62 protein-coding genes and 1 pseudogene (1 of these 63 running past the window's edge) are annotated in these 57,671 nt (G+C 26.4%); 39 read left to right on the forward strand and 24 right to left on the reverse strand.

Annotated features, from left to right (window positions below):
• Window positions 1-18 precede the first annotated feature (18 nt).
• The gene (locus KO488_RS03170) at window positions 19-873 is read right to left on the reverse strand and encodes an AraC family transcriptional regulator (RefSeq protein WP_216057344.1); all 855 of its coding nucleotides are present in this window, start codon (window positions 871-873) and stop codon (window positions 19-21) included.
• A 104-nt stretch (window positions 874-977) separates the two neighbouring features.
• Between KO488_RS03170 and KO488_RS03175 the strand changes: the two genes are divergently transcribed.
• On the forward strand, window positions 978-2,072 hold the full coding sequence (locus KO488_RS03175; protein WP_216057345.1) for a PLP-dependent aminotransferase family protein: 1,095 nt from the start codon (window positions 978-980) through the stop codon (window positions 2,070-2,072).
• Window positions 2,073-2,075: 3 nt separating this feature from the next.
• Here KO488_RS03175 and KO488_RS03180 read toward each other — a convergent pair whose 3' ends face one another.
• The 3 genes from KO488_RS03180 to KO488_RS03190 are packed head-to-tail and all read right to left on the reverse strand — an operon-like array spanning window position 2,076 to window position 3,969.
• Entirely contained in the window at window positions 2,076-2,378 is a 303-nt protein-coding gene (locus tag KO488_RS03180; RefSeq protein ID WP_216057346.1) for a metal-sulfur cluster assembly factor, read from the reverse strand.
• Window positions 2,378-3,613, reverse strand: a complete 1,236-nt coding sequence (locus KO488_RS03185; RefSeq protein ID WP_216057347.1) for a hypothetical protein — start codon at window positions 3,611-3,613, stop codon at window positions 2,378-2,380. Before KO488_RS03185 ends, KO488_RS03180 begins: the two co-directional genes overlap by 1 nt.
• 11 nt (window positions 3,614-3,624) lie before the next feature.
• Window positions 3,625-3,969, reverse strand: a complete 345-nt coding sequence (locus KO488_RS03190) for a hypothetical protein (protein ID WP_216057348.1) — start codon at window positions 3,967-3,969, stop codon at window positions 3,625-3,627.
• Window positions 3,970-4,174: 205 nt separating this feature from the next.
• Between KO488_RS03190 and KO488_RS03195 the strand changes: the two genes are divergently transcribed.
• The 6 genes from KO488_RS03195 to KO488_RS03220 all read left to right on the forward strand — a co-directional run bounded on the left by KO488_RS03195 (window position 4,175) and on the right by KO488_RS03220 (window position 8,368).
• Window positions 4,175-5,467 carry an NCS2 family permease gene (locus tag KO488_RS03195; RefSeq protein WP_216057349.1) on the forward strand — a complete coding sequence of 431 codons (1,293 nt, stop codon included), beginning with the start codon at window positions 4,175-4,177 and terminating at the stop codon, window positions 5,465-5,467.
• Between the two features lie 9 nt (window positions 5,468-5,476).
• A complete protein-coding gene (locus KO488_RS03200) occupies window positions 5,477-5,923 on the forward strand; it encodes a phosphoribosyltransferase (RefSeq protein WP_216057350.1) in 447 nt (148 codons plus the stop codon).
• A 128-nt stretch (window positions 5,924-6,051) separates the two neighbouring features.
• Window positions 6,052-6,345: a hypothetical protein gene (locus KO488_RS03205; protein WP_216057351.1), complete on the forward strand. Its 294-nt coding sequence runs from the start codon at window positions 6,052-6,054 to the stop codon at window positions 6,343-6,345.
• A gap of 67 nt (window positions 6,346-6,412) precedes the next feature.
• Window positions 6,413-6,799, forward strand: coding sequence for a DUF423 domain-containing protein (locus KO488_RS03210; RefSeq protein ID WP_216057352.1), 387 nt, complete (start codon window positions 6,413-6,415; stop codon window positions 6,797-6,799).
• A gap of 4 nt (window positions 6,800-6,803) precedes the next feature.
• On the forward strand, window positions 6,804-7,607 hold the full coding sequence (locus tag KO488_RS03215; protein ID WP_216057353.1) for an ion transporter: 804 nt from the start codon (window positions 6,804-6,806) through the stop codon (window positions 7,605-7,607).
• Complete coding sequence (locus tag KO488_RS03220) at window positions 7,604-8,368, forward strand: hypothetical protein (protein WP_216057354.1); 765 nt, start codon at window positions 7,604-7,606, stop codon at window positions 8,366-8,368. The genes KO488_RS03215 and KO488_RS03220 overlap by 4 nt, the downstream gene beginning before the upstream one ends.
• A 5-nt stretch (window positions 8,369-8,373) precedes the next feature.
• On the opposite strand, the gene upp is transcribed toward KO488_RS03220, so the two are convergent.
• Window positions 8,374-8,994 (reverse strand): uracil phosphoribosyltransferase, encoded by a 621-nt coding sequence (upp, locus tag KO488_RS03225; protein ID WP_216057355.1) that lies wholly within the window; start codon window positions 8,992-8,994, stop codon window positions 8,374-8,376.
• Between the two features lie 156 nt (window positions 8,995-9,150).
• On the opposite strand from upp, the gene KO488_RS03230 reads away from it, so the two are divergent.
• From KO488_RS03230 to KO488_RS03275, 10 genes are all read left to right on the forward strand, one after another.
• Window positions 9,151-10,389 carry a uracil-xanthine permease family protein gene (locus KO488_RS03230; protein WP_216057356.1) on the forward strand — a complete coding sequence of 413 codons (1,239 nt, stop codon included), beginning with the start codon at window positions 9,151-9,153 and terminating at the stop codon, window positions 10,387-10,389.
• A 98-nt stretch (window positions 10,390-10,487) separates the two neighbouring features.
• Window positions 10,488-13,139: an ATP-binding protein gene (locus KO488_RS03235; RefSeq protein ID WP_216057357.1), complete on the forward strand. Its 2,652-nt coding sequence runs from the start codon at window positions 10,488-10,490 to the stop codon at window positions 13,137-13,139.
• A 124-nt stretch (window positions 13,140-13,263) separates the two neighbouring features.
• On the forward strand, window positions 13,264-14,661 hold the full coding sequence (gene fumC / locus KO488_RS03240) for a class II fumarate hydratase (RefSeq protein ID WP_216057358.1): 1,398 nt from the start codon (window positions 13,264-13,266) through the stop codon (window positions 14,659-14,661).
• Window positions 14,662-14,689: 28 nt separating this feature from the next.
• Complete coding sequence (locus KO488_RS03245) at window positions 14,690-14,932, forward strand: hypothetical protein (RefSeq protein ID WP_216057359.1); 243 nt, start codon at window positions 14,690-14,692, stop codon at window positions 14,930-14,932.
• A gap of 238 nt (window positions 14,933-15,170) precedes the next feature.
• Window positions 15,171-17,342, forward strand: coding sequence for a TonB-dependent receptor domain-containing protein (locus tag KO488_RS03250; RefSeq protein ID WP_216057360.1), 2,172 nt, complete (start codon window positions 15,171-15,173; stop codon window positions 17,340-17,342).
• Window positions 17,343-17,490: 148 nt separating this feature from the next.
• Window positions 17,491-17,994: a YajQ family cyclic di-GMP-binding protein gene (locus KO488_RS03255; protein ID WP_216057361.1), complete on the forward strand. Its 504-nt coding sequence runs from the start codon at window positions 17,491-17,493 to the stop codon at window positions 17,992-17,994.
• Between the two features lie 121 nt (window positions 17,995-18,115).
• Complete coding sequence (locus KO488_RS03260) at window positions 18,116-18,775, forward strand: response regulator transcription factor (RefSeq protein WP_216057362.1); 660 nt, start codon at window positions 18,116-18,118, stop codon at window positions 18,773-18,775.
• Complete coding sequence (locus KO488_RS03265; RefSeq protein WP_216057363.1) at window positions 18,768-19,967, forward strand: sensor histidine kinase; 1,200 nt, start codon at window positions 18,768-18,770, stop codon at window positions 19,965-19,967. The genes KO488_RS03260 and KO488_RS03265 overlap by 8 nt, the downstream gene beginning before the upstream one ends.
• A 1-nt stretch (window position 19,968) precedes the next feature.
• Window positions 19,969-20,547 carry an NUDIX domain-containing protein gene (locus KO488_RS03270; protein WP_216057364.1) on the forward strand — a complete coding sequence of 193 codons (579 nt, stop codon included), beginning with the start codon at window positions 19,969-19,971 and terminating at the stop codon, window positions 20,545-20,547.
• On the forward strand, window positions 20,547-20,987 hold the full coding sequence (locus tag KO488_RS03275; protein WP_216057365.1) for a c-type cytochrome: 441 nt from the start codon (window positions 20,547-20,549) through the stop codon (window positions 20,985-20,987). Before KO488_RS03270 ends, KO488_RS03275 begins: the two co-directional genes overlap by 1 nt.
• 8 nt (window positions 20,988-20,995) lie before the next feature.
• On the opposite strand, the gene KO488_RS03280 is transcribed toward KO488_RS03275, so the two are convergent.
• A complete protein-coding gene (locus KO488_RS03280) occupies window positions 20,996-22,030 on the reverse strand; it encodes a phospholipase A (RefSeq protein WP_216057366.1) in 1,035 nt (344 codons plus the stop codon).
• Between the two features lie 113 nt (window positions 22,031-22,143).
• Here KO488_RS03280 and rpe point away from each other — a divergent pair, with 113 nt between their 5' ends.
• The 4 genes from rpe to KO488_RS03300 are packed head-to-tail and all read left to right on the forward strand — an operon-like array spanning window position 22,144 to window position 24,759.
• Window positions 22,144-22,785 carry a ribulose-phosphate 3-epimerase gene (gene rpe, locus KO488_RS03285; RefSeq protein WP_216057367.1) on the forward strand — a complete coding sequence of 214 codons (642 nt, stop codon included), beginning with the start codon at window positions 22,144-22,146 and terminating at the stop codon, window positions 22,783-22,785.
• A gap of 2 nt (window positions 22,786-22,787) precedes the next feature.
• On the forward strand, window positions 22,788-23,378 hold the full coding sequence (locus KO488_RS03290) for a phosphoribosylanthranilate isomerase (protein ID WP_216057368.1): 591 nt from the start codon (window positions 22,788-22,790) through the stop codon (window positions 23,376-23,378).
• Window positions 23,368-24,216 (forward strand): 3'-5' exonuclease, encoded by an 849-nt coding sequence (locus KO488_RS03295; RefSeq protein WP_216057369.1) that lies wholly within the window; start codon window positions 23,368-23,370, stop codon window positions 24,214-24,216. The genes KO488_RS03290 and KO488_RS03295 overlap by 11 nt, the downstream gene beginning before the upstream one ends.
• A complete protein-coding gene (locus KO488_RS03300; RefSeq protein ID WP_216057370.1) occupies window positions 24,217-24,759 on the forward strand; it encodes an HD domain-containing protein in 543 nt (180 codons plus the stop codon). It abuts the gene before it with no gap.
• Window positions 24,760-24,826: 67 nt separating this feature from the next.
• Here the strand turns inward: KO488_RS03300 and KO488_RS03305 are convergent, their stop codons facing one another.
• From KO488_RS03305 to KO488_RS03320, 4 genes are read right to left on the reverse strand one after another with little or no spacing between them, the layout of a single operon-like run.
• Complete coding sequence (locus KO488_RS03305; RefSeq protein ID WP_216057371.1) at window positions 24,827-25,396, reverse strand: 2-oxoacid:acceptor oxidoreductase family protein; 570 nt, start codon at window positions 25,394-25,396, stop codon at window positions 24,827-24,829.
• Window positions 25,397-25,407: 11 nt separating this feature from the next.
• Complete coding sequence (locus tag KO488_RS03310; protein ID WP_216057372.1) at window positions 25,408-26,241, reverse strand: 2-oxoglutarate ferredoxin oxidoreductase subunit beta; 834 nt, start codon at window positions 26,239-26,241, stop codon at window positions 25,408-25,410.
• Window positions 26,242-26,243: 2 nt separating this feature from the next.
• The gene (locus tag KO488_RS03315) at window positions 26,244-27,374 is read right to left on the reverse strand and encodes a 2-oxoglutarate synthase subunit alpha (RefSeq protein WP_216057373.1); all 1,131 of its coding nucleotides are present in this window, start codon (window positions 27,372-27,374) and stop codon (window positions 26,244-26,246) included.
• A 9-nt stretch (window positions 27,375-27,383) separates the two neighbouring features.
• Entirely contained in the window at window positions 27,384-27,701 is a 318-nt protein-coding gene (locus tag KO488_RS03320; protein WP_216057374.1) for a 4Fe-4S dicluster domain-containing protein, read from the reverse strand.
• 297 nt (window positions 27,702-27,998) lie between these two features.
• On the opposite strand from KO488_RS03320, the gene KO488_RS03325 reads away from it, so the two are divergent.
• The 7 genes from KO488_RS03325 (at window position 27,999) to KO488_RS03355 (ending at window position 35,117) form a co-directional block, all read left to right on the forward strand.
• A complete protein-coding gene (locus KO488_RS03325) occupies window positions 27,999-28,712 on the forward strand; it encodes a tRNA1(Val) (adenine(37)-N6)-methyltransferase (protein WP_216057375.1) in 714 nt (237 codons plus the stop codon).
• The gene (locus tag KO488_RS03330; RefSeq protein WP_216057376.1) at window positions 28,705-29,088 is read left to right on the forward strand and encodes a YkgJ family cysteine cluster protein; all 384 of its coding nucleotides are present in this window, start codon (window positions 28,705-28,707) and stop codon (window positions 29,086-29,088) included. Before KO488_RS03325 ends, KO488_RS03330 begins: the two co-directional genes overlap by 8 nt.
• On the forward strand, window positions 29,064-30,386 hold the full coding sequence (locus tag KO488_RS03335) for a hypothetical protein (RefSeq protein WP_216057377.1): 1,323 nt from the start codon (window positions 29,064-29,066) through the stop codon (window positions 30,384-30,386). Before KO488_RS03330 ends, KO488_RS03335 begins: the two co-directional genes overlap by 25 nt.
• The gene (gene trpC, locus KO488_RS03340; protein ID WP_216057378.1) at window positions 30,383-31,174 is read left to right on the forward strand and encodes an indole-3-glycerol phosphate synthase TrpC; all 792 of its coding nucleotides are present in this window, start codon (window positions 30,383-30,385) and stop codon (window positions 31,172-31,174) included. Before KO488_RS03335 ends, trpC begins: the two co-directional genes overlap by 4 nt.
• A gap of 120 nt (window positions 31,175-31,294) precedes the next feature.
• A complete protein-coding gene (locus KO488_RS03345) occupies window positions 31,295-32,491 on the forward strand; it encodes a tyrosine-type recombinase/integrase (RefSeq protein WP_216057379.1) in 1,197 nt (398 codons plus the stop codon).
• 120 nt (window positions 32,492-32,611) lie between these two features.
• Entirely contained in the window at window positions 32,612-34,363 is a 1,752-nt protein-coding gene (locus tag KO488_RS03350; RefSeq protein ID WP_216057380.1) for a restriction endonuclease, read from the forward strand.
• Between the two features lie 136 nt (window positions 34,364-34,499).
• On the forward strand, window positions 34,500-35,117 hold the full coding sequence (locus KO488_RS03355) for a recombinase family protein (protein WP_216057381.1): 618 nt from the start codon (window positions 34,500-34,502) through the stop codon (window positions 35,115-35,117).
• Window positions 35,118-35,184: 67 nt separating this feature from the next.
• Here the strand turns inward: KO488_RS03355 and KO488_RS03360 are convergent, their stop codons facing one another.
• Window positions 35,185-35,448, reverse strand: coding sequence for a helix-turn-helix domain-containing protein (locus tag KO488_RS03360; RefSeq protein WP_216057382.1), 264 nt, complete (start codon window positions 35,446-35,448; stop codon window positions 35,185-35,187).
• Window positions 35,449-35,578: 130 nt separating this feature from the next.
• On the opposite strand from KO488_RS03360, the gene KO488_RS03365 reads away from it, so the two are divergent.
• From KO488_RS03365 to KO488_RS03410, 10 genes and pseudogenes are all read left to right on the forward strand, one after another.
• On the forward strand, window positions 35,579-36,220 hold the full coding sequence (locus KO488_RS03365; RefSeq protein ID WP_216057383.1) for a zinc-ribbon domain-containing protein: 642 nt from the start codon (window positions 35,579-35,581) through the stop codon (window positions 36,218-36,220).
• 2 nt (window positions 36,221-36,222) lie between these two features.
• Entirely contained in the window at window positions 36,223-36,459 is a 237-nt protein-coding gene (locus KO488_RS03370) for a hypothetical protein (protein ID WP_216057384.1), read from the forward strand.
• Between the two features lie 26 nt (window positions 36,460-36,485).
• The gene (locus KO488_RS03375) at window positions 36,486-37,352 is read left to right on the forward strand and encodes a hypothetical protein (RefSeq protein ID WP_216057385.1); all 867 of its coding nucleotides are present in this window, start codon (window positions 36,486-36,488) and stop codon (window positions 37,350-37,352) included.
• A gap of 95 nt (window positions 37,353-37,447) precedes the next feature.
• Window positions 37,448-38,152, forward strand: coding sequence for a zinc ribbon domain-containing protein (locus tag KO488_RS03380; protein ID WP_216057386.1), 705 nt, complete (start codon window positions 37,448-37,450; stop codon window positions 38,150-38,152).
• Between the two features lie 649 nt (window positions 38,153-38,801).
• Window positions 38,802-39,017 carry a hypothetical protein gene (locus KO488_RS03385; RefSeq protein ID WP_216057387.1) on the forward strand — a complete coding sequence of 72 codons (216 nt, stop codon included), beginning with the start codon at window positions 38,802-38,804 and terminating at the stop codon, window positions 39,015-39,017.
• Between the two features lie 34 nt (window positions 39,018-39,051).
• The gene (locus tag KO488_RS03390) at window positions 39,052-39,570 is read left to right on the forward strand and encodes a hypothetical protein (protein ID WP_216057388.1); all 519 of its coding nucleotides are present in this window, start codon (window positions 39,052-39,054) and stop codon (window positions 39,568-39,570) included.
• Window positions 39,571-39,782: 212 nt separating this feature from the next.
• Window positions 39,783-41,450 carry a hypothetical protein gene (locus KO488_RS03395; RefSeq protein WP_216057389.1) on the forward strand — a complete coding sequence of 556 codons (1,668 nt, stop codon included), beginning with the start codon at window positions 39,783-39,785 and terminating at the stop codon, window positions 41,448-41,450.
• A gap of 121 nt (window positions 41,451-41,571) precedes the next feature.
• A pseudogene (locus KO488_RS03400) lies at window positions 41,572-41,745 on the forward strand (indole-3-glycerol-phosphate synthase TrpC); the annotation flags it as partial.
• A 112-nt stretch (window positions 41,746-41,857) separates the two neighbouring features.
• Window positions 41,858-43,087, forward strand: coding sequence for a DUF711 family protein (locus KO488_RS03405; RefSeq protein ID WP_228318994.1), 1,230 nt, complete (start codon window positions 41,858-41,860; stop codon window positions 43,085-43,087).
• A 21-nt stretch (window positions 43,088-43,108) separates the two neighbouring features.
• A complete protein-coding gene (locus tag KO488_RS03410) occupies window positions 43,109-43,321 on the forward strand; it encodes a tautomerase family protein (RefSeq protein ID WP_216057391.1) in 213 nt (70 codons plus the stop codon).
• Between the two features lie 24 nt (window positions 43,322-43,345).
• Here the strand turns inward: KO488_RS03410 and KO488_RS03415 are convergent, their stop codons facing one another.
• The 12 genes from KO488_RS03415 to KO488_RS03470 all read right to left on the reverse strand — a co-directional run bounded on the left by KO488_RS03415 (window position 43,346) and on the right by KO488_RS03470 (window position 56,138).
• The gene (locus tag KO488_RS03415; protein WP_216057392.1) at window positions 43,346-44,026 is read right to left on the reverse strand and encodes a YggS family pyridoxal phosphate-dependent enzyme; all 681 of its coding nucleotides are present in this window, start codon (window positions 44,024-44,026) and stop codon (window positions 43,346-43,348) included.
• A 20-nt stretch (window positions 44,027-44,046) separates the two neighbouring features.
• The gene (rseP, locus tag KO488_RS03420) at window positions 44,047-45,102 is read right to left on the reverse strand and encodes an RIP metalloprotease RseP (protein WP_216057393.1); all 1,056 of its coding nucleotides are present in this window, start codon (window positions 45,100-45,102) and stop codon (window positions 44,047-44,049) included.
• A gap of 9 nt (window positions 45,103-45,111) precedes the next feature.
• Window positions 45,112-45,657, reverse strand: a complete 546-nt coding sequence (pgsA, locus tag KO488_RS03425) for a CDP-diacylglycerol--glycerol-3-phosphate 3-phosphatidyltransferase (RefSeq protein WP_216057394.1) — start codon at window positions 45,655-45,657, stop codon at window positions 45,112-45,114.
• On the reverse strand, window positions 45,657-46,436 hold the full coding sequence (locus KO488_RS03430; RefSeq protein WP_216057395.1) for an enoyl-ACP reductase: 780 nt from the start codon (window positions 46,434-46,436) through the stop codon (window positions 45,657-45,659). The genes pgsA and KO488_RS03430 overlap by 1 nt, the downstream gene beginning before the upstream one ends.
• Window positions 46,436-47,323, reverse strand: coding sequence for a 4-hydroxy-tetrahydrodipicolinate synthase (gene dapA, locus KO488_RS03435; RefSeq protein WP_216057396.1), 888 nt, complete (start codon window positions 47,321-47,323; stop codon window positions 46,436-46,438). Before dapA ends, KO488_RS03430 begins: the two co-directional genes overlap by 1 nt.
• Window positions 47,324-47,425: 102 nt before the next feature.
• A complete protein-coding gene (locus KO488_RS03440) occupies window positions 47,426-48,688 on the reverse strand; it encodes a M16 family metallopeptidase (RefSeq protein ID WP_216057449.1) in 1,263 nt (420 codons plus the stop codon).
• Window positions 48,689-48,782: 94 nt separating this feature from the next.
• Window positions 48,783-49,841, reverse strand: coding sequence for a quinone-dependent dihydroorotate dehydrogenase (locus tag KO488_RS03445; protein ID WP_216057397.1), 1,059 nt, complete (start codon window positions 49,839-49,841; stop codon window positions 48,783-48,785).
• 120 nt (window positions 49,842-49,961) lie between these two features.
• Window positions 49,962-51,671, reverse strand: coding sequence for an ABC transporter ATP-binding protein (locus KO488_RS03450; RefSeq protein ID WP_216057398.1), 1,710 nt, complete (start codon window positions 51,669-51,671; stop codon window positions 49,962-49,964).
• A 74-nt stretch (window positions 51,672-51,745) separates the two neighbouring features.
• Entirely contained in the window at window positions 51,746-53,047 is a 1,302-nt protein-coding gene (gene murJ / locus KO488_RS03455; RefSeq protein WP_216057399.1) for a murein biosynthesis integral membrane protein MurJ, read from the reverse strand.
• Window positions 53,047-54,645 (reverse strand): endonuclease/exonuclease/phosphatase family protein, encoded by a 1,599-nt coding sequence (locus KO488_RS03460; protein WP_228318996.1) that lies wholly within the window; start codon window positions 54,643-54,645, stop codon window positions 53,047-53,049. The genes murJ and KO488_RS03460 overlap by 1 nt, the downstream gene beginning before the upstream one ends.
• Window positions 54,646-54,750: 105 nt before the next feature.
• Window positions 54,751-55,410, reverse strand: coding sequence for a ferritin family protein (locus KO488_RS03465; protein ID WP_216057400.1), 660 nt, complete (start codon window positions 55,408-55,410; stop codon window positions 54,751-54,753).
• Between the two features lie 62 nt (window positions 55,411-55,472).
• Window positions 55,473-56,138 carry a ferritin family protein gene (locus tag KO488_RS03470; protein WP_216057401.1) on the reverse strand — a complete coding sequence of 222 codons (666 nt, stop codon included), beginning with the start codon at window positions 56,136-56,138 and terminating at the stop codon, window positions 55,473-55,475.
• A gap of 217 nt (window positions 56,139-56,355) precedes the next feature.
• Here KO488_RS03470 and KO488_RS03475 point away from each other — a divergent pair, with 217 nt between their 5' ends.
• Window positions 56,356-56,760, forward strand: coding sequence for a Fur family transcriptional regulator (locus KO488_RS03475; protein ID WP_216057402.1), 405 nt, complete (start codon window positions 56,356-56,358; stop codon window positions 56,758-56,760).
• A gap of 20 nt (window positions 56,761-56,780) precedes the next feature.
• Here the strand turns inward: KO488_RS03475 and KO488_RS03480 are convergent, their stop codons facing one another.
• Window positions 56,781-57,671 carry the 3' portion of a calcium/sodium antiporter gene (locus KO488_RS03480; RefSeq protein ID WP_216057403.1) on the reverse strand. Its footprint extends 30 nt past the window's final position, so only the last 891 of its 921 coding nucleotides appear in the window; its start codon lies off the right edge, out of view; the stop codon is at window positions 56,781-56,783.

A 57,671-nucleotide genomic window follows, 5' to 3' on the forward strand; every position in this document is an offset into this window, starting at 1 on the left:
TTTACTTCTTTTTATTCTCTATATCACTCTTATTGGTACATTTACTTCTATTTCAAAATTACCTTTTTCTATTAAATGATTCTTTATATATTTTATATATGTAGGTAGTATTGTTATTTCATATCCCTTATCTTTGATCCATTCATGATGAATATATCTTATTAGGTTAATTATATCTCCATATTCTCCACTATATTTAAAGACTGCACATAATGATTTTGGTATGATTAGTGTTGAAATTATATTCTTTAGTTTCATATTTTTTGGTATTGTTATTGCTGCTACGTAATTACAATGTTCTAAAGGTGTAATACTTGGGTTGTCATGATGCAAGCCTATCTCTTCATAATCTTGTATATTATTCTGAAAAGCTAAGGCTCTTAATCTTTCCCATGTATATTTTATATCTTTACTATAGCCTTTATGTCTTATATATGCGCAGTTTATTTCTTCTTTTACTTTTATAGTAGCTTCTATATTTAAGTCTTTAAAATATTTATTATCTATTATATTTTTTGAATACTCATTAAATGCTCCATTCTTCCATTGTGTAGGAGTGAAGTTAAATCTTTTTTTAAAGGCTTTTATAAATGATGAATGTGATGAATAACCACAAGAATTTGATATCTCTGTAATGGTTGAGTGTTCATTACTTATTAATAAATTTGCAGCTTTTTGTAATCTTATAGATGTGAGTATATTTGAAAAATTTTCTTTTGTTTCATCTTTAAATATTCTATGAAAATGAAATTTTGAGATATTATTTAAATTTGCTAACTCTTCTAAAGTAATATTTGTTTCGATGTACTTATATATATAATGCAAGCTTTTGTTTATAATATCGGCTCTTTGTTGTAGAGTTTCTTTTTTCATAATATATTATATCTAATAATTAGCAATATAAGACAAATAAAATGCAATATAAGATAAAGATATAAATAATATATTTTAATATAATTGTTAAAAAAGGGATTATGATGAAAAGGTCATATATAAGAGAAATATTAGATGCAACTGATGAGGATACAATCTCTTTTGCAGGAGGCCTTCCTGATAAAGAGTTATTTCCCTTAAATGAATTGTCAAAAGCTAGTAAAAAGGTATTTAAAAATGCTGATTGTTTACAATATTCAAAATCTCAAGGGATAGAAAGTCTAAGAGAAAAAATTGCATCAATTTATACTAATAAATTAGGGTTTAAGACTTCAAAAGAAGAAATATTAATTACTACAGGTAGTCAACAGGCTTTTGATATAATTTTAAAAAGTTTAAATTCTAATCAAATAATTGTTGAAAGTCCATCTTATATTGGTGCCTTAGGTGCATTTAAAATGTTAAATAAAGAAATAATAGATTTTAAAAAACTTAAAGAATTAGATAAACTAGTAAATAGTTCTAATATTTTATATGCTATTAGTGACTATCAAAATCCTTCTACTAATGTGTATAATAATAAAAAAAGAAAAAGTATTGCAAATATTTTAAGTGAAAATAATTCTACTTTAATAGAAGATGGTGCATATTGTTTTTTAAATTTTAAAAATAAAGTAAAAACTCCTATTTCAAAATTATATGCTAATTCTTATCATTTAGGTTCTTTTTCTAAAATTGTTGCTCCTGGACTTAGATTAGGTTGGATTAGAGCAAAAGCAGAAAATATTAATAAATTATTAGCTGCTAAAGAATCTTTAGATTTACATACTTCAACTTTTAACCAAATGTTATTAGATGAATATTTAGAAGAGAATGATTTATTTGAGCATATATCTAAAATTAATGATGCTTATAATAAAAAAATGAAATATATGGCTAAATGTTTTAAAAAATATATTCCTTCTTTTAAATTTAAAAAGCCAAAAGGTGGAATGTTTATTTATGGTTCTTTTGATGTTGATTCTATGTTATTAGCAAAAGAGGCATTAAAAGATAATATTGCATTTGTTCCTGCTGAAGTTTTTTATATAAATAAAAAATCTACTGAGGCTAGATTTAATTTTACAAATGAGAGTTATAAAAATATTGAATTAGGTATTAAAAAACTTGCATGTATTTTAGCTAAAACTCAAAAATGAGTTTTAGCCTGCTAAAGCTTTTTTAACATTATCATTTGCCATAGTAACATTCCATACTGGTTCCCATACTACTATAGCTTCTGCTTTTTGTACCTTTGGTAATTCTCTTAAAACTGCTTCTTCAACCCAATTTACAATCATTTGATGTAAAGGACAAGCTTTTGTTGAAAGAGTCATTGTTACTAGAACTACCATATCTTCATTACAAGTAGCATCATAAATTAATCCCATTTCTACAAGATTAAAACCTACTTCTGGATCGAGAACTGTTGAAACTGCTTTGAATATTTCTTCTTTTGTATACATTATTTAAACCTTATCATAAATAGTAAATTTTTTAACAAAAAAATTGAAGCAATAAAAATGAATGTTGCTCCAGCTTTAAAAATTTCATCTGACATAAATAGTAATCCCATTGCTGATACTACTACACCTATTGCTCCAAATGTAAATTGAAAATTTGCAGCTTTAACTGGAACCATATCTGCTAGCATTGGAACTTTTTGTTTTCCTACTAGGGGTGAAAATTTCTCAAACCAGACTAAGAAAGGAACAATCTTATATAAATGGCCTATTATTACATAAGCAATAAACCCACTAAAAAAAAGCCATGCAGATGTAAATAATAAAGGTTCATAATTTGTAAATATATAAAAGTATGTTAATGCTATTGATACTAAAAATGATATAAAAGAAAAAAACAAAGATATAACATATATGTCATTTTCTTTTCTTGCTCTTGTTTTATATATTAAATAAATTTGATAAAAGTATATAATTAAAGATACAATACTTAATAAATAAGCTATTTTGTCTATGATTTGAATACTAAATAATGCAGATATTATTACTAAACTTACTGATGTTGTCATAATTATAACTGCATTATTTAGAGGCTTTTGTGAAAAGTTATGTGATAATCCAAACATTGGCAATAAAACTAATGATAATGCCATTATAGTAATTACAATATAACCTAAAACCACAGAAAAGACATGTGCTTTTAATAATTCCTCAATATTTGCATTTAACTCTCCTGCATATGTTAATGCCATTACAATACCAATTATTACACCTATTAAAAGAAATAAGTTAGATACTAAAATACTTTTTACTACATTTGAAAAATTACTTACCTTTTTCATTGTTAAAAATATTTCTGCAAGAAATATAAACATTGATAAGAGTACTAGTATCCCACCATATGGTAATAACGAAGTGGATATTGTAAATCCAATTGCCATTAAAATTGTTCCAACTAAAAGTAATGGATATATTACATAATAAAACTCTACACTAAAATGTCCAACCTCTAAGGTTACAGGTATTAATTGTGCCATTGCTCCAAATATAATCATCATGACAAAACCCAATAAAAACATATGTGTCCATGAAAGTAAATTAGGACTATGAATACTTAGTTCACTAGGATTTATACTAAATAAATAAATAGTTGATATTAAATAAAATATTACTCCAATAATAAAATATGGAGCAATTAGTTTAAACGGTGGTGCAAAATCTTGTGTGATATTTATCATTTAGAGTTCTTTTAACCCGCACAAGTATTCTGTGAAAAGTCTGTTTGTGGTTTTGTATTATTTTTATACGTAAAAATAACACTATGTTTTCCATCTTCTATTTCTTGAATTTCATAATTATAATTTTGTTGAATTTTTGGGAATAATCCCATTGGAGGTTTATGGTTAATCATTATAAGTTTTGAATTTTCATCTAATAGTTGCAATCCAGCCATTGCATTTACCATAGGTTCAGGTGGTCCAACTTCTGATGTATCAAAATAATAGTTTGTTGTTCCATCTTGTATAAACGTGTAAAAATCAACAGTAGAACCTTCTATCTCAATTTTTTTAGCATCTTTTGGTAATAGTTGCATTTGTAACTCCTAAATTTTTGTATTTTTAATAGTAATATTTTTTGAGAAGATATACATTGACTACTATCAATAAAAATAAATAAATCTTATTTAATTATCAAGCTTATAGAATGTTTCAAAATAGATAAAAAATAAGCTTTGTTTATATTAATATTTACTTAAATTTATGTATACTCAGTGCTTGATTTTAAAATAAGGATAAATTGTGAACTTTTTTAAACTAAAAGAGCATAATACTACTGTTAAAACTGAGCTTTCTGCTGGTTTTACAACATTTTTAACAATGATGTATATTGTTCCTGTAAATGGTTTCATCTTAGCAGATGCAGGACTTCCCATGGATGCAGTTGTAACCGCAACAGCAATAATAACTATTTTAGCAACTCTTTTTTCAGGTCTTTGGTCTAATACTCCAATTGCAATGAGCGTTGGTATGGGACTGAATGCATATTTCTCTTATGGATTAGTATTAGGAATGAAAATACCTTGGGAAACAGCATTAGGTATCGTATTTTTATCAGGTATTTTATTTGTAATATTATCCTTAACAAATTTTAGAGTATGGATTATGACTTCTATTCCTATGAGTTTAAGGCGTGCTATTAGTGCCGGTATTGGTTCATTTATTGCTTTTATTGGTTTGAAACAAATGGGTATGATTACTGGAAGTGATGCTACCTTAGTTACATTAGGAGATTTTTCTAACTCGAATGTATTACTTGGAGTACTAGGTTTAATTTTAGCATTTTCTTTTTATGCATATAGAATTAAAGGTGCATTTATTCTATCAATTGCTATTACTTCAGTCATTGCATGGATTTTTGGATTAGGAGAATTACCAAAAGAAATTCTTTCAACACCTGCATCTATTAGTCCTATCTTTATGGAGCTTGATATTTTAAGTGCAATTAGTTTATCTTTATTACCAGTAATTATTACATTTTTAATTACTGATATGTTTGATACATTAGGTACATTAACAGGAGTAGGAACTCGTGCTAAATTATTCCAAGAGAATAATAAAGACGATAAATCATTACAAAAAACTTTAGAAGCAGATGCAATTGCTACAACTGCTGGTGCTTTGATTGGTGTTTCTACAACAACTGCATTTATTGAGAGTGCTTCAGGAGTTGAAGAGGGTGGACGTACAGGTTTAACTGCTGTATTTACTGCAATGTTCTTTGTAACTACATTATTTATGTTGCCATTATTTAAATCTATTCCTGCAAATGCAATTTATCCTGTACTTGTAGTTGTTGGTGTTCTAATGTTTACAGAACTTGGAAAAATTAATTTTGAAGATTCAGATTTAGCAACTAGTGCAGGGGCATTTTTAATTGTAATTTTAATGCCTTTAACTTTCTCTATTACAAATGGAATTGCTGCTGGGTTTTTAGTATATACTATTATTAAACTAGCAAAAAGAGAATTTAAAGATTTAAATTTAGGTATTTTAGTAATAACATTTATTAGTGCATTAGCATTTATTTTATAAGGAATAATTTTGGAAAAACTATATTATAGTTATGATTTATTTAAAGAAGATACTCAAAAGCTTGTAAATAGCTGTAGAGATTATGAGCCAGATGTTTTATTAGCAGTGGCTAGAGGTGGTTTAACATTAGCTCATTTAATGGCACAAGCAATGGATATGAGAAATTTATATACTTTAAATTCTGTTCATTATGAAGGTGAATTAAAATTAGATACTTTTAATGTATTTAATATTCCAGATGTTTCTCATGCAAAAAGAGTTTTAATTATCGATGATATAGTTGATTCTGGTGAAACAATGGAAGAAATTTTAAAGATACTAAAAGAAAAGTTTCCTAATGTTGAATTCAAACTAGCAACTTTATTTTATAAAAAAACTGCAGTATTACAACCTGATTATACTGTAAGAGAAGCTACACAATGGATTGATTTCTTCTGGGAAATTGACGTAAAATAAAAATATTTTAGAACTCATTTTGGGTTCTAAAAGTATATAAAATATTACTTTTATATATATAACCTCTACTTTTACCTTACTTTTACAAACTACTTTGTATAATTAACAAAAATTATTTGGACTATTAAATGACATTTATAGATTTTAAAAAATTACTTTTAGATGCGGAGCTTACTATTCCTAAGTTTACTGCGTTAATTAAAGTTAGTGAAAAGAATATTCAAGCGTATAAGAAAAAGAAGGAAGTTCCAAATACAATTGCTTCAATAGCAGCATGTTTTGCTCATATGAATAAACTTGGTATGGATTATAAAGCTTTAATTGATGATTTAGAATTGGTTAAAAAAGAGAAAAAAGGTGCTGGCTTTTCTAAAGATAAAAGTTTAAAAACTAAAGAAAAAGAAAAAACTAAAACAAGCTAATTTAAATAAAATATTTTGTTAACTTTTTTTTGATATACTTCGCAAAAAATTAAAATTTGGAAGTATTATGACACTTATTAAAAATAGTAAAAAATTCTTAGCAATTGCTTCATTTATGATGGCTCTTGCTATTGCTTTTGGTGCCTTTGGTGCACATGGATTAAAATCAATTTTAGATGATTCGATGATGAAAGTATATAATACTGGAGTTGAATATCACTTTTACAATACTCTTGGTCTTTTTATTGTTGCATTTTTGATTAACTTCTATCCAAACTCTAAAAAGATTCTTAGAAGTGCATGGCTTATTTTTATTGGAATGTGTATTTTTTCTTTTTCATTATACGCCTTAGCTATTTTATCTCTTCCTATTTTAGGTGCTATTACTCCTATTGGAGGAAGTTTGTTAATTATTGCATGGTTAATGACAACATATGCAATTTTAAAGGATTAAGTATATGACAGCAATGGCAAAGATTGAAGAAATAAGAGATTCTAGATGGTTTTCTAATTTAACCACATTTATTATTATTGGATATGCTTGTATTCTTGGATTTAAAACTCTAGATGAAGTTGAGACAAATTACAGTCTGTTTTTAAAATTTGCAGATTATTTTGTAACAATTTATTTTGTATTTGAATTAGCTATTAAAATGGTTGCAGAAAAGAGCATTAAAAACTTTTTCAAATCAGGCTGGAATATCTTTGATTTTATCATTGTTGTAATTACTCTTTTACCTTTAGAATCTTCAAGTTTTGCAGCAATTGCAAGGCTTATGAGAGTATTTAGAATTTTAAGATTATTTACTTCACGGCCTGAGTTAAAAGCAATAATTGATATGCTAATTAAAGCAATTCCTTCAATAATTGATATTGTAATTTTAATGTTTATAATTTTCTATATATATGCAATTATAGGAAGTTTTTTCTTTGTTGATTTACCCTCTGGTTTATGGAAAGATTTCTTAATCTCAATGCTTACATTATTTAGAGTTCTTACATTTGAAGACTGGACAGATGTAATGTATGAGGCAATGGAAGTTTACCCTTGGGCATGGGTTTATTTTGTTTCTTTTGTAATTATTGCTGCTTTTGTCTTTTTTAATCTTTTTATTGCAGTTATTATTGGAGAGATGCAAAAACTTCAAGAAGCCGAGATGAAAGATGAAATTCATGAGGATAGTTTAAAACTTGATACTTTACTTCAAGAGATAAAATTTTTAAGAGAAGAAGTAAAAGAGTTAAAGGATAAAGATAAATGAAAACTTTTAGTATATTAGGAACAGGCTGGTTAGGTTATACCTTAGCTTGTGAATTAAAAGATAAATATAAAGTAAAAGTTTCAATAAGAGATAAAAGTAAAAATGACAGATATAAAGAAGAAGGTTTATTCCCATTTTTTTTAAATGAAGAAAATCTTGATTCTTTAGATGATTTATTAGAGACTAATTATCTTTTTATAAATTTTCCTCCTTCTAAATTTAAAGATTATACAGGTTTTTTAAATATAATTTATTCACATAAAAAAATAAAAAATATTGAAAAAATTATATTTATTTCTTCAACTTCAATTTATCCTGATTTAGATTTAGTATTTAAAGAAGAGTTTGTTTTAAAAGATTCAAAATCGCCTAAAGTTTATGATGCAGAAATTCTTATAGAAAATAAAACAGATTTAATTTTTAGATGTTCTGGACTTATGGGATATAACAGAATCGCAGGTAAACGTTCAAGTTCTAAAGTAGTAAATGATAAAGATATAAAAGTAAATTATATACATAGAGATGATGTCATAGATGCAACACTTTTTGCAATAGAAAATGACTTAAATGGAACTTTTAATTTAAGTGTTGAGGAACATCCTACAAAAGAAGAAATATATTTGTTTAATTCAAAAAAACATGGTTTCGAAAAATCAATATTTAAAGATGAAAAAGGTTTAAAAAATAGAATAATAGATGGAAGTAAAATAGAAGAATCAGGATTTAAGTATAAATACTCAAACCCTTTTGATTTTATATAAGTTGTTTAGTTAGTATTAAAAGCTCTGTCTCCAGCATCACCTAAACCTGGTCTAATATAATTATTCTCATCTAATCTTTCATCAATTTGAGCAATATAAATATCAACATCCAGATGTGCTTCTTGTACTTTATTTACTCCATAAGGAGAACCTAAAACATTTAAACAAATAATTCTTTTTGGATTTTTTGTTTTTAAGTATTCTATTCCATCAATTAAAGAACCACCAGTTGCTACCATTGGATCTAATAATAAAACAGTTCTACCTTCTAAATTAGGAATATTTTCATAAAATAATTTACTTAATGAAGTCTCTTCATCTCTTTTCATAGCTAAGAATCCACTTTTTGCATAAGGTAATGTTTTTAAAATACCTGTAAGCATTGGTTCTCCTGCTCTTAAAATTGGAACAAGTACTAATTTTTGTACTTCGATCATTTCTACATCCAATGGCCCTTGCCATGTATTAATATTTTGACTTACTGTTTCAAAATCTGCTAAGGCTTCTGATGCAATTATTCTTGATATTTCTTCAATTGTTAGCCTAAATTCATTTGATGTTGTTCTAACATCTCTTAATCTGTTTACAAGATGTTTAACAACAACATTTGTGCTTTCTTTATACATAGTGATTCCTAATTATTGGTTTATAAGTCTAAAAATTATTTTAAGTTCTAAACCTTATATATTACTAAAAAATTGCTTATAAATTGTATATTAATTAAATCTTAATTAACTGATATTTAGATATCATTAAAAAATTTTTAAATTACAAGAGGTAATATGAAACCCACAGATTACAATTTTAGAGGAAAAGACTCTATTTTAGGACTACAATTTTTATTTGTAGCTTTTGGTGCACTTGTGCTTGTTCCAATTTTGACAGGATTAGATCCTAGTGTTGCATTATTTACAGCAGGTCTTGGAACTTTAGTTTTTCAATTTGTAAATAGAGGTGCGATTCCTCCAATCTTTTTAGCTTCTTCATTCGCTTTTATTGCTCCTATTTCTTATGGTGTTCAAACTTGGGGAATTGCTGCAACAATGTCTGGACTTGTAGCTGCTGGGTTATTATATGTAGTATTAAGTATGTTAATTAGACTAAAAGGTGATGGCTTTATTCATAAGTTATTACCAGCAGTTGTAGTTGGTCCTGTTATTATGTCAATTGGTTTAATTCTTTCACCAGTTGCTGTTAATTTGGCAATGGGTAAAACAGGTGATGGTTCAATTGTTTTAGTACCTTTTGAATCTGCAATTGTAATTTCAATGATTGCTTTATTTGTTACTGTATTTTTCTCATTATTAGGAAAAGGAATGTTTAAATTAATTCCTATTTTAGCTGGAATTTTAATTGGATATATTGTTGCTTTAATGTATGGAATTGTTGACTTTACTGCCGTTTCAAAAGCTACTTGGTTTGCAATGCCGAACTTTACAGCACCTGAGTTTAATTGGCAAGCAATTATCTTTATTTTACCAATTGCAATTGCTCCTGCAATTGAGCATATTGGTGATATGTTAGCAATTTCTAATGTTACAAAAGAAGATTACTTAAAGAAGCCAGGTTTAAAAAATACTTTATTAGGTGATGGTCTTGCTACTTCTGTTGCTGCACTATTTGGTGGTCCTCCTAATACTACTTATTCAGAAGTTACAGGTGCTGTTACTATTACAAAAGCATATAATCCTGCAATTATGACATGGGCAGCAATTTTTGCTATTGCATTAGCTTTTGTTGGAAAAATTGGTGGAGTTTTATCTACAATTCCTACACCTGTTATGGGCGGAATTATGTTGTTATTATTTGGAATTATTGCTACTTTAGGTATTTCTACACTTATTAAAGCGAAAACTGATTTTACTTGTCCTAGAAATATGATAATTGTTTCTATGATTTTAGTATTTTCAATAGGTGGTATGACATTTAATTTTGGTGGTGTACCATTTTCAGGAATTGGACTTGGTGCAATTGTTGGAATTTTATTAAATTTAGTGTTACCTCAAGCAACAAATAAATAGTTTTATAATTAGCTAGAAGAAAATTCTAGCTAATTTCTTTTTCTTCTTTACAAACTTTCTTTGCTATAATATTTATAAATATATAAAGCGATTTAAAAATGAATAAACTAACAATAAAAGTTAAATTAATTTTATTATTTACAATTATTAAAATAGTACCTTTGATAATCATTATGTATATTTCATACAAAGGTATAAAAAACTTAAATGAATATATGAATGATAGTACCACTTATTTATACAACCAAAGTAAAGAAATTATTTTAAATACGGCAAATAAATCAATAGATGATAGTATTAAGAATTTGAATAAAAAATCTCAACTTTCACTTGAACGATTAAGTATTGAAACTGCAAATAAAATATCAGAGTTTTTAAAACAAAGAGATGAAGATATTTTATTCTTATCACAAATACAACTTAATGATAAAATATTAGAAGAATTTTTTTATAACAAAAAAAAAGAGATTGTAGTCCATGATGATTATATCTATGATGAAAATAATAAAAAATGGATTTCTTCAAAACTTGATAAGAAGAATACAAATAAATACAAACCCAAAATACATGAAGATAATAAAAGAGAATTTAGCTACATAACTCCTTTAGATATTAAAACAAAATCTGTTCCTATTTATAAAGAGATATCTTTTTTTAATCTTGAGGGAAAAGAAGAAAATAAAGTTTCACTCATAAATGAAGAAAAATTAGATATATCAATAAAAAGTAATACATATATTAACTCTGAATCATATTTTGATGAAATAAAGCTTTTAAAAAAAGGTGAAATTTATGTATCAGATGTAATTGGTGAATATGTAGGAAGTAAAATAATTGGTACCTTTACACAAGAAAAAGCAAAAAAAATGAATATTCCTTTTATTGCTGAAAATTCTGCTTATGCTGGATTAGAAAATCCAAATGGAAAAAGATTTGAAGGTATAGTTAGATTTATTACTCCCGTTTTTAAAAATAAAATTAAAATTGGGTTTTTATCATTGGCACTAAACCATAGACATATAATGGAATTTACTGATAATTTAGATCCTATTGGAGTTTATCCTAAGTTAAAAATCTCTGACCCATCCAAAGGTGATTATGCTTTTATATGGGATTATAAAGGAAGAAATATTTCACATCCTAGAGATTATTTTATTGTAGGATTTGATAAAAAAACAGGAAAAAGAGTTCCTGTTTGGGTTAGTGAAGATACAAATAAAGAGTTTTTATCATCTGGTAAAAAAAGTTTAAATGAGTTTTTAAAAACTTATCCAACTTTTAAAGATCAAACATTAAAACAAAAAGCTAATTTATCTCAACTTGCTAAAGGTGAGATACCTTTAGATTGTAGATATTTAAATTTTGCACCACAATGTAATGGCTGGATGGAGTTAACAGAAGATGGAGGACATGGTTCTTTTATAATATATTGGAGTGGAGTTTTAAAACTTGTTACAGCAGCACCTATAAAATACAATACAGGGAAATATAAAAATTCAAAAAGAGGTTTTGGTTTTGTTACAATTGGTGCAACAATGGACCAATTCCATGCTGCTGCAAATAAAACAAAAAATAATATTGAAGATATATTAAAAGAGCAAAGTGATATTGTAAAAGATATTGTTGATGATAATAGATTTGAAATTAATTCTTATATTAATAGTATGCTTAAGGATTTAACTTTTGTTAGTTTACTTATGATTATTATTGTAATAATAATTGCATTATGGATGTCTTCATATATATCATCTAAAATTGAAAAACTTCTTCTTGGTACAAAGATGTTTGCTAATAATAAACTTGAATATAGAATTAAAGTTGATGCAGATGATGAAATTGGAAACCTAGAAAAATCTTTCAATGATATGGCCTCAAAGATTGACATCTTGGTAAAAGAAAAAAACGAATTAAATGAACATTTAGAAGAAAGTGTAAATAAAAAAACAAAAGAATTAATTGAAATTAACGAAGATTTAGAAGATAGAATAAAGAAAGTTGTTTTAAAGAATAGACAAAAGGATGCTCAATTAATTCAAAATAATAAAATGGCATCTATTGGTGAGATGATTTCAATGATTATTCATCAATGGAAGCAACCTTTAAATGCGATTAGTATGATTAACTCTTCGCAAGAATTAAGAGTATTATTAGGAACTAATAGTGATGAAGAGCTAAAAAAAGATAATGAATCAATAAAAAAACAAGTTGAGTTAATGTCTTCAACAATGGAAGACTTTAGAAATTTCTTTAAAAATAAAAATAAAAGTGAATATAAAGTATCGTCAATGATTAGAAAGTCTTTAACCTTAATTCAAAAGATTTATAACTATCAGGGAATATTTATAAATTATAAAGTAGAAGAAGGATTTGAAGAGGCAAAAACTTCAGGATATGAAAATGAAACTATTCAGGTTATGATTAATCTTTTAAATAATTCAAGAGATGCAATACTTATAAATAAAAGTGAAATAAAAACTATTGATGTAAATTGTAGCATTGAAAATGAGGATTTAGTTATAAGTATTCAAGATTATGCTGGTGGAATTGATGAAGAGATAAAAAATAATATTTTTGATGCATATTTTACTACAAAAGGCAATGAAGAGGGAACTGGATTAGGATTATATATGGTTAAAACAATTCTTGAAAAAGTAGATGCTACAATTACCTTGGAAAATAAAGATATGAAAGTTGATAATATTTTATATAAAGGTGTAAACTTTATAATCAAATTACCTATTCTCCACTGATCTTAATCTAATATTTTTACTTTAGATATAAAATTATTTATATTACATAATATTAATAAAAATTAAATTACTATTAAGATTAAATATATAATAATGATAATCTATATCAATAAAGAGGAAGAAAATGAATTATAGAATTGAAAAAGATACAATGGGCGAAATAAAAGTTTCTAATAATAAATATTGGCAAGCACAAACTCAAAGAAGCTTAGAAAATTTTCCAATTGGTGAAGAAAAGATGTCAAAGGAAATAATAGAAGGCTTTGCGTATTTAAAAAAAGCTTGTGCAATAGTAAATAATAAGTTAAATAAACTCTCTAGTGAAAAAACAGATGCTATTTGTTTAGCTTGTGATGAGGTGATAAAAGGGAGTTTAGATGATAACTTTCCTTTAGCTGTATGGCAAACAGGCTCAGGAACTCAAACAAATATGAATGTAAATGAAGTAATTGCATCAAGAGCTATAGAATTTTTAGGTAAAGATTTTAGAAAAGATAAATTAATTCATCCAAATGATGATGTAAATAAAGCTCAAAGCTCAAATGACACTTATCCTACAGCTATGAGAATAGCATTTGTTCTAGATATTCAAAGAAGATTAATTCCAGCGATAAATACTTTAAAAACTACTTTTGAGAAAAAAGAAAAAGAGTTTGAAAAAATAGTAAAAATAGGAAGAACTCATCTTCAAGATGCAACACCTTTAACATTAGGACAAGAAATATCAGCTTATGTTGAAATGTTAAATAAAGCTTTGATACAAATAAATGATGTTATGAAATATATTGTTGAATTAGCAATTGGAGGAACAGCTGTAGGGACTGGATTGAATTCACATCCAGATTTTTCACCTATGGTTTGTGATGTTTTAAATAAACTTACTAAAACACAATACGAGTTCAAATCTCATCCGAATAAATTTCATGCTTTAACTGCTCATGATGGAGAAGTTGTTTTGAGTGGAGTATTAAATGCACTTGCTTCAAATCTTATGAAAATTGCAAATGATATTAGATGGCTTTCAAGTGGTCCTAGATGTGGAATTGCTGAAATTAACATTCCCGAAAATGAACCTGGAAGTTCAATCATGCCTGGAAAAGTAAATCCTACTCAAAGCGAAGCTATGACTATGGTAGCTGTTCAAGTTATGGGAAATCATACAACAATAAGTATTGCAGCATCACAAGGAAATTTTGAACTAAATGTATTTAAACCTGTAATTGCTTTAAATATTTTACAATCAATTAGACTCTTAAGTGATACGATGCTTGCTTTTAATAATAATTGTGCGATTGGAATTGAAGCAAACTTAGTAAATATAAATAAATATCTAAATGATTCTTTGATGCTAGTTACTGCACTAAATCCATATATTGGGTATGAAAAAGCAGCACTTATTGCAAAAACTGCACATAAGAATGGAACAACACTAAAAGAAGAGACTATAAACCTAGGTATTTTGACAAAAGAAGAATTTGAATCTTATGTTAAACCAGAAGATATGATAGCAGCAAAAGCATAATTAATTTTAAAATAAGGATTTAGTTTATATGAAAGAGTTTGAAAAATACTTTTTGATTGGAAACTTTGAAGAAGGTTGGGGTATGGAATCTGCTGATTGTGAAGAACAACTATTTGAATATTGCCTTGAAGTTTTATTTATTCCAGATAATAAGATTGAGGAGTTAAATATGATTGGTAATGAACTTGAGGTGATTTTAAAAGATTTAGAAATAGAAGATGTGAATGATGATTGGTATGTAAATCTTCTTAAAAGCTCAAAATATAATTAAAAATATGAAGAAGAATCTAGTGATATGATTCTTCATATTTTCTCTAGATAGTAATGATAACAATTATCAGTTTTATCAAGATTTAAGATTTCCTTGGTTAATATCCCATTTACGTTTTGTTAATAATTAGTTAAATATAAATTATAAAAACGAATAAATTGATAAAAAATAAAATAGCCAGCCAAAATGTAGTGTTCTCCTAAATTAATAGTCAGCTAAATATTTTACAAGGAATAAAATGAAATTAAAAATTGCAAGTTCAGTAGCAATATTACTACTGGCTCAAAATTCATTAACTGCGAATGAGACTACTTCTTTAGAAGATATTACAGTGAGCACTGCTTCTGGATATGAACAAAAACTAGCAGACGCGCCTGCTAGTATTTCTGTTGTATCAAAAGCTGATTTACAAAAAAAACCATATACAAATTTACTTGATGCTGTAAGAGATATTGAAGGTGTTGATATTGGTGAAACTAGAGATAAGTCAGGGCAAGGTGGTATTAGTATAAGAGGAATGGGTTCTGATTATACACTTATTATGGTTGATGGGAAAAAGCAAAATAATAATGGTGATATTTACCCAAATAGTTTTGGTGGATTTCAAAGTGCAAACTTACCACCACTTGAAATGATTGAAAGAATTGAAATAATCAGAGGCCCAATGTCTACACTTTATGGTGCAGATGCTATGGGTGGAGTTGTAAATATTATTACAAAAAAAATATCTAAAAAATGGACAGGTTCCTTTACTCATAGTAAAACATTACAAAGTCAAAGTGAATTTGGAAATGATTCTACAAGTGATATTTCTTTAATGGGACCACTTATCGAAGATAAATTAGGCTTAAGTTTAAGAGGAAGTTATTACGATAAAGAGGAGTCAAATCCTGTAGATGAAGATAGTGGTTTTGGTGGTGCTGGGCAAACTATGGATAACCAAAACTGGTCTTTTGGTACAGGATTGACATTTACTCCTAATGATAATCATACTATTAGAGTTGACTATGATATTTCAAAACAAAAATATGATAATAGCGAAGGTCAAGTAGGAACAATTGATTCATATGATACTATTTTTGATTCTCAAAGAGTTGGATATGCCCAAACTCAAAGAATGGAAAGAGAACAGTTCTCTATTGCTTATGAAGCAGATTGGGATTTAGGAAAAAGTACTATAGGGGCTCATCATATTACTTCTAACAATTTTGGAAGAAGTTTACCTTTAAATGCATCTCAAAGAAAATTTATTGCAGATAATACAAATGGAAATGGTGAAAACTGGGCAAGTGTAGATGAAGCACTATTAAATTCAGAATTTGCTGCTTTAATGCCAAGATCTACAAGAACATTAAAATCTCAAAATACTACGTATGATGCAAAATTTGAAATGCCAATAGAAGATCATTTTGTAGTTGTTGGTGCTCAATATGTTCAAGGTGAGGTTGAAGATGGTGTATTTGGAATGACAGCTGATAGTACAACAGAATCTGGAATAACAAGTGATTATAATCAATGGGCATTATTTGCAGAAGATACTTGGATGATTACTGATAAATTTACCTTTACTACTGGTCTTAGATACGATAATCATGATTCGTTTGGAGGTAATATTAGTCCAAGAGCTTATGCAATCTATGATTTAAATGATAGTTGGACATTTAAAGGTGGAATTTCAACAGGTTATAAAACACCTAAAACAACTGATTTATATGATGGAGTTACAGGTTTTGGTGGGCAAGGTACTAGACCATGGTTTGGAAATCCTGATTTAAAACCAGAAAAGAGTTTAAGTAAAGAAATTGCTGCATATTATTCTCATGAAGATGGACATAATTTTAATATAACATTATTTCAAAATGATTTTAAAGATAAAATTGAAAGAAGTACTACAAATGTAGATGTTCCTGCTGAATGGGATGGATTTGGTGTAATAGCTGGTCAAAATCAAAATATTGGTGATGCAACAATTGAAGGTATTGAAATTGCAGGTAAATATAATATTACTAATGCACTTGCAATTAAAGCAAACTATACTTATACAGATTCAAAACGAGATGATACTGGTGAGCCTTTAGGTTCTAGTGCAGAGCATTTATATAATGTAACTCTTGCATGGGAAGTTAATCCTAAGTTAAATACATTTATTAAAATGTCTGGAGAAAAAGGTAGATGGAGAGGATCAGATGATGATGAATCTATAAAATATTATGAAGATTTCCAAATGTTTAATTTAGGTGGTTCTTATAAATTATCTAATAATGTAACATTTAATGGTGCTATTAATAATTTACTTGATAAAGATTTTACAGGGACTTCATATTCAGATTATGAAGGAGAGAATATTGATGATTATAACTTAGCTCAAAAAAGAAGAGAATTCTGGTTAAGTATGAATGTTACATTCTAAAATAATTAAGATTTAAATATACAAAAAGCCACTTAAGTTAAATTAACTAAGTGGCTTTTTATTAGCTTCCTTTTATTTTTTCATGATGTTTTGCATATATTAACCAATTATCTAGTAAAATTTATAAATAAATTAAAAAAGGAAAAAAATGGCTAAAAGTAAAGAACATCAATTTGATATTTCAGCAAAACTAGATATGCAAGAGATGAAAAATGCAGTAGTTCAAGCTCAAAAAGAGATAGATAATAGATATGATTTTAAAGGTATTGATAAAGACATAGATTTAAATCAAGGTGCAAAAACTTTAATCTTAACTAGTGCAAGTGACAATAAAATTGATGCAATGAAAGATGTACTTATTTCTAAAATGAATAAAAGAGAAATTTCTATTAACTCTTTAGAAGAAACTAAATCTGAAGATTCAAGTGGTGGAAATAGAAAATTTACTTATAAAATTATTGATAGTATTGAAAAAGATGAAGCTAAGATTATTCAAACTGAGATCAAAAGTTTAAAATTAAAAGTAAGTGCTGTTAATCAAGGTGATGAGATTAGAGTAAGTGGAAAGAATATAGATGACTTACAAACAATTATGACACATCTTAAATCATTAGATTTAAAAGCTCCATTAGTATTTGATAACTTTAGATAATACTTTTAAATATACTTAAAAATATACTTCAATTTTTTGAGGTATATTTTTCTATTAATTCTATACACACTTCATAAACAAAATTATAATATAATCTTTTTATTATAAATAGGAATGTATTATGAGAGTTTTATTATTAGAAGATGACAATTTATTAAGTGATTTATTAAATGATCACTTACTTGACAAAGGTTATGATGTAACTTTATGTTTAAATGGACAAGATGCTTTAGAGTATTTAATAGACGAAAAGTTTGATTTTGCTTTATTAGACATAAATACTCCAATAATGTCAGGACTAGAAGTTCTTAAAACAATAAGAGAAGAATATAAAAATAAAACTCCTGTAATAATACTTACTGCATATCAAGATACAAAGCATTTAAAAGACTCTTTTGAAAATGGCGTTGATGATTATATTAAGAAGCCTTTTGATTTAGAAGAGTTAGATCAAAGAATATTAAGGCTTTGTAGACAGTTTTCAATAGAACAAAATACTAAAATAGAAATTTCATCAAATATATTGTTTGATCCAGAATCTTGTAAAATAAGCACAGAAAATAGAAATATAAGTATTGCACAAAAAGAAAGAGATATTTTAAAATATTTTTGTACACATAGAAGTAGAGTAATTTCAAGTGAAGAGCTACTTCAAAATATCTGGGCATATGAAGAGATGCCAACTGATGCAACAATAAGAGTTTATATTAAAAACTTACGAGAGATTATAGGGAAAGAAAAGATTACAACAATACGTGGAATAGGATATAAATTTGAATAAAAATGAAAGAAAAGCTTTATTTAGTTTTTTATCAATTTATGTAGGTTCTACTGTTCTACTTATGTCGGTATTACTTTATATTTATTATAATGATGAATTAAAATCCGTTGCAGATTCTTGTAGTATGGAAATGAATAATGCTACTATGCAAATAAAAGCAGATATATTAAATTCATATATGAAGCATAAAGAATATGTACCAAAAAAATTAGAAAATGCTGATATTAAATATGCTTTATATGATAAAAATCAAAAAGTAATTTATTCTGATTTATTGGAATCTCAATCTGTAGATTTTACAAAAAACATGTATGAAAGTTCTTCTTTTGAGTTTTATATAACTAAATTAGAAGAAGAAACAATACCTATTAAATACATTGCTGTTGAAACTTGTATTGGCATAGATAATCGAAATAATTTAAAAATATATGTAGTTGTTAAATTAATATTAAGTGCTATATTTATTGGATTTATTGGTTTTTTACTTTCAAAAATCTTATTAAAACCAGTACGAGAAAAAATTGATCATATGGATAAGTTTATAAAAGATTCTGCACATGAGTTAAATACACCAATTACTGTACTTATGACATCAACTTCAATGCTAAAAAAAGGAAAAAACCCAGAAAAAATGATGAGGTATATTCTTAGTAGTACTAAGCAAATATCACAAATTTATAATGATATTCATTTCTCTGCTTTTAATGAAATAAATGATGATGTTTATGAAGAGTTTAACTTAAAAGATTTAGTAAAAGATAGTGTAGAGTATTTTAATGATATTTCAATTACAAAACAAATTGTAATAAATGATGATTTAGATGATTGTTATATTTTAATGGATAGGACTAAAACACAAAAAGTTGTAAATAATTTAATATCTAATGCAATTAAATATAGTGATAATAACTCAATTGTTAATGTGTCAATAAAAGACACAATATTAAGTGTAGAAGATTTTGGTATAGGAATTAGTAAGAAGGAACAAAAAGAGATATTTAAAAGATATAAAAGAGGAACAAATATTGAAGGTGGCTTTGGAATAGGTCTTGATATTGTAAAAAGAATATCAGAAGAATATGATCTAAAATTAGATTTAAAATCAGAAATAGGTGTTGGATCAACTTTTTATATTGATTTTTGTACAATTATTAATGGTTCAATATGTAATTTAACAGGTGAAAAAAAATAATATGAATAATATAATAAAAGATTTTAAAACAGGTGAACTAACAGATACAAAATTTGTACATCCAGTTAGTATCACTTACAATCAAAATGGTAAAAAAAAATCATGGGAAGCAGTTAAGAGTTTTGACTCAGTTGCTATTTTACTTTATCATAAAGATAAAGATGCTTTTTTACTTGTAAAACAATTTCGTGCTCCGGTTTATTTAAATGATGAAAATCACTTATGTACTTATGAATTATGTGCAGGTATTGTTGATAAAGAAGTTTCCTTGGAACAAATTGCAAAAGAAGAAATTGATGAAGAGTGTGGTTATGAAGTACCTTTAAAATCAATTGAAAAAATTACATCATTTTATACTAATGTTGGAGTAAGTGGAGGATGTCAAAGTTTGTATTTTGCTAATATTGATGAATCTATGAAAATTCATAAAGGTGGTGGAGTTAATGACGAAGAAATAGATTTAATGTTTTTACCTATTTCACAAATTGATGAGTTTATTTTTGATGAAAGTAAAGCCAAAACACCTGGATTGATGTTTTCTTTTTATTGGTTTATGAAAAAGAAAAGGGTAGAACAATAATGAAAATAAAAAGCTCTCTTTTATTTATCTCTTTTCTCTTATTTCTATCTGTAAATTTAATAGCTGATGATAAAAAATTGATAAAAGTTAATAATTCATTTATTACAAAATTTGAATATGGGGAAATGCTTTATAATAATCCTAGAGGAATAGGCTGTAATACTTGTCATGGAAGTGATGCAAAGGGAAAAGATATTGTATCTTTTACCCATGTTTATGATAAAAAGAAGTATAACTGCGTTTTAAGTGTACCAAATATTAAATCTTCTAGTTATGATATCTTCTTCAACAAAGTAAATTCAAAAAAGAACCCAAAGAAAAAGTTTAAAAAAGAACAAGTTTGTGAAAAGTTAATTTATAAGTCAAATATTATGCCTACATATTTCTTAGTTGAAGAAGAAATAGATGCAATCTATTATTATATAAAGAATTTAAAATAGATATAGTTTTATCTTGAAAAAGCTATACCTATCCCTATCTTATGAGTTTCTCTATCATAGTCAATTAAACTTTCTCCATAACCTGAAAATATTTGTAAAAAACCATAAGAGTTTGGAGTTGAGAAAAATTCAGGTAAAGGGAAAGTCCAATTTAACTCTGCTGCACCTTTATTTTGTGAATTAAATCTAATATTATTTCTAAGCATTAATTCAAAAGTATGTTTTTTATATGGATAAAGAAGTGTTAAATCTCCATATCCATAATATTCGTAAATATCAGGATTATCATCGTCATTTCTTTTTTCAGGAATTCTATACCAAATTCTTGGAATCACGAATAAATTAGAAAACTGCAAATAACTTTCCAAATATAATCTATTCCAAGATCTTGATTTAGCTTCGTTTCTTCCATTTGATTCATGTAATAAAGAGACTTTAAACCCTTTAATTGTTTCACTATTGTTATAAGGAAATTGAAGAAAAACTTCTGGCATATAATTTGTTTCTCTAAAAGGTGAAGAATCAGAACCTGTTTGCCAAAAAGATTTTTGAGTATAGGCTGCTGAAAAAGATTCATTTAAACCAAAAAAATTATATGCAATAGGTTTTTCAATACTGAATTGAAAAATTGTTTCAAAAGGATTTCTATTTTCATCTTTGTTTAAATCATAACTAGCGGGTAGTAAATAGTTTTTTTTATATGGATATAATCCAAAATCTCCAGTAATCATTTGCTCTAAATTAGAGTTTGTCTCTTTATCTTTTGTTTTATTTATGTAGTTTTGATAAAAGTCTCGTTTCATTTTTGTAAAAGATTGTACCTCATGACTTTGTTTTGAAGTTTCATTTTGATTTTTTGACAAATCTAAAATATATTTATCTTCTTTTGTAATATTTAAATTAACAGCTTTTTTATATAGAATCATGGCATTTTTAAAATTACCTAACTTTTCTTGTTCTTCTGCTTGTTTATATAAATTTGTAAAATTTTCTTCTGCTTTTAATGATATTAGAGTAAATAAAAAGATTAAAATATATTTCATTATGTATTCCCTTAAAATAAAAACATAGTTTATAACATTTTTTGTTTTAATATACTTTGTATAAAAGTTTTTCATGGTATAATCGCCTAAAATTAAGAAAAAAGGTTATGAATATGCAAGTTGCTCCGTCAATATTATCAGCAGACTTTGGAAAATTAAATGAAGAAATTAAAGCTATTTGTGAAGGTGGTTGTGATTTAGTTCATGTTGATGTAATGGATGGTCATTTTGTTCCTAATATGACTATCGGTCCAGTTGTTGTAAATCCAGTTGCAAAAGTTGCAACAAAACCTTTAGATATTCACTTAATGGTTGAAGATAATACTTTTTTTGTAGATTTATTCGCACCTTGTAAACCAAAATATATATCTTTTCATATTGAAAGTGAAAAACATCCACATAGACTTATTCAAAAAATTAGAGGTTTAGGTATAAAACCTGCAATTGTTTTAAATCCTCATACTCCACCTGAAACAATTGAGTATTTATTAGAAGATTTAGATATGGTTTTATTAATGTCTGTAAATCCTGGTTTTGGTGGTCAAAAGTTTATTTCAAGTGTAGTTGAAAAAGCTACTAAATTAAAAGCTCTAATCAATAAAAGAAATCCAAATTGTCTTATTGAAGTAGATGGTGGAGTAAATGATAAAAATATCCATGAGCTTAAAAATGCAGGTGTTGATGTTGTTGTAGCTGGATCTTATGTATTTGGGAATAATGATTATTCAAAAGCTATTAAGAGTTTACAGGTTTAATTATGAAAGTTAAAATCTGCGGAATTACAAATTTAAATGATGCCTTAGATGCTATTGATGCAGGAGCAAATGCTTTAGGTTTTGTTTTTTATGATAAATCTCCTAGATATATTGAACCTTTCAAAGCTAGAGAAATTGTAGATAAATTACCTCCTTTTATCCATACCATAGGTTTATTTGTAAATGAGCCAAATACATTTATAAATCAAGTTTGTATAAATGCAAAAATGCAAACAGCTCAAATAATAGATGATGATGCTTTTACAGACTTTAAAACCTTAGATACTAGATATATAAAAGTAGTAAGAGCAAAAAACAAAGAAGATATAGAAAATATAAAAGATGAATATGTTTTAGTTGATGCATTTGTTGCAAGCTTTGGAGGTGAGGGGAAGAGACTTGCTTTAGAATGGTTTAAAGATATAGATTGTTCAAAAATGATTTTAGCAGGTGGCCTTACTTCTTCTAATCTAGGTGAATTATCAGGTTTTAACTTTTATGGTGTTGATGTAAGTTCTGGAGTGGAAGCGTCAAAGGGAAAAAAAGATAAACAAAAAATGATTGATTTTGTAAAAGCAGTAAATGAAATCTAAAAGAAGAATAATCATAAAACCCACTTTTAAAATATCAAATATAATTGATAAATTATTAAAAGAATCAATTAATTATGATGAATTACTTAATCTTCTTGAAAAAGCAAATGATACTTTCTTTGATAATCCTGAGCTTGAATTAGAACTTTTATTATCAAATGGCTTACCTATAGAGTTTGATAATAATAACAATATCTATTTAAAAACTAAAAAAGCTTCTATAGAAGAGCAATGTTTTTGTATTGTTGATATAGAAACAAATGGTTCTTCTATAAAAAAAGGTCATCAAATAATAGAAATTGGAGCAGTTAAGTATAAAAATGGCGAGATAATTGATAAGTTTGAATCTTTAGTATATGCAAAAGAAATTCCAAGTTATATTCAAGAGGTTACAAATATAAAACCTCTAATGTTAGAAGATGCTCCTATTTTAGAATCTGTTTTAAAAGAGTTTAAACTCTTTTTAGAAGATGATGTTTTTATTGCTCATGATATAAAGTTTGATTACAATTATATTTCAGATTCTTTAGAAAAATATGATTTAGGAAAACTAGAAAATAGAAAATTATGTAGTATTGATTTAGCAAAAAGAACTATTGATTCTCCTCGATATGGTTTAGGTTTTTTGAAAGAAGAGCTTAATATAAAAGTTGATAATCATCATCGTGCATATTATGATGCATTAGCAACTGCTCATGTTTTTACAGAATCTTTAAAAGTAATAGATAAAAATAAAATCTCAAATGTTGAAGAGCTTATATCTTTTTCTAAATCATCAAAAACAATAGCTTCTATAAAAGAAAAAAAAGAGAAAGAAAAAGAAAAGGAAGTTAAATAAATGTTTTGTCAAGAAAACTATATAAAAGCTTTAGAATACGCCGCTAATGCTCATGGGGAACAAAAAACACCTAAAGGATTACCTTATATGGTTCATGTTACTTCTGTTGCTATGGAAGTTATAAACGCCTGTGAAAATTCAAAGCTTGAAATTGAGAAATCTAATTTAGCAATTTCATGTGCTTTATTACATGATGTTATTGAAGATACTAATATTACTTATGATGAGTTATATGTAGACTTTAGTGAAGCTGTTGCAAATGGTGTTGAAGCACTTAGCAAAGATAAAAGTTTAAAATCAAAACAAGAACAAATGAAAAGAAGTATTGAAATGCTTTTAGAACAACCTTATGAAGTTCAAATGGTTAAATTAGCAGATAGAATTACAAATCTATCAATCCCCCCAGAACATTGGGATAATGATAAAAAGAAAACTTATCTAAAAGAGGCTAGTTTTATTCTTTCATGCTTAAAAAATTCAAATATATATTTATCACAAAGACTTGAAGAAAAAATTGAAGATTATAAAAAAAATATAGAATAGTTAGAGAATTATATATTTTGTAGTTTAAAATTTAGTATTTAAAAGTAGTCAAAAGACTACTTTTAAATTATGAAGCTTTATTATTAGAAGCTTCAGCTGCGTATTTAAGACCTAAGTCAAACGCTTTATTATTAATATCATGTACTTTTGCAGGTACTTTAGAAAGCATAGTAGTTCTAAGTACTTCATTATCAACAGTTTCACCTGTAAAATAATTCGCCATAGCTAATGCTAATACTGATTGAGTAATTACATTACCAATTTCTTCTTTTGCAATTGTAATGATTGGAATCTCAACAATATTCCATCTTTTTTTGTCTTCAGCTGTTGGAGTAACTAAATTTGGTTCAATAACAATTGTAGCACCATCTCTTACACCATTTTTGAATTGATCATATGAAACTTGAGCAACTGATAACATGAAATCAATTTCACCATCATTTGCATAAGGATATAAAATCTCTTCTTCAGCTAAAGTAATATCAACAACAGTTGGTCCACCTCTTACTTGAGATGTATATGTTGCAGTTTTTAAACCGAAACCACCAGCATTAATTTTTGCTGCTGCAAAAATAGAACCTGCTAGAAGAACACCTTGTCCACCAACACCTGTAAATCTCATTAATGTTTTACTCATGTTGTTTCTCCTTAGAATTGAATCATTGTATTAGTTCTATTAGCCTCTTTTACTTTTTCGTAAGACTCACAGTATTCTGGTGCATTTTCATCATGTTTTAAAATTCCTAATGGGAATTTTCCAACTTGTTCTTCTGCTTCTAATTTCTCAAACTTAGCTTTACCAACAGAAATAGATTTAATCCATTCTAAGTTAGCCATAGCTGTAGCCATTTTATTTTTTCTACCTAAGTTAACGTGACAGTTAGAGAATACTTCAATAAATGAGAATCCTGTATGTTGGAAACCTTTTACTAAAATTCTTTCTAATTTCTTAGGATCTAACATAGTTTCTCTTGCTACAAAAGATGCTCCTGCTGCTTCAACTAATTTACAAGCATCAAAAGTAGGGTCAATATTCCCTTTACTCATTGTAACTGTCCACATACCTTGAGGAGTAGTTGGAGAAGTTTGAGAGTTAGTTAATCCATAAATGAAGTTATTGATAATAATATAATTTAAATCAATATTTCTTCTTGATGCATGGATTGTATGGTTTCCACCAATAGCAAGACCATCACCATCTCCACCAACTACGATAACTTTCTTTTCTGGATTTGCTAATTTAATTCCAGTTGCATATGCTAAAGTTCTACCGTGAGTTGTGTGTACTGTATTACAGTTGATGTATGAAGAAAATCTTCCTGAACAACCAATACCAGAAACAACACAAACATCGTCCATGTTCCAACCAGTTTTTTCAATTGCTCTAATTACAGATTTTAAAATAACTCCATCACCACATCCCCAACACCATAGTGTTGGCATTTTGTCTGTTCTTAAATATTCATCATAATTAAATGCCATAATTACATTCCCTTCACTTTTTCAATAATTTCTAATGGAGATAATGGTCTACCATTAACTTTGTATAATCTATCAAAGTCATTTCTACCACTTACTCTTTGTACTTCATCAGAGAATTGACCCATATTTAACTCAGCAACTAATACTTTGTCAAATTTTTTCATCAATTCATTAATTCTATCAGCAGGACTTGGCCAAATTGTTATTGGTCTGAACATACCAACTTTGATACCTTCTTTTCTAAGTCTGTTAATAGCTTCAGTTACACCTAATGATACAGAACCATATGCAATAATCATGATATCAGCATCTTCTAACATATATTCTTCATTTAATTCAATTTCATCCATATGTGCATCAACTTTGTTGAATAATCTCTTCATTAATGCATCACATGTATCAGCATCTTCAGTTGGATGTCCTGTTGGTCCATGGTGTAAACCAGTGAAGTGGTATCTATATCCTTCAAACATTGGATTTAAAACAGCTGGTTGATCATCTTCACAACCATAAGGTTTATAATCTTTTTTATCACCTGTAAATTTCTTTCTTGAAATTTTACCTGCTTGAACTTCTTCTAAATCAGGGATACTAGCTTTTCCACTCATGTGACCAATTGTTTCATCTAATAAAACAAATACTGGTTGCATAAATCTGTCTGCTAAGTTAAATGCCCGTGCTACTTCAGTATAACATTCAGCTAAATTACCTGGTACTAAAGTGATTGACTTAACATCACCATGTGTAGGATTTTTAGCTTGTAATAAGTCACCTTGAGCAACTCTTGTAGGTAAACCAGTTGATGGACCACCTCTCATTACATTTATTACAACTAAAGGTACTTCTGAAATATATCCAACACCTAAGTTTTCTGCTTTTAAAGAAATTCCAGGTCCACTTGTTGCTGTTAATGATCTTTTTCCTGACATTGCTGCACCTAATGCTGCACAAATACCTGAAATTTCATCTTCCATTTGAATACATGCATCGCCTCTAGCTGGTAGTGCAGTTGATAAAATATGCATTACTTCACTTGATGGAGTAATAGGATATCCCGCAAAAAACTGAACGTCAGAGTCCAGTGCAGCTTTTGCTGCTAATTCGTTACCTGTTGATATTAATTCTCTTGACATTAATTTTCCTTACGCCTCTAATTCTCTATAATTATTTTTAACAATTGCTTCTTTTCTTTCTTTTGCTTCTTCTGATAATTTAGCAAATTTGAATTCTTTCTTATCTGCTACATATATTGCAAAGTCTGGACATGCTAATTCGCAATCCGTACAACCAATACAAGAATCAGGATTAGCAACTTTTATCATTGATCCTAATGTTGAATGAACTTCTTGTCTCATTACAAGTACACCAGCTGGACAAACAGATACACATTTATCACATGCTTTACATCTATCTTCATTTACCCAAACAGGTGTGTTTGCAGGAGCTTCCATATTAGACATAATTTCCCCTTAAATTTTTTATTTATCAATATTTGAATAAACTCAATTATTATGAGTGAATAATAACCTATAATACATCTAAAGAATGAGTAAAACTTTCATTTCATAAAGCTAATTTTTCTCTTGTTACATTTTGCTACACTGTAGCTATAAAGTGTATTTAAAGTGTCTTTAAAACTATGATTAAACTTAAAGATAATTATTAGTATTTAAGTAAAAGAATGTATTAACTTTATTGCTTAAAACATATATAGGGTAATCTTAGATACAATATTAAAAATATATAAAGGAAAATACTTGGTTTTATATCAACCAATGGATGGTTATTGTTATAATAGTGATACACATTTCTTATATAATTTCATCTTTTTAAATATGCAAAAATTTAAGAATGTAAGAGGTGAACTTTTAGATATTGGAAGTGGCAGTGGAATACTAGGTTTGCTAGTTTCTAGAGAATATCCTAACTTAAATTTGAATCAGTGTGAACTTCAAAAAACTTTTCAATTTTTTTCTTTAAAAAACTCAGAAACAAATAGTCAAAAAACGAATTTATACAAAGGTTCCTTTTTACGAACAGAATTTGAAAAAAAGTTTGATATGTGTATTTCAAATCCACCTTTTTATCATTCAAGTGTAATAAAAAGTGAAAATGAAAATCTTAAAATAGCAAGATACAATGATTCTTTGCCATTAGAAGATTTTATACGAAGAAGTGCTCAAGTGCTTAAAAACTCTGGGAAATTATTCTTCTGTTACGATGTGAAACAAATTAATGAAATACTATTGTTTTTAAATAAATACAAACTTAATTTAGAAGCTTTACAATTTGTTCATCCTAAAGATCAAAAGGATGCAACATTGATTTTAGTATATGCTAGAAAAGACTCAAAATCTTTAACAAAAATATTAAAACCATTATTTGTTTTTGATGGAGTAGAATTTACTGATGAAGTTAAAAAAATATATGAAAAATCTCAAACACATAGTATAAAGGTAGATATTGAGTAATTTAATTAAAAAAGAGGGCTTTGATTATGCCTTTGAAGCAAGTGCATGCGATACTTGCGCAGGCAACTGTTGTATTGGCGAAAGTGGTTATATATGGATTACAATTCAAGAAATTAATTTCTTAGCGAAACACTTAAATATTAGCCAAGAAGAGTTAAGAGAACAATATTTAAACAAAATAGGTTATAAATACAGTATAAAAGAGGTAAAATTAGCAGAAGATAATTTTGCATGTATGTTTTTTGATTTAGAAAAAAGACAATGCTCTGTTTATGAGGCTAGACCAACACAATGTCGTACTTTCCCTTTTTGGGATTATTTTAAAGAAAATGTAGAAGAGGTTTATAAAGAGTGTCCAGCTATAAGAACTATTTAGTTACAAGTGCTTTAGTATTTATATTAGCAGGTTGTAATAATAACTCACTAACAACACCAACAAATAAATCAACAATAAATAATGCACATTTTAAAAAGCAAGATGTAAAATACTTTAACTTAGAAAATGAATATATAATGTATGCATTAGAATATGAATCTCAACAAAAATTTGAATCTTCTCGTGAAATATATTTAAAACTTTTTGAAAATACAAATAATCATGAATATTTAGTAAACTATTTAAATTTATCTTTTATATTAAAAGATTATGAAAATGTAAAGAAATATGCAGTTTCAAATTTGATAGAAAATATAAAACAAGAAGAAATGATTTTAAAGCTTTATACTCTTTCATTATTAAAACTTAATGAAAAAGAAGAGACTATTATAAATGCAAAGAAATTAGTAAATAAATTCTATCATAAAAGTAATCACACTTTATTAGCTAGTATTTATTTAGATTTAAAAGAGTATAAATTAGCATTAAAAGAGTTTGAAAAAGCCTATGAAATTGATAAATCAATAGAAACTTTACAAACAATAACTAGTATTCAATACTATTATACAGAAGAAAAAGAAAAATCAAAGAGTACGATGCTTAATTATATAGAGAGAAATTCTTATCCTTTTACTTTATCTTTACAGCTTTTATCGTTTTATGAAAAAGACAAAGAAAAAGATAAAATTACACCTCTTTTAGAAACTATGTATTTTACATATAAAAAAACAAATAAAGAGCCAATACTTACAAAAACTCAAGATTTATTGATTAAATATTTGGCAAATGAAGATAAAGATAAAGCAATACTATTTTTAGAAAAAAATAATATTGAAAGTACTATCTTATTAGATTTATATAAGAATACAAATAAATTAACTAAAGCTAATTTATTATTAGATAAATTGTATAAAAAAACAAATAACTTGGACTACTTAGGGCAACAAGCAATTATAGAATTTGAAATGGCGAAAAATAAACAGATGGTTTTACCTAATGTTATTTCAAAATTTGATAAAGTATTAAAAAAAATTTCAAATCCAATTTATGAGAATTATTTAGCTTATATTTTAATTGATTATGATTTAGATATTAAAAGAGGATTATCTCTTGTTAAAAAGGCATTAATTTTAGAACCAGATAATCTAGCTTTTATTGATACTTTAGCATGGGGATTTTATAAAAATAAAGATTGTAAAAATGCATATATACAGATGAAAAAAGTTGTTGATAGTGTAGGATTAGATGATGATGAAATTAAATTACATTGGGAAAAAATTAAGGAGTGTACTAAGTGATATTAGATGAAATTATAGAAAGAACAAAAGCAGATTTAGAGATTAGACAAAAAGATATACCTTTAGATTTATTAGGAAGAACATTAGCTTCAAACCCTTTTGCTCCAAGAGATGTTAAAGCATTTTTAACAGCAACAAAAGAAGAGCCAATTAGAATAATTGCAGAAGTTAAGAAAGCTAGCCCTTCAAAAGGTATAATAAAAGAAAATTTTAATCCTATGGAAATTGCACAAGCTTATAGTAATAGTGGTGCAAATGCAATTTCAGTATTAACTGAACCTCATTATTTCCAAGGTAGTTTAGAGTATTTAACTGCAATTAGAAGATATGTACCAACTCCACTTTTAAGAAAAGATTTTATTGTTGATAAATATCAAATTGTTGAAGCTTTAGTTTATGGTGCAGATTTTATTTTACTTATTGCAAAAGCATTAGGTACCAAAGAGATGAAAGAATTATACGAGTATGCTTTACATTTAGGTTTAGAAGTTTTAGTTGAAATACATGATAAAGAAGATTTAACTAAAGCTATTAAATGTGGTGCAAGTATAATTGGAATTAATCATAGAAATCTTGATACATTTGAGATGGATATGGAATTATGTGATAAATTAATTCCAATGATTCCAAATGGAAAAATTATTGTTGCAGAATCTGGTGTTTCTAATGTAGATACTATACAAAGATTATCAGGAATTGGTGCTGATGCATTCTTAATTGGTGAGCATTTTATGAGACAAGTTTCAATAGAAGATGAAGTTAAGAAATTTAAAAACTCTTTGAACTAGGGGCTTGTAGCTATATTTTGTGTATAAAAATGAAGCTTATAATTTTTTATTAGAAAGCTTCTGATACACAATCTGATACACAAAATTTATTAATTATACTTTTACTTTTAAAGGTGTAATTTGAAAAAACTACCAAAGATTAGAATTAAATCAAATGGAACTTTTTATATTAAGTTTAGAGTAGGAACGATTCTTTATCCTTATTTTAAAAAAGAATTTATCACTAAATCATTTTCTAAAAAATCAAATCATTTTATAAATCTTGAAAGAGCATTAATTTTAAAAAAATATTTGGAGCTAGAAGAACTTGCAAAAAATAGTTTAATTGATAAAAAGTACATTGAACATTTAGTTGTAGATTTTAAGATTAATATTTTAAATCAAAAAATTGAAAATAAAAATCTAGATAACTGTAATATTACAATATTTAATGCTTATGAAAAGTTCAAAAGATTTTATAACTTAGAACAGATTAAAGAATCAACAAGAAAACAAACTTATGTAACTTTAGATTTATTTATAGAATTAATAGGTAAAAATAGATTAATAGAAGAAATAGAACTATATGATTTAATAGGAATAAAATCTAAGCTAGAAAAATTAGGAAATAGAAACTATAAGGAATATAAACATTTATCATTAAAAGATTATGTAAAAGTGAAAGATGTACCTATTGAAAAAAGAATAAATGATGGAAGTTTAAAAAGTCATATAAAACATATTAAAAAGTTTTTTACATTTTGTGTAAAAAATAGAATTATAAAATATAATCCATCAGATAACCTAACTGTAAAAGTTGATTTAGATAAAAAGGATGCATTTACTCAAGATGAGATAGATAAATTAATAACTATTATAAATGAATATCCTAATGAACTAAAATATCTTTTCTTAATAATCATTTATACAGGTATGAGAAGAAATGAAGTTTTTAATTCTACTATTAAGCAGTTTGAAGGGATTAGATATTTTGATATAAATGAATCTAAAACAAAAAGTGGAATAAGAAAAATTCCAATACATTCTAAAATAGATTTTATTTCTAATTATATGTTTGAAGGAGCAAAACAAATTACAAATTCAGTAAATTTTGGTGCAATATTTAACAAAAAGATTAAAACATTAGTTACAACAGATAAAAGAAAAACATTACATTCAATAAGACATTATGTTGCCACAAAGTTAAAAAGAACCTCAGCAAGTGATTCAATGATTAAAACAATATTAGGTCATAGTGAAAATGATACTTTAAATACCATTTATGCAAAAGAGGGTTATAGCTTAAAACAGATTAAAGAGGTGATAGAATATTTGTGAGAATTAAAAATTTAAGAAAAAGATCTGTATTTATAAATAATTTAGATAAATAATAATAATATAAATATTATTTGTAGTTTTTTACAATGATTAATGATTTTTAATAAAAAAAGGAAAAATATGGGTTTTTTTAGTAAATTATTTGGGAGAAATCAATCATCAAATAAAACTGAGAATGTAGTAGAGGATAAACAAGAAATAAAAGAGGTACTTTCATCAAACAGAACTAAAAATGATGAGAATATTATAGATGATGAACCTGAAGTAAAAACAGTACCGTTAGATACTATACTTGATGAAAAAATAGAATATTTATTAGAAAAAAAGAATGTTTTCTTTCAGGAAATCGAAACACTTGTAGAAGAAAAGAAAGAACTAACTATTGAAAATTGGAATATTTTTATTATAGATTTTTTTCAAAAGTGTAATGTAGCTGTTCCATTAAATAATATTGATGAAAGATTTGATTTTATTAATAAAGTTAATGAAAAAATTCATGAATATGCTATCAATAAAATTTTTGAAGAAATTAAAGTACAATTTTTAGAAGAAATAGATAAGCATATAAAGGTACTAGCAAAAAAATTTAATATATTAGTTTATCAAAATGATTATGGAGATTATCAATTTGATAATTGGTATAAGGAATTAGATTACTTTTATAGTAGATATTCTATAGATTTAAGTTTATTTGATGAAAGTAAATTGAATGAACTTTATAATGTTGCTACGGAAAAGGTTTTAAGATATTTAGAGCAAGAAGATTTAACTGATAAATTAGTTTTTGATGAAAATATGTCACCTACAGACTATGAATATTTTTGTGCTGATATATTAAAATCAAATGGTTTAGATGCAAGAGTGACAAAAGCTTCAGGAGACCAAGGTGCAGATGTAATTGTTTATGATAAAAATAATCTAGCAATTGTAGTTATTCAATGTAAGTTATACAGTAACCCAGTTGGAAATAAAGCTGTACAAGAAATATATAGTGCAAAACAACATTATGGAGCAAGTAGAGCTATTGTTGTAACTAATAATACTTTTACTAAATCAGCCCGACAATTAGCAAATAGTACAAAAGTAGAATTACTACATCATGAAGATTTATATGATTTAGTTGAGAAATTGCCTATTTCAACTAATACAAATCAAGTTGACAATTATTTTAATGAAGATTTTGTAGAATTGATGAAACCTATTTTAGAAGGTTTAGTTACTACAAATTATTTTATACTTGTGAATCATTATATTGAAAGTAATGATTATTCAATATTAAATAATTATTTTAAAAAGTTCTTTATCTCTATAAATGCTTCACATTTTGATAATAATGAGACAATAGAATCAATTGTCAACTCTAAACAATATAAAGATTTAGAGTTATTTTTTAAAATACAAATATTTCATAAGTTAGTGTTTATATTATTTGCTCCAATATTAAAATTATTTTATGACAAACTTAATGAAGAAAATACAAAGAGTAAAATTCATGAACTTATTAAAAGTAATATTTTAAAAGAATTAAAAAATGTTAATTTAATTAATGATATTGATGAAAAAATAAATGAGTCATTAAATATTTTATTTACTGATGAAAGTACTATTCTTTATGCAGTAATTAATTACATCCATTTTAATATATATACAAAAAATCCAGAGTTATTTTTAAAAGTAAAAAATTATTCAGATACGGAATGGAAAAATATATTAATATCAAAATCAAAAGAAATATTAAAAAATGAATTTTCATACTTAGATTTTCCAGATACAGATGATAATATTTTAATAATAAACTTTTCTCAATGGCATCAGTATTTAACAAGTGATGAAAAATCAAAATTGATAATTACAGAAGATGATTTACAGTAGAGTACATTTTAATATTTTGTAATTATAAACGACCGTTTAATATTGTCTTATTGTAAAGTTTATATAGTTGTTTTAAGCTTGACAAATTAGTAAAGTTTAGTTAAAATTACATATATAAACTTACAAAGGTTAGAAAATGAATAAAATTATAGGATATTGTAGAGTTTCAACAGATGTTCAAACAACAGAAAACCAAAGAAGAGAAATATTAGATTATGTTCATTCTAAAAATCTAACGATTGATGAGATTATTGAAGTAACTATTAGTTCAAGAAAAAATACAAAAGATAGAGAAATTGATAAAACATTATTAAAACTTGAAAGAGGAGATACTTTAATAGTAACTAAGCTTGATAGATTAGGAAGAAGTACAATAGAAGTTTTAAAAATCATTGAAGAACTAAAAGAGAAAGGTATTATCTTACAAATTATAAAAGATAGTATTGTTGTTGATGATAATAATACAAATCCTATTAATACAATGATGCTAACTTTACTTAGTGGTTTTGCTCAAATGGAAAGAGATTTTATAAGTGAAAGAACAAAATCAGCACTTGCACAAAGAAAAGCTCAAGGAGTAAAATTAGGAAGAAAAAAAGGTCAAATAGTAAAATCAAAATTTGATGAACATAAGGAGAAAATAGAAGAGTTATTATCTTATGGTGTACCTATTAGTAAAATTGTAAATCAAATAGGAATAGGAACAAGACAAAGTTTAACTACATATATAAACACACGAGGATTAAAGAAATAGGGGGGAGCTATGCCCCAAAGAGGTCTATTGTAAAAGGTTTTACTATTGAGTCTATAATTTTAAAAGCCTAAATACCTTTAAAAAACTCATTTATATCAACTTCTAAAACATCAGCAATTTTTACTAAATGTTCAATATTAAAATGTTTGTTTTTTATACAAAGCTCAGCCATAGAAACTGTACCAACTGCTTTATGACCAATTGCTAAAGATAAGGCTAATTGAGAAACACCCTTTTCTTTTCTAACTCTTTTGACATTTTGTCCAATAGTCTTATATATCTCTAACATTTTTTCTTTTGTGATTGAAGTGCTGTTATTTTCTAAGTTCATAAAACTACCTATAGTAAATTTAACTATAAGTGTATACTTAAGTGATAATTCTCTCAACTAACTATAGGCATATCTTTCTAATTAAGTAGTATTTGTGTAAAATGTAATAATTTATTATTTAAGGAATTTGATGAATAAGTGCATTTGTAGGGGTTGTAGAAAAATTTATGACTGTGATAAAGGTCTTAATGGCTATTGTGAAAGTTGTAAAAATATTAATGATAATGATTCATCAACATTAGAAGAAAAGAAAAATTTAATAAACAAAAATAATTTAAAACTCATTAAATGTAAGGATTGTGGAAAAGATATTTCAAAAAATGCACAAAGTTGTCCACATTGTGGAAATATTATTAAAAAATCAAGTTTATTAGATGGTGTGTTTAAGGCTGTATTAGTGATTATTATGTTTATAACAATTATTTCTATTTTTATAGTATATATAAAAGATGAAAATAAAGATACAACTTCTAAATATAATAATACATTATTAAAAGAAGAATATAAATCTTCAAGTTATAATGAAATAACTCCTCAAAGAAGATTATTATTCGCAACTGATTTTGCTGAAAAATTAGAAAAAATGGGAATAGAAATATATTTAGATGATTATGAAAAAGAGTATATTAGATTGAAATCTGCACTTTTTTATAATAAACAATTTAGAAATGAATTGTTAACAAATAGTTTTCTTTCAACATTAAGTGATTTAAAGTTTAAGAAACTAACTTTTGATACAGGAACAAAACAATACAACCATTATATAGATTAAAAATGAATGAAATGTCATATAAAGATGATTTAAGAAGAAAAGAAAATATTAATCAAACCTACAAGATTATAAATTCAACTAGAGAGTTAGATATTAGAACTAATAACCCTTATTTTGATGTTGAAGCACATTTTTATGATGTAGTAGATGAAAACAATAATTTGATTCAGTCATATGAAGTAGAAGTTACAACCAAAACTTCTACAGGAAGTGAAACAATAAAAATTAAAAAAATATAGAGAAAATAATAATAAAAAGGAATAAAATGTTTAGATTAATATCATTTATATTTATTATAATGTGTTCGTTTTTATATTCTGCTAGTGACAGAAGTAATGATAAACAATTATCATTTCTAGAGATATCACCTTCCATAACAAAAGCTAGAGGATGGTCTAAAAATCAATCATTAGGTAAATGGATTAGCAATGAGAATGTTATTTCAGATAGAAAAATAGATTTATATTCAAGAAACATGATTAGTCAAAATTTTAATTATATAAAAATGTCTAGTATAGAATACGATGAAAAAGTATATTATGTGCTTTTATTTAAAAAAGATGCTGGTGCATATGAGTATCCTACTATTCATGTTAATTGGATTACATTTAAAGAAACACATTATTTTATATTTAATGAAGAACAACTTAGCTATTTAAAGGAATATATTTCTAAACCTAGGAAAGAAAGCTATTCTATTACTATAAATAAATGTGGTTATATATCAAGTAGATTTAAATCTTTAGGAGGAGAACATGCTTATAATACTACTGTATTATTAAGTAATATAAACAACACAATAAATAATGTAAAAAATTACTGTAATCGTTCTGCAACAGAATTTTATTTAAAATCTTTGGTTGATAACAAAAAACATGTTATCAGATTTAGATTACCAATGATATCTAATTCATTTATATTAAGAAGTAAGGGTTATTTTGAATTACCATATAAAGATTTTAAGAAGATTATTAACTTTAAAAAAACAAATATTCTAAAAAAGAAAAAGCCTATAAAAAAGAAGAAATCTTTTTCTCTTGAGCTTGTTAAAAAAGAAAAAATAGAACAATGTTTAGAAAAGGGTGGAACATGGAAATTTACAATCAATGGAGATATTGAATGTTATTTTTAGAAAGTGACAATTCTCTCAACTAACTATAGGTATATTCGTGTAATTAAGTATTGTTTTTAATAAATGTAGTTATTTATTATTTAAAGGAAAATATTTTGTATATTATTATTTGGGTTGTTTTAGCATTTTTTGTAGGTTATTTAGCAAATAAAAAAGGTAGGTCATTTTTTGGTTATTTTATTTTAGCTTTAATATTATCTCCTTTAGTTGGTTTTATTATTTTGTTAGCTGTTGGTGAGGATGAAGATTCTTTGATTGCTCAAGGAAGATTCAAAAAATGTCCAAAATGTAAAGGTAAAAATGATATAGATGCGGAAGTTTGTAAACATTGTGGTAATAATCTAAAAAAATCAATTGTAGAACTTAAAGATAAAGATTCATTAATGTATATATTATACATTAGTAAAGATATTAATTTTAATTATATAAAAAACAAAATATTTGAATATTTTAATTCTCTAAACTTTACTAATGTAGTAAAAGATAAAGAAAAATTTTATCAAATTAGAAATGATAAAGCAAATGCATACATTTTATTAAAAGAAAAAGATGATAAATTATATTTAGAATTATTTAGAGTAAATGAACCAAACTTTATTAATAAAATTAAAAAAAATACTAAAATAGATAATTCCACTAAATCTGAATTAACTGAAAGAGAGATTGATTTGAGAGAAACAAATTCTGATAATAATGATAAAACAAAAAAACTAGTAGAACTAAAAGATATGTTAGAAAAAGATTTAATCACAAAAGATGAGTTTGATAAGTTGAAAAAAGAAATAATAGAAGGAAAATAATAATGTCAATATTTTGTGAATCATTATTAATTTAAAGGTTTATATTATATATAAATATTGAATGTAATCTTTTTAAGATAATAATAAATAACAAGAGTTATTCAGCAAAACTTAAGTCAAATTTAGATATAATAGTGCAAATTTACTGAAAAGGGTAAAAAATGGAAAATGTTATTGTTCAAGGAGTTTGTAAAAGAAGTAAGTAAAAACCTAACTTATACAAAATCTACTTAATTTAAAACTCTCTCAAAACAAATCATTTAAATTACAATGTTAAAATCAAGCAAACAAAGCTTTTAAATTGTCTTCGGGCAAGAGTTAGTTATGCTTAAATGTTATTGCAGTAATTGCAAGAATTATATATATCTAAAATAAGGAGGTGTTATATGTAAAAATATATTTTTACAAAAGAGTTAAGTTTTTGAAAGTATTTCTATAAAATCAAAAGAATGATACTATTATTCTTCTAAATTCTATCTTAACTTAATCTTTTTTAATGCTACTTGTACAGTAGAACGATTAAAACAATCAAAAAACTTTATCACTGTTAAATGGATATTTATAGGGCAAGAGTTAGTTATGCCTGAAAATATGAGTTGATTTGGTGCTTAATAGCAATATATATAATTAAAATAAAGGAAAATAAATAATGCAAGAAGAATCAATTATTAAAGAGTGTGATTACTTAGAAGATGATGGAAAAAAAAGAATGTTATTAAATAATACATTTATAAATCAAGAACCAGTATTTGTAGATAAATGTACCCATCCCCAAATAGAAGGAAGAAAAAGATATTTTTTTTGTGAACCAAATAAACATGAATGGTGCCCTTTTTTTGGCTTAATAAATGAAGATAGAGATTAAATTCTCTATCGACTAACAAAAAGGAGATTATAAAATGAACATAAGATTAAATTTAACAAAAAGAGGTGCAAATTTTCAGTATGAGATATTAAGAGATTTACTCAAAGGATATACAGTATCAAATGGGTATGAAATGAATTATTTTGTAAGTAGTTTATCAAAAGAGATAAGTAAGCTTAGAAAATATGGTTTGATTATTACAGGTGCAAAAGAAACTTTTATTTATAAAAGAGAGTATATATATAAACTTTCACAAGAAAGTATTGAAAAAGCAAAAGAACTTTTATATGAAGGTGAACTTACAAATAAACTTTCTAATATATTAGAGGATTTATTAAGAACTAAAAAAAGAGTTTTTGCAGAATATTCAAATCCATACAATTGTAAAAATGTTTTAGCAGTTATTAGAAGATTGAAAGAAAAGGGGTTAAAATTTAAAAGAGAATGGGTACAAAATGAAACTAATAATAGAAAACATATAGAGATAAATCTTGTTTTTACTGAGGAAAATAAGTTACTTGCAAAACAATTATTAGAACAGTTTAAAAAATAGCTATTTAAAGCTACTTATATAAGGCTAAAAAGCAAAGTAATACTAAATAGGTATATTATTATGGATTTAGGTTTTAAAGCTTTTTAGTCTTATAAATATTGCTATATAAAAAAATGCAAAAAAAAATAACACTTAAATAGACTATTAAAGGGATTTATATAATATATAAGCTTATAAGTATTGAGATTATAGTAAGAGAGGAGGGGAAAGGAATGAAAGAGAGAGAATTAAAGAATGGATATGTAATAAAGATGATGCATGAACACTATCCAATGATGCAGAGGTTACTAAGAATGGGGGTTGATGCTAAAGGAGTTAGTTATCAGAGGTATCTGGATAGAGCAAAAGGATTGAGAGGTTTTTTGTTTTTTTTAGATTATGTATTGACTCATAGAATTGAGTTTAAGTATTGTGATTTTAGTATGTCACAAAAATGGATAAGAGATAATTTTCAATATGGTGAATTTTTTAAACTATTTCTAGAAATAAACTTCTCCATTTCAAATCATAATAGTAAGGATAGAATACCTAAAAAATATAATTTTTGGGATACATTTAAAAATGCATTATATGAAATTGTTCAAATGGTATATGAAAAAAATAAAGAAAAAGAACTTTATTCAATTTATGATATAAGTGAAATTAAGAAAATTAATGAATATTATTCTTTGCCTTTTTCTAAATCTATTTTATATGATAAAGATATGTTTGAATATGTTAATGAATTATTTAATGAGGAAAATAATGTTGTAAATTCTTCTATAAAACTTTTAAATAAAAAACCTTTTGCAAATGTAGGTAACTTAAATCTAAATTTTACTCAGAAAAAAGATGTTTGTTATTTATATGGCTTAACAAAGAGAGAATATGATGATTTATCAAAAGCTAGTGGAAAAGATTTTTATACCTTTGATTTTCAAAAAAGTAGAGTAAAAATAAAGCAAAAGCAAAACAAGAGTGATTTAAAAAATCATATAAATACAAAAGTAATATTAAATAATAAAGCTATCAATGAAACTATAAAAGAGTATAGAACTGATACTGAGAATTTTATATATATATTCTCATTTTTTAACTTATTAAGGCATTATGAAAAGGGAACTAATCATATAGTTTATAATCAAAAAAAATTTAGGTTATATTCTACTAATGAATTAAACTTTGGAATTAATTTTCAATCAATACCTTCAAGATTTAGAAGTGTTATATTTAAAGACCAATATGATTATGATATAAATGCAGGTGCTCCAACCTTACTTTATCAATATTTACAAAAAAAGTTACCAAATGAAGGTATTAAACTAAAGTATTTAGAAAGTTATATTGAAAATAGAAAAGTATTAAGAATGAAATGTGCTGAGGTTTTAGTTGAAAAATTTGGAAAATCTAACATAGAATATCAAAAAGGTGTTAAGCAGATAATTACTGCGATGTTTTATGGTTCAAATTTAACCTACTCAGCTAAAGATGATAAGTATGAACTAAAATATGATAAGAGAAAATATTTACTTGAAAATCTAAAAGAATTTAAAGGTTTATATGATGATGCAAAAAAACTTTTTAAATATTTTACAAAGTATATTAAAAGCTTAAAGATAATTGATGAAAAATATGAACTTGAAGAAGAGATTTATATTGACAAATATGAGTTAAATGACGGTAAAAAAGAGGAGAAAAAGATTAACTCAATAGTTTGTGAGATTTATTTTTATTTAGAAAGCAAAATCTTACTTCTAATGTATGAAAGATATAAAGAAGATATAAGTTTATTGATTCATGATGGTTTTATTTGTAGAAAAGATATTGAAGTAAGTGAACTAGAAAAACTTGTAAAAGAAAATTTTGATTATGATGTAAAATACTCGAAAGATAAGCTATAGTTGATACACAATTTGATACACAATTAAGTCTAATTTAAGTTTAGTATTAGATTATATTTGATATTATTTTTCTAGATAATTAATAAATTTAGAGAGGGGTAAAACCCTTGTAAAGCCCGTAATTCCAATGATTCCAAATGGAAAAATTATTGTTGCAGAATCTGGTGTTTCTAATGTAGATACTATACAAAGATTATCAGGAATTGGTGCTGATGCATTCTTAATTGGTGAGCATTTTATGAGACAAGTTTCAATAGAAGATGAAGTTAAGAAATTTAAAAACGCTCTTAATTAATATTTTAAAATATAAATAAACCTTTTTGGTTTATTTATTACTAGCAATATTTGGATTGTTCAATTATAAATTTTTAGTTATAGTAATTTAATATTAAACTAAAGGATCTATTTTGATTTATGAAAATAAAGATTTATGTAAAATACGAACTATTACCACTTTTCTAACTTTAACAGATGATAAAACAACTTGGGAAAAAGAACTTCTTGATGCATGTAACTTCTGTGAAGTTTTGAGCGAAAAGTTTAATAAAGAAAATTATCAAGTTCAATCTATACGAATTGTAACAAATGCCTTTGGTGAATATCTCGATACTTCAAGTTTACAAACTGCGAAAAAAGACTTATCTTTTATTTCTAATATTTTAGATAAAAGTACTACAAGTTTACGTATCAGATTTGCTATTGGTGAAGCAAAAACTTTTCATGAAATTTCATTACTTCCTGAACTAATTTTATCTTTTGGAGATTTAGCAAATACTTGTGTAAATGTTAGTATTGATGAAAATGAGATCTTAGATAATGAACTAATTAAAGAATCAGTAAAAGCTGTAAAAAAAATATCACTAATAACTCCTAGAGGTGAGGGTAACTTTAACTTTACTGTTAATTTTAACTGTAAACCATTTATCCCGTATTTCCCAGCTTCTTATCATAAATCAAATTTAGAAAATGCATTTGTTTTAGGTTTAGAAACACCTGATTTATTAGTAGAAGTTTTAAAAGATTTTAATCAAAAGAATCCTAATTTATCACATAATATGGCATTAGCTTCTTACTCTTCTATTTTAAAAGAAGCTTTATCTCATCATTGTAAAAATATAAAAAATATTTTAGATAATTTTGAAAATAAATCTTCTTTTATTTTTAAAGGAATAGACTCCTCAGCCGCTCCTTCAAAAAATTGTTCATCAATGGTTGAAGTTTATAAGCAAATGGGATTAGATAGCTTTGGAAGGTCAGGAACTGTTGAAATATCATCACTTTTAACAAAAGTATTTAAAAGTGTAAAAGAGTTACCTCTAGTAGGTTTTTCTGGTCTGATGCTTGCAGTTGTTGAAGATGAAGGTCTTGCAAAGGGTACAATTGATAAAGATTTTGATGTAAGAACACTTTTAACAAATAGTGCAATTTGTGGAATTGGATTAGATACTGTTCCTATTGAAGGTGATACTCCTGCTTTAAAAATTGAGCAGATTATGAGAGATACAGGAACTATGGCTTTTAGATTAAATAAGCCTTTAACTGTTAGATTATTTCCAGTACCTTCTTTAAAAGAGGGTGATATTACAAAATTTGAAAGTGATGATTTATGTAATAGTGCAGTTTTATCACTGCCATAATTAAATAAAAAGGATAAATAAATGCCACTAATAAACGTAAAAATGACACATGAAGATGGAGGTGCTACTAAAGAGCAAAAAGAAGCCTTAAGCAAAGGTATAACTGAATTATTTGCTAGTATCTTTGATGGTCGAGGTGCTAATTCTGCTGTTGTAATAATTGAAGAGATAAATATGGATAATTATGCAATAGGTGGAAAAACTGTAAGTCAAATAAGAGAAGAAGCTAAATAAGCTTTTTCTCTTTAAATTTAATTCTTAGTCTTTAAATAAAGTAGAACCAACTCTAATCATATTTGAACCGCATGCAATTGCAAGTTCATAATCAGAACTCATTCCCATAGAACAATATTTTGCTCCTAAGGGAACTACTTCATCGTAGATTTTTTTAGTTGTTTTAAATGAATCTTTTATAACTTTTTCATCTTGAACATGTGCTCCAATACTCATAACACCTTTTAATCTTAGATTTGGACAAGTATCAATAATTTGTTTATAAATTTCAACTGCTACTTCTGGCATTACACCTGATTTTGTATCTTCTTTTGCAGAGTTTACTTGAAGTAAAATACTAAGTTTTTTATTTTTAACTTGTAATTTTTTATCTAACTCTTGTGCTAATTCTAAAGAATCAATTGATTGAACAAGTGTTGGATTTAAATCAATTAAGTTATTAATTTTATTTTTTTGTAATGTTCCTACAAAGTGCCATTCTAAAGGTAAATCAATTAAGTCTTCGATTTTTATTTTTAAATCTTGTACCTTATTCTCTCCAAAAGCTCTTTGACCAACATTATAAAGCTCTTCAACTTCTTTTGAAGTTGAATATTTACTAATACCAATAATCTTAACAATATGATGCTCAGATATTTTAAGTCTTGCACCTTCAACTCTAGTTATAACATCATCTAAATTTCTTGTTGCAGTTAATTTATTCATTTTATCTCTTTATATATTTATTATTTTAGAAAAATTCTATTTATATCGTTGTAAATTCCAAGTAACATTAAAGACCCTAGTATTACCCATCCTGTTATTGTAAGTATCATAAATACTTTATCACTTGGTTTTCTTCTTGTAATCATTTCATATATATTAAACATAATATGTCCACCATCAAGTGCTGGAATTGGAAGAAGATTTAATACTCCAAGGTTTACTGAAATTAACGCTGTAATTGTAAGTAATGCAATAATACTAGATTCACTCGCATCAGATATTACTTTACCAATAGTAATTACTCCACCAACTTCACTACTTGGAATTATTCCTTGAATTAGTTTTTGAACACCTTGAAAAATCATTGTAGAAGAATAAATAGTTTTTTCATATGCATAGACTAATGATTCGCTAAGTGATAAATCTAGTTGTATAACTTTCCCTGATGGAGAAATACCAATCATTCTTTTTTTAATTTTTTCTTTAAACATATTCTGTGAATCTGAAATGTAAGGATTAATTGTTTTTGCAATAAGCTTATCATCTCTTTTAATATAGAATTTTAAAGCTCCTTTTGAATTCACAATAATTTTTCCAATATCATCCCAAGATTTAATCTCTTCATTGTTAATTCTAACGATTAAATCATCTTTTTGAATTCCTGCATGAAAAGCAGGAGAGTCTTTTTGTACAGTTCCAATTTGAGCTGCAAAGGTACTAGCACCCATAATCGCAATTGAAAAGTAAAGAATAGCTGCTAATAAAAAGTTAGCAAAGGGACCTGCAAAAAGTATTACAATTCTTTGCCAAGGTTTTTTTGTATTATATGAATCATCACCAACTTCTACAAGTGCAGGATTTGAATCATCTTGACCTTTCATTTTTACATAACCACCAAGTGGTATTAATGAAAGTTGCCAAGTTGTACCTCTCCATTCTTTTGCAAATACTTGTTTTCCAAAACCAATTGAAAAAACATGAACCTTTACACCAAAAAAACGAGCTGCAATAAAATGCCCTAACTCATGGAAAAATACTAAGAAAGAAAGAACAAGTAAAAATGTTATAGTACCCAAGAAAAACCTCTATATTTTAAAATAATCTCTAATATATTCATATCCTGAATATACTGTTAAAACAACTGCTAACCATAATAATTCAGTTGCAAATGGCCAATTCATAATTAAAAAACCAATAGCTATCATTTGAACTACAGTTTTTATTTTTCCTGCCATTGTGGAAGCTACATTTTTACCTTCATCTGCTGCAACTACCCTTAATCCTGTTATAAAGAATTCTCGTGAAAGTATTATAAATACAGCCCAAGCAGATGCTCTATCAATTACTATAAGTCCAATAAATCCAGCAAGAACAAGCATCTTATCAGCAAGTGGATCTAATATTCCACCTAATTTTGTCATTTGATTCCAAGATCTTGCAATAAAACCATCAAAAAAATCAGTTACCGATGCAATTACAAAAATAAGACCAGCAAAATAATCAAACCATGAAGGATGCCATGAAGCAAAGATAGTATTATCTCTATCTATAAAAAACCATAGCATCAGCGGAGCTAATGCTATTCTAAATAGTGCTAAAGCATTTGGAAGGTTAAGTACTTTTTCTTTCATTATCTGAAAGTTGTTCCACCGTCAACAACTAAAGTTTGAGAAGTAATCCAAGAAGCATCTTCTGTACATAAGAAATAACATGATTGTGCTAAATCTTTTGGCTGACCAATTCTATTTAAAGCTGACAAATCAATAGTTTTTTGTTTAACTTCTTCATAATTTGTAAATGCCTTAAGAGCATCCGTATCAATTGGACCTCCTGAAACAGCATTTACTCTAATATTAAATTCACCTAATTCAGTAGCTGCATATCTAACCATTGCTTCAACAGCTGCTTTATTTGTACCATGACCTGAATAGTTTGGAATATATACTAAATTTCCAGTTGACGATAAAGATACTATTGCACCACCACCGATTTTTTGCATTCTTTTTGCAGCTTGTTGTGCACCACAAACAAAAGCATTAACAGTCGCAGTATAAATATTATTTAAACCTCTTGGTTTAAGTTTCATAAATTTACCGTATCCACCAACAACAGCACGACCATAAATCATTGCATTTGAAATAAAGAAATCAACTCTATCAAAATCTTTGTCAATTTCTAAAAATAGCTCTTTATATTTTTCTGGTTCTAAAATATTAAAAGGGTATGCTTTACATTTAACACCATATTTGTCTTCAACATCTTTACAAATATCTTCTGCGAATTGTTGGTTTGAATTATATGTAAAAGCTACATTTACACCATTTTGTGCAAATTTATAAACACACTCTTTACCGATACCTTTTGTACCGCCAGATATTACTAAAGTTTTTCCTTGCATATTTTCGCTCATTATTTAATTACCTCGTATTGTTTTAATATATTTTCAAGTTTTTTCATAGTTTCTGCACTTGGTGCAGTTAAAGGAAGTCTATATTCTAATGTATCTAATAATCCAGCTAAATACATTGCTGCTTTAATTGGAATAGGGTTACTTTCACAAAATAGTACACAATTTAATGCATATAAATCTTCATTGATTTTTCTAGCTTCATCTAATTTACCTTCTTGTACTGCATGAACTAGTCTAGATTTTAAATTTGGAAGTAAATTTGCTGTTACAGAAATAATTCCTTTACAACCATTTACTAGCATTGGAAAATCAATCGCGTCATCACCTGAAACAACTACTAAATCACTTCTTTGTGATAATAACTCAATTGTTCTATCTAGCGAACCAGTAGCTTCTTTTGTAGCATAAATATTTGGAATATCATCAAAAAGTCTAATTGTAGTATCCGCTGTTAAATCAACACCTGTTCTACCTGGTACATTATATAACATAAAAGGAATTTCAACAGAAGTTGCAATTGCTTTATAATGTTGATATAAACCTTCTTGCATCGGCTTATTATAGTATGGCGTTACAGATAAAAGTCCATTTGCTCCAACAGCTTGTGCATGTTTAGCAATTTCAACTGCTTCATGTGTTGCATTTGAGCCAGCTCCTGCAATTACTTTAACATCAGTACCTTTACAAGTAGCAACTGCAACTTCAATACATGCTTTATGCTCAGCATGTGATAATGTAGCACTTTCACCTGTAGTTCCTACTGGTACCACTGCATCTATACCTTGAGCTATTTGTCTTTTTATTAAAGACTCATATTTTTCTAAATCAACTTTTCCATCTTTAAATGGGGTAATTAGTGCAGTCATTGCACCTGTAATAATTTCCATATTCATCCTTTTTTTACTACTAAATCTTCTAATTCTTATTTACTATATGTTTTGAGACTGCTTTAAAAAGTCTCAAATTTTCTATTACTTCGTCTGTTGTATCTACTTTTTTTCTTGCTTTAAAATAACTGTTGTAGAATTATTCTTAGTGAAGTATTTATTTGCTACTTTAATTAAATCTTTTTTATTTAAAGCATCAATTTTTTTCTCATATTCAAATAATGGTTTAATATTATCTCTTACAAAATATGTACCATATAAAGAGGCAACTGATGATGAACTTTCAAGTGAGAAAATAAAATCAGCTTTGCTATTAATCTTGATTTTATCAAGATCTTTTTTAGTAATATTACCTTCTTTTACTTCTTCTATAATAGCTAAAATTTCTTTTTCGATATCTTTAGCTTTAACACCTTCATTTGCAACTGCCATAAACATAAATAATCCAGGATCTTTAAGCTCCAGATTATATGCGTATACAGAGTTAACTAATCTTTTTTCATCAACTAGCCTTTTTTGTAGAATTGAGCTTTTCCCCGAACTGAATAATTCACTTAAGGCTGAAAGAGCAACTTGATCTTTATGCTCAAAGTTTGGAATATGATAAGTGATTGCAAGCATTTCAACTGCAGAATCTTTTAATATAGTTACTTTTTTAGCACCATCTTGTTTTGGTTCAACGGTATGTATTTTAGAAACTATTTCTTTTTTATTTTTAATGTCTTTGAAATATTTCTCAGATGATGCAAATACTTCTTCTTTATCTATATCTCCAGCAACTACAATAATTGCATTTTTTGGTTGATAATAAGTACTATGGAAATCACGAATATCATCAATAGACCAATTCTTTATATCACTCATAAATCCAATTGGAGTCCAATGGTATGGATGATAAATATAAGCATTATTAAATAGTCTAAATTGTAAATAACCCATTGGATTATTATCAGTTCTCCAACGTCTCTCTTCTGCAACTACATCACGTTCTGGTTGAAATTCTTCATCTTTTAATGTTAAATTTTCCATTAAATCAGCAAATAAATCTAAGGATTTATCCATATTTTTAGAAGCTGATTTGATATAATAATGAGTAAAATCAAAAGAAGTAGAAGCGTTATTAACACCTCCAAAACCTTTAACAATTTCATCAAATTCACCAGATTTAAGATTTTTTGTTGATTTAAAGTTTAAATGTTCAAGCATATGTGCTATTCCACTTTTCCCCATCTTCTCATCTCTACTCCCAACTTTATAAAATATATCTGTTGAAACTACATTTGAGCCATTTTTCATTGGAATTGCAACTATTTGTAATCCATTTTCTAATGTCTTAGTATAATATTTTGGTAAGCTATTCGCCATTAATTCTCCTGTAAGAATGAATAATGAAACAATAAACAATAAAAAAGTTTTTTTAGTTTTTCTTTGGTTTATTAAATTCATTTTAAATATTTCCCTATTTTAAATCAGCACCAATAGCTTCTTGAATATTTGAATATCCATCTTTTGCCATTAGTTCTAACATTTCTTCATTTATTTTTCTAACCATTGAAGGTCCTTCAAAAATTAGTCCTGAATACGATTGTACTAAAGAAGCACCTGCTTTAATTCTTGCGTATGCTTGCTCTGCTGTTGATATTCCACCAGCAGAAATTAGTATTGTTTTGCCATATAATTCTTTTGCAATTTCTTTAAAAATTGTGTAAGACTTATCTGTTAAACATGCACCACTTAATCCTCCAAAATCTTGACAATTTGGAACAAGTGAATAATCAATAGTTGTATTCGTTGCAATTATTCCCGCAGCTCCTGCATTTACTGCACTATTACATAAATCAATAGCAACTTGTACTTCTATATCTGGAGCAATTTTTAATAAAATTGGCTTATTTGTAAACTTTTTTGCCATTGTAAAAAGTTCAGTGATAAATTTTTCATTTTGTAAATCTCTTAAATTTGGAGTATTTGGACTTGAGATATTTATTACTAAATAATCACTAGTTGCTTCAAATTTTTTAATTAACATTTTATAATCACTTAATGCAAACTCTTCAGGGGTAGTTTTATTTTTACCAATATTTACTCCAACTGGAATAGAAGCTGGATAAACTTTTTTTAAGTTCTTAAGTACTTTATGCGCACCTTCATTATTAAATCCCATTGCATTTTGAACACTTTTTTCTTCTGGATATCTAAACATTCGTGGCTTTGGATTTCCATCTTGAGGTTTCGGTGTCATTGTTCCAATTTCAGTAAATCCAAAACCTAATGAAGGCATAGCTTTTACCATTGTTGCATTTTTATCAAAACCAGCAGCAAGACCTACGGGATTTGAAAAAGTAACTCCAAATAATTCTTGTGAAAGTTTAGAATTAGTATTGAAGTTTTTCTTTTCCATTATATTTTTTAGAATTTTACATTTTCCTACAATTCTTAAACTACATTCAGCCATATTATGTGCTGTTTCTGGTTCAAATTTGAATAGGACTTTTTTTAGTGTGTTATAACAAAACAAGAATGGCCTTTTTTTAAATTTAGATATTTTATCTAAAAATCGTTAAATATAAGTTTTAATAAAAATAGTTATTGATTAGAAAGTAATAAAGAACTATAAAATAGCTCTTTATAGTCAAAATTATATATTTGCTAAATTATATAATCTTTGATACTCTTTACATGATTTTAAAAGATTCTCTTCTGTATTCATATCAATAATTTCACCGTCTTTAAATACTGCAATTTTACTTGCATTTTTAATAGTACTTAGTCTATGAGCAATTACAAATGTGATTTTATCAATACTTACATCATCAATTACTTGTGAAATAATTGATTCACTTTCATTATCAAGAGCTGATGTTGCTTCATCTAAAATAAGTATCTTAGGTTTTTTATATAAAGCTCTTGCAATTGCAATTCTTTGCCTTTGTCCTCCAGATAAATTTGTTCCAAATTCATCAAGTTGTGTATTTATGCCATCTTGCATTTTTGAAATAAAATCATAGGCATGAGCTTGTTTTAACACTTCAATTACTCTTTGCTCATCTATTTCATAACCATAAGCAACATTTGCGCTTATTGTATCGTTAAAGATATAAACTCTTTGTGTTACTATTGAAATATTTTCTCTTAAAGATTTTAATGAAAGTTCATTTAATAAATTATCATTTATTTTTATTTCACCTTCTGAAATATCATAAAATCTAATAATTGTATTTATTAAAGAAGATTTTCCTCCACCACTATCACCTACAAGCGCAATAGTATCACCTTTTTTTGCTTCAAAACTAATATTTTTTAAAGCTTTAAAATCTCCATAATTTAAAGAAACATTGTTAAATGATATCTTTTTTATGTCATTAGGAAACTCATTATTTCCTGCAAGTATTGTAGCTTTTGAATCAAGCATTTCATTGATTCTATCATTTGCAGCAAGGGCATCTTGCATTTTATTATATAATGAAGATAATCTTTTAATAGGTGTATATAACATAAATAAAGCTGCAATAAATGAACTAAATGTTCCAGTTGTAAGCTCTCCAGAAATTACTTTTGAACCTCCAACTAAAATAACGGCTGCAAAGGCAAATGAACCAATTATTTCCATTAGAGGAGATGTTAATTCATTTGTTTTTACTGCTTTCATATTATATTTAAAAAAGTTTAGATTATAAATTGAAAACTTTTTTGCTTCAATTTCTTCTGTTGAATTTGCTTTTATTATCTCTATATTATTAAAAGATTCACTTAAAGATGATGTAATATCAGCATTTGACTCTTGGGATTTAAAAGATAACTTTTTCATTCTTTTTGCAAGTTTTGATAAAGGCCAAATAGCAAGAGGCAGGACAACTAGTCCATAGAATGCTAGTTCAGGTGAGTGATAAATAACTAAAGCAATAAGTGCGACAATTGTAAGCATTTCTCTTATAAATTCTGCAACATAGTTTGAAACAGCTTGTTGAATTCTATTTATATCATTTATAATTCTACTTACAAGTTCACCACCGTGTTTTTTTTGAAAGAAATCCATATCTAAAGTAAGAACATGAGCAAAGAGTCTATCTCGTACTATTCTTGTAATATCTTGACCTATAAAAGATATATAATAAGCTTGAATATATCGTCCGAAACCTTTTGCTGTATATAGAACAATTACAAAAATAGGCATCATGTATAACATTTCTTCATCTTTATTGATAAAAATATCATCTAATAAAGGCTGAATAGCATAAGCAGTACCAGCTGTTGCTCCTGATACTAAAATAATTCCTATGAATGCATAAAAAAATTGAAGTTTATAGTTTTTATAAAAGGGAGAGTATTGTTTGAAAAAATCTTTCATTTAAATCCTAGTAATATTTATTAAAAAAGCGATTATATCTAAATTGTAATTAATTACTAAAATCTAAAAATGTATCATTTTTTAAACATTAAAAGAAACTTTTGAAATCCAAAAGCTTTAATAGTAAGAAAAAATAAAATAAATCCACTAAGTGTACTTGCAAAGGCAAGACCCGCTGCACCGAAAGGTTGTATTAAAAGTAGTGAAAAAACTATATTCCATCCCAAACTATATACAGATATTTTTGCAGCTAAAAACTGTTGTTCTTTTGCATATAACCAAAGAGAGAAAATTTTCCCAATTCCAAAGGGAAGAAGTCCAATTAAATACATAGATAATATTAATGCAGTGTTTATTGTATCTGTACTTGTAAAAGCACCTCGTTCAAATAATAAACTAATAATAAATTCATTAAAAACAATACCAATTAGAGTAGATATTAAAAGTAGTCCAAATAAAATAAGAGAAGACTTTTTCATTAAAGATAGCGCTTTATCTTCATCTTTGTTTTTTATACTTCTTGCAATCATTGGAAAAAGTGCAACAGATGTTGCTATTGCAAATAGAGCAAGTGGAAGTTGAAAAACTCTATTTCCATAATAAAGATATGAAATTGAACCTGTCATTAAAAAAGATGCTAGCCAAGTATCTATAAAAGCAGATAGATGAGTTGTTGAAGAACCCACTGTTGCAGACATAAAGTTTTTATAAAATTTATTTTCTTCTTTTTTCTTATGTTTTTTAAAATGAAATATTTTACATAAACTTAATCTTTTCATAGCATATATATGAACTAGAATTTGTAATAAACCTCCTGCTAATACTCCATAAGATAAATAAAATGTAATTTCATATTTTCCCATATCTTGAGATATTAAAAGTGCAGATATCATCGCAAGATTTAATAGAGCAGTAGAGTATGCTGTTGTTGCAAAGTGATGTTTATATTGTAAAAGTGCTGCCATAAATGTAACTACAAAAATCATTGGTAAATAGTAGAAGTTTATTGCAAATAATGGGGCTGCTAAATCAATAGTTTCTTGATCAAAACCTATTGCAATTGCTTTGGCAACAAGTGAAGAAAATAGGGTAACTAAAAGTGAAAGAATAATCAAAAATCCAAATAGCTGTAAAAATACTACAGAAGAAAATCTAATCTTATGATTTGATTTTGCATATGCTGGAATAAAAGCTTGTGTAAATGCACCTTCTGCAAAAATTCTTCTAAATAAATTAGGTAGTTTAAAAGCAACAAAGAAAATATCAGAATAAATATTCGCTCCTAAAATAGAAGCTGTTAATAAATCTCTAGTGAAGCCTAAAATTCTTGATGTTAAGATACCTGTACTATTTGTAAAAATTGATTTTATTAACATTAGTTTCCTACTTTGTAGTCAGAACTTGAATGTATAAGTATTTGTGAAACACCCCTATATTCTGCTATATGTGCACTATTTAAAGTGATTGTTTGATTTGTTTTTGGTAAATCTTTTTTATTTTTTGCATATAGTTTTATTGATTTACCTTTTAATAACTTATTTGAACTATCTATATAAAGTTTTTTATTTTTAACTTTACCTTTTAAATTAAAAGCTATTTCATTTTGATTTTTTGGATTAAAAATATCATTTTTCTTTGCATTTATGAATAAAGATTTATAGTTTTTAAAACGACCACTTTCTTCTAAAACTGAAAAAGAATCAACTTCTTTTAAGCCATTATAATCAACAATTTCATTGATTTGTAAAGTATATGAATATCCTAACTTTAAGCCTTGAGCATGTTTATAAATATAAATTGCACGTTCATCTTTTTGTTTTATTATTGCACCTGTTTTACTTTTGTAAATGACAACTGCATTTTTTATAATTGCAGGTTCTACTAATTTCATTTTAGTATATAAATCACTAATAGTATTTAGCTCTTTTTTACTATTCTTCTTAATTTCTTTTATAGGGTTTGTTTTTTCTTTTGAAGTTGAAAACTTTGCATAAATTGGTAAGTGATCTGAATAACCAGTACCTACATGAACCTTATTATATTTTGAACCTTTCATTTGCCATCTTAAAACTTTGTTGTTTCTATAAAGATAGTTTGGTTTGAAAACTTTAAAAGAGTTATGAACATATGAAATATTTTTAGTATCTAAAAGTGCAGGGGATAGAATAATATTATCGGGTGTATTACTTTGAGTTCTATATTTATTTGAAAATCTATCATTTGTTGGAAGGTCTAACCAAAGATTAAAGTGAACTTTTCTTTTTTGTTTTAAAACATCATCATAAGTAATATATTTATTTCCTACTGTTGTATTTAAAACTTGATTTATTCCTGTAATTCCTGAAGTGTTATTTAGTTTTTTATTATATTTAAAACTTCTATCTTCATCATAATTAGAGTTAAAATCTCCAACTAAAATATAATCATAATCTCTGGGAAGTTTTGAAAGTCTATCTTGAAGTTTTTTTGCAAATTTAACTCTATAACTTTCTGCTATTCTTTTTGAAGGCCAGTGATTATTAAAGATCTTAAACTCTTTATTTTCTAATTCAAAAGTCGTTTCTAAAATAGGTCTAAATATTTTATTTGTGAATTTTACATCAATTTGTCTATTATTTTTGATTTTGACTTTTGATAAAAAACCAAGACCTACAGAAGACCTTTCGTATTTTACAAATGATGAATATTTATAATCTGGTATTTTTTTTAATAGAAGTTGCATCACTTCTCTATTTTCTATTTCCTGCAGAGCAATAATATCTGCATCAATATCTTTTATAACTTTTACTGCATTATTGATTTTGATATTGAAGTTTTTTTGATTCCATTTTGAGGCTGTATTTGGAATGAATTCTTTATACTCACTATTTTGTTTTTTTAAATCAAATAAATTTTCTGCATTATAACTAGCAATAGTAAAATCTTTTGCATAAATATTAAATGTAAGGAAGCATAATAAAAGTATTTTTATCAAAGTTTTCTCCAGTAATTTTTTCTTATATTACCAAAGATATTATTTCTGTGAGCTAAAAGGATAAAAAGTAAGCAAGAAAAGCTTCTTACTTACTTTTTATTTGGTCTATTTTTTAGAATTTAATCTTGATTGATATTCTTGAGGATGTTTACATACTGGACAAACTTTAGGGGCTTTTTTACCTCTATGAATATGTCCACATACTTCACAGAACCACTCTTCCTCTTCATCTTCACTTACGTGCTCAGCACCAGCTTCAAGTCTTTCAAGAAGTCGTCTAAACATTTTTTCATGTTCAACTTCAATTTTTCCAATTCCAGTAAATAATCTTGCTGCTTCACTATATCCTTCTTCTTTTGCTATTGCTGCAAAATCAGGATACATAGTTGTATTCTCATAAGATTCACCTTCAATTGCATGATTAAGGTTTTCTTTTGTATCTCCAAAGTTATTATCAGTTCCTGATACCATTCTATTATGTAAAGCTAATTCTAGTTTAGCATGAGTCTTTTCATTATTTGCAGCTCTTTGGAAATGTTCAGCAATGTCTCTAAAACCTTCTTTTTGTGCAACTTTTGCAAAATATTCATATTCATTTCTAGCCATTGACTCACCAGCAACAGCTTTCATTAAATTTACAAGAGTAAGATTTTCAGTAACCATATCCATTGCTTGACCACAGCAGTGTAATTCACCACCACCAACATTTTGAACTTCAACTTCATTACCACATTTACTACACTTATATGTTTCGTACTTTCTCATATTCTTTCCTCTAAAATTTTAATAATTAATCTTATACCTATTCTTATTAAATTACTATTAAATTATCCTACTGTTACGTCTTTGTTTCTCTTTTTAAAGTACTCTTTTTCAACTGCACATAATGGACATTGCTTTGGTGGTTTTTTACCTCTGTGAACATGTCCACATACTTCACAAACCCATTCTTCATCTTTATCATCTGATTCTAAGAATCCTTCTTTAATTAATTCTTCTTTTAATTCTAAGTACTCTTTTTCATGTTCAACTTCAACTTTGCCAATTCCTTTAAACATTCTTGCAATTTCTTTTAAACCTTCTTCTTTTGCAATTGCTTCAAAGTTTGGATACATTTCTTCATGTTCATATTTTTCACCATCTGCTGCATATTGAATATTTTTAGCTGTACTATCTAATTCTACATTATTTACTAATTTATTATAAGCTTTTAATTCAGCAATTGCATGGTATTTTTCATTTTCTGCTGCTTCTTTAAAGAATCTAGCAATTCTATGTAATCCTTCTTCAAATGCAATTTCTGCAAAGAATTCATATTTGTTTCTTGCTTGTGATTCACCTGCAAATGCTTTCATTAAGTTTACTGCAGTTAGGTTTTCTGTAATCATTTCCATTTCATTTCCACAACATGATAATTTTGCTGTTTCATTTGCCTCTTGAACTTCTACTTCGCATCCACATGTATTACATTTATAAGTTTGATATTGTTTCATTTTTAAATCCTATTTATTTAATTTTAATTTTCTAAGGATAATTTTTATCCTTTAGAGAAGTATAGTGAAAATAAACTTAAAGGAAAATTATTCTCTTTTAATAAAATTATGTTATAGTGTTATTACTAAAGATTAGTTAGAATTGATTAATTAATTTTTATATTAAGGTGAAAATAAATAAATTATATAGTATTATTTCACAAAAGGAAGAGTAAACATGACAAATTATACAGTATTATTAAAAAATTATAATTTGAAAGTAACACCTCAAAGAGTTGCTATTGTTGAAGAGCTTTATTTAAATGGTCATATGAATATTGACGATTTATATAAAAAGCTACTTGCAAAGTTTCCTTCTATTTCACTTGCAACAATATATAAAAATATTAATGCAATGGTTGAAAAGGTTTTTCTTTCAGAAGTAAAAATACCAAATACTAAATCAGTTTTTGAATTAGTAAAAGAAGAACATGCTCATTTAGTATGTTCAGAATGTGGAAATATTGAAGATATGATGTTGGATGTATCAAGCGTTTTAGAGGAAGTTACTTCAAAAAGTCAATTTAAAATTGAGTCTACAAATTTAGTTTTATCTGGCCTTTGTCCAAATTGTAATAAATAAAAAATATTATAGTCTAGCTTTTAAGCTAGACTATTTTGTACTACTAACGCTAAAATAACCATTAAAGCGATTCCCGCAGATTTATTATAAAGTTTATTTGCAGTTATAAATACTAACATTAATGATGCAATAAATGCAGCTGCTATATCAAAAAAGTTTAAAGATAAATCTACATTTAATGGATTTATTAAAGCAGATACTCCTAATACCATTGTAAAGTTTGCAACATTTGAACCTATGATATTACCAATTGCTAAATCTGTATTGTTATTCATTGCTGATTTAACTGAAATTGTAAGTTCAGGAAGAGATGTACCAAATGCAATTAAGAATAATCCGATAATCCATTCTGAAATTCCAAAACTTCTAGCTATATTTGATGCACTATCAATTGCAAAATCTGCACCTGCTACTACAAAGACAAATCCTATTGCTAATAAGCCGGCTGTTTTACCCCATGCAAATTTTTCTTTTACAAGTTCTTCATCTATTTCTTCAAGTGAATTACTAGAAATTAAGAACATTAAATATCCAACCATTAATATAAGAAATAAAATACCATCAACAAAATTTATTTTTCCATCAATTCCCATAAGAATAAAGGCTAAAATTGGGAATAAAGACCATGCTGAATCTTTTGCGAATAAATCTCTTGAAGGATTTACTTTTTTAGCTATTAAAAATACAACTCCTAAAACTAAGGATATATTAAAAATAGTACTTCCTATTACATTTGCAACTGCAATATCAGCACTTCCTTTCATAGAAGCAGACATAGAAACTGCCATCTCGGGTAATGAAGTCCCCAGGGCTACAAGTGTTGCACCAATTACAAAACTTGAAATATTGTAATGCAGTGCAATTTTTTCACTTTGTTCGATAATAAAATCAGCACCATAAATTAGTGCTGC

Origin of the sequence: Poseidonibacter lekithochrous (genome assembly GCF_018861145.1) — a bacterium.
Taxonomy (GTDB): domain Bacteria; phylum Campylobacterota; class Campylobacteria; order Campylobacterales; family Arcobacteraceae; genus Poseidonibacter; species Poseidonibacter lekithochrous_A.

Excerpts from the sequence above, each read along its gene's own strand:
- KO488_RS03410 (WP_216057391.1), top strand. The coding sequence starts at position 43,109 with ATGCCACTAATAAACGTAAAAATGACACATGAAGATGGAGGTGCTACT.
- KO488_RS03475 (WP_216057402.1), top strand. The coding sequence starts at position 56,356 with ATGACAAATTATACAGTATTATTAAAAAATTATAATTTGAAAGTAACA.
- KO488_RS03350 (WP_216057380.1), top strand. The coding sequence starts at position 32,612 with ATGGGTTTTTTTAGTAAATTATTTGGGAGAAATCAATCATCAAATAAA.
- upp (WP_216057355.1), bottom strand. The coding sequence starts at position 8,994 with ATGTATAAAGAAAGCACAAATGTTGTTGTTAAACATCTTGTAAACAGA.
- KO488_RS03390 (WP_216057388.1), top strand. The coding sequence starts at position 39,052 with ATGAACATAAGATTAAATTTAACAAAAAGAGGTGCAAATTTTCAGTAT.
- KO488_RS03175 (WP_216057345.1), top strand. The coding sequence starts at position 978 with ATGAAAAGGTCATATATAAGAGAAATATTAGATGCAACTGATGAGGAT.
- KO488_RS03450 (WP_216057398.1), bottom strand. The coding sequence starts at position 51,671 with ATGAAAGATTTTTTCAAACAATACTCTCCCTTTTATAAAAACTATAAA.
- KO488_RS03375 (WP_216057385.1), top strand. The coding sequence starts at position 36,486 with ATGTTTAGATTAATATCATTTATATTTATTATAATGTGTTCGTTTTTA.
- KO488_RS03220 (WP_216057354.1), top strand. The coding sequence starts at position 7,604 with ATGAAAACTTTTAGTATATTAGGAACAGGCTGGTTAGGTTATACCTTA.
- KO488_RS03230 (WP_216057356.1), top strand. The coding sequence starts at position 9,151 with ATGAAACCCACAGATTACAATTTTAGAGGAAAAGACTCTATTTTAGGA.
- KO488_RS03250 (WP_216057360.1), top strand. The coding sequence starts at position 15,171 with ATGAAATTAAAAATTGCAAGTTCAGTAGCAATATTACTACTGGCTCAA.
- murJ (WP_216057399.1), bottom strand. The coding sequence starts at position 53,047 with ATGTTAATAAAATCAATTTTTACAAATAGTACAGGTATCTTAACATCA.
- KO488_RS03255 (WP_216057361.1), top strand. The coding sequence starts at position 17,491 with ATGGCTAAAAGTAAAGAACATCAATTTGATATTTCAGCAAAACTAGAT.
- KO488_RS03385 (WP_216057387.1), top strand. The coding sequence starts at position 38,802 with ATGCAAGAAGAATCAATTATTAAAGAGTGTGATTACTTAGAAGATGAT.
- KO488_RS03430 (WP_216057395.1), bottom strand. The coding sequence starts at position 46,436 with ATGAGCGAAAATATGCAAGGAAAAACTTTAGTAATATCTGGCGGTACA.
- fumC (WP_216057358.1), top strand. The coding sequence starts at position 13,264 with ATGAATTATAGAATTGAAAAAGATACAATGGGCGAAATAAAAGTTTCT.
- KO488_RS03440 (WP_216057449.1), bottom strand. The coding sequence starts at position 48,688 with ATGGCGAATAGCTTACCAAAATATTATACTAAGACATTAGAAAATGGA.
- rpe (WP_216057367.1), top strand. The coding sequence starts at position 22,144 with ATGCAAGTTGCTCCGTCAATATTATCAGCAGACTTTGGAAAATTAAAT.
- KO488_RS03270 (WP_216057364.1), top strand. The coding sequence starts at position 19,969 with ATGAATAATATAATAAAAGATTTTAAAACAGGTGAACTAACAGATACA.
- KO488_RS03170 (WP_216057344.1), bottom strand. The coding sequence starts at position 873 with ATGAAAAAAGAAACTCTACAACAAAGAGCCGATATTATAAACAAAAGC.
- KO488_RS03215 (WP_216057353.1), top strand. The coding sequence starts at position 6,804 with ATGACAGCAATGGCAAAGATTGAAGAAATAAGAGATTCTAGATGGTTT.
- KO488_RS03315 (WP_216057373.1), bottom strand. The coding sequence starts at position 27,374 with ATGTCAAGAGAATTAATATCAACAGGTAACGAATTAGCAGCAAAAGCT.
- KO488_RS03395 (WP_216057389.1), top strand. The coding sequence starts at position 39,783 with ATGAAAGAGAGAGAATTAAAGAATGGATATGTAATAAAGATGATGCAT.
- dapA (WP_216057396.1), bottom strand. The coding sequence starts at position 47,323 with ATGGAAATTATTACAGGTGCAATGACTGCACTAATTACCCCATTTAAA.
- KO488_RS03180 (WP_216057346.1), bottom strand. The coding sequence starts at position 2,378 with ATGTATACAAAAGAAGAAATATTCAAAGCAGTTTCAACAGTTCTCGAT.
- KO488_RS03210 (WP_216057352.1), top strand. The coding sequence starts at position 6,413 with ATGACACTTATTAAAAATAGTAAAAAATTCTTAGCAATTGCTTCATTT.
- KO488_RS03300 (WP_216057370.1), top strand. The coding sequence starts at position 24,217 with ATGTTTTGTCAAGAAAACTATATAAAAGCTTTAGAATACGCCGCTAAT.
- KO488_RS03320 (WP_216057374.1), bottom strand. The coding sequence starts at position 27,701 with ATGTCTAATATGGAAGCTCCTGCAAACACACCTGTTTGGGTAAATGAA.
- KO488_RS03310 (WP_216057372.1), bottom strand. The coding sequence starts at position 26,241 with ATGGCATTTAATTATGATGAATATTTAAGAACAGACAAAATGCCAACA.
- KO488_RS03190 (WP_216057348.1), bottom strand. The coding sequence starts at position 3,969 with ATGCAACTATTACCAAAAGATGCTAAAAAAATTGAGATAGAAGGTTCT.
- KO488_RS03245 (WP_216057359.1), top strand. The coding sequence starts at position 14,690 with ATGAAAGAGTTTGAAAAATACTTTTTGATTGGAAACTTTGAAGAAGGT.
- pgsA (WP_216057394.1), bottom strand. The coding sequence starts at position 45,657 with ATGAAAGAAAAAGTACTTAACCTTCCAAATGCTTTAGCACTATTTAGA.
- KO488_RS03305 (WP_216057371.1), bottom strand. The coding sequence starts at position 25,396 with ATGAGTAAAACATTAATGAGATTTACAGGTGTTGGTGGACAAGGTGTT.
- KO488_RS03275 (WP_216057365.1), top strand. The coding sequence starts at position 20,547 with ATGAAAATAAAAAGCTCTCTTTTATTTATCTCTTTTCTCTTATTTCTA.
- KO488_RS03355 (WP_216057381.1), top strand. The coding sequence starts at position 34,500 with ATGAATAAAATTATAGGATATTGTAGAGTTTCAACAGATGTTCAAACA.
- KO488_RS03415 (WP_216057392.1), bottom strand. The coding sequence starts at position 44,026 with ATGAATAAATTAACTGCAACAAGAAATTTAGATGATGTTATAACTAGA.
- KO488_RS03360 (WP_216057382.1), bottom strand. The coding sequence starts at position 35,448 with ATGAACTTAGAAAATAACAGCACTTCAATCACAAAAGAAAAAATGTTA.
- KO488_RS03280 (WP_216057366.1), bottom strand. The coding sequence starts at position 22,030 with ATGAAATATATTTTAATCTTTTTATTTACTCTAATATCATTAAAAGCA.
- KO488_RS03465 (WP_216057400.1), bottom strand. The coding sequence starts at position 55,410 with ATGAGAAAGTACGAAACATATAAGTGTAGTAAATGTGGTAATGAAGTT.
- KO488_RS03260 (WP_216057362.1), top strand. The coding sequence starts at position 18,116 with ATGAGAGTTTTATTATTAGAAGATGACAATTTATTAAGTGATTTATTA.
- KO488_RS03205 (WP_216057351.1), top strand. The coding sequence starts at position 6,052 with ATGACATTTATAGATTTTAAAAAATTACTTTTAGATGCGGAGCTTACT.
- KO488_RS03290 (WP_216057368.1), top strand. The coding sequence starts at position 22,788 with ATGAAAGTTAAAATCTGCGGAATTACAAATTTAAATGATGCCTTAGAT.
- KO488_RS03370 (WP_216057384.1), top strand. The coding sequence starts at position 36,223 with ATGAATGAAATGTCATATAAAGATGATTTAAGAAGAAAAGAAAATATT.
- KO488_RS03365 (WP_216057383.1), top strand. The coding sequence starts at position 35,579 with ATGAATAAGTGCATTTGTAGGGGTTGTAGAAAAATTTATGACTGTGAT.
- KO488_RS03295 (WP_216057369.1), top strand. The coding sequence starts at position 23,368 with ATGAAATCTAAAAGAAGAATAATCATAAAACCCACTTTTAAAATATCA.
- KO488_RS03235 (WP_216057357.1), top strand. The coding sequence starts at position 10,488 with ATGAATAAACTAACAATAAAAGTTAAATTAATTTTATTATTTACAATT.
- KO488_RS03185 (WP_216057347.1), bottom strand. The coding sequence starts at position 3,613 with ATGATAAATATCACACAAGATTTTGCACCACCGTTTAAACTAATTGCT.
- KO488_RS03470 (WP_216057401.1), bottom strand. The coding sequence starts at position 56,138 with ATGAAACAATATCAAACTTATAAATGTAATACATGTGGATGCGAAGTA.